Consider the following 57,671-nt stretch of genomic DNA (forward strand, 5'->3'; position numbering starts at 1 on the left):
AACATTAACTGCAAAGAATCTCGCGAAAGCCTATAAGGGCCGCCGCGTGGTTGAAGACGTCAGCCTGACCGTTAACTCTGGCGAAATTGTCGGGCTGCTTGGCCCTAACGGTGCAGGGAAAACGACTACATTTTATATGGTAGTCGGGATTGTTCCGCGTGACGCGGGCGATATCATTATTGATGACGACAATATCAGCTTGCTGCCACTGCATGCGCGCGCACGTCGCGGCATTGGTTATTTACCGCAGGAAGCGTCTATTTTTCGTCGTCTGAGCGTGTATGACAATCTGATGGCGGTGCTTCAGATCCGTGACGATTTGACTTCCGAACAGCGCGACGATCGCGCTAACGAATTGATGGAAGAGTTCCATATTGAACATCTGCGCGACAATATGGGACAGTCCCTTTCGGGCGGTGAACGTCGCCGCGTTGAAATTGCACGCGCACTCGCAGCCAATCCTAAATTTATCTTGCTGGATGAACCCTTCGCGGGTGTCGACCCTATCTCAGTTATCGACATCAAACGCATCATTGAACACTTACGGGACAGCGGGTTAGGCGTGTTAATTACTGACCACAATGTTCGCGAAACGCTGGCGGTGTGTGAACGTGCATATATCGTCAGTCAGGGGCATTTAATTGCTCATGGTACACCGCAGCAAATCCTTGAAGACGAACACGTTAAGCGCGTATATCTTGGGGAAGACTTCAGACTCTGATAGGGTAGAGTTTATTGATGTATTTTGTCGGAGAGTGCTGCTCTGAATATGAAGCAAGGTTTGCAATTAAGGCTTAGCCAACAGCTAGCTATGACGCCGCAACTGCAACAGGCTATCCGTCTGTTGCAGCTGTCCACGTTAGAACTTCAGCAGGAACTTCAGCAAGCGCTGGAGAGTAATCCATTGCTGGAACAAGCCGATCTTCATGAAGAAGTGGATAGCCAACAAACTCAGGAAAATGAAGGCCTGGATACTGTAGACGCGCTCGAACAGAAAGAGATGCCTGAAGAGTTGCCGCTTGACACCAGTTGGGATGAGATTTATACCGCCGGAACACCTTCCGGTAGCAGCCATGATTATATCGATGATGAACTGCCGATTTATCAGGGTGAAACAACACAGTCCCTTCAGGATTACCTGATGTGGCAAGTGGAGTTAACGCCTTTTTCCGATACCGATCGCGCCATCGCAACCTCTATTGTCGATGCTGTCGATGAGACCGGGTACCTTACCGTAACGCTTGAAGATGTACTGGAAAGCATGGGCGATGAAGAAGTCGGTCTTGATGAAGTTGAAGCGGTATTAAAGCGCGTTCAACGTTTCGATCCGGTTGGCGTCGCTGCGCGCGATCTACGTGACTGCCTGTTGATCCAACTTTCCCAGTTCGCAAGAGATACGCCCTGGTGCGAAGAGGCTCGCCTGATCATCAGCGATCACCTCGATCTGCTCGCCAACCACGACTTCCGTACGCTTATGCGCGTCACGCGTCTTAAAGAAGATGTGCTGAAAGAAGCAGTCAATCTGATCCAGTCGCTGGATCCGCGCCCGGGTCAGTCGATCCAAACCGGCGAACCAGAATATGTCATCCCGGACGTGCTAGTGCGTAAGCATAACGGGCGCTGGATGGTTGAACTGAACTCCGACAGCATTCCGCGTCTGCAAATCAACCAGCACTACGCTTCAATGGGCGCTGGTGCTCGCAATGACGCCGACACCCAATTTATCCGCAGTAATTTGCAGGAAGCGAAGTGGCTGATCAAAAGCCTTGAAAGTCGTAACGACACGCTATTGCGTGTCAGCCGCTGCATCGTCGAGCAGCAGCAGGCATTCTTTGAACAAGGTGAAGAGTTTATGAAACCGATGGTGCTGGCGGATATCGCCCAGGCCGTCGAAATGCACGAATCCACGATTTCCCGTGTGACAACTCAGAAGTACCTGCACAGTCCTCGCGGCATTTTTGAACTGAAGTATTTCTTCTCCAGCCATGTGAATACGGAAGGCGGCGGCGAAGCCTCGTCAACGGCCATTCGAGCGCTGGTTAAGAAATTAATCGCCGCAGAAAACCCTGCAAAACCACTGAGCGACAGTAAGCTGACGACGCTACTTTCCGAGCAAGGAATTATGGTGGCACGGCGTACCGTTGCGAAGTATCGAGAGTCTTTATCCATTCCGCCGTCTAACCAGCGTAAACAGTTGGTGTGACCCAACCGATAAGGAAGACACTATGCAGCTTAACATCACAGGACAAAACGTCGAGATCACTGATGCCTTACGTGAATTTGTTAACAGCAAATTTGCCAAGCTTGAGCAGTATTTCGAAAGGATTAATCAGGTCTATATTGTGTTGAAAGTGGAGAAAGTGATCCATACCTCGGATGCAACCCTGCATGTAAATGGAGGCGAGTTGCATGCCAGCGCGGAAGGACAGGATATGTACGCTGCCATCGACAGTTTAATTGATAAACTGTCGCGGCAGCTCACGAAACATAAAGATAAACTAAAACAACACTAATTGTCCGGGCGTTCGAGTGGTGCGTTGCACTCTACCGCAACCCGGTAGGGTGTTTAGCTCTGACGGCGCTTAGGTGAAATTATGATGAATAACGATTCCGCTCTTCAACTGAGCAATGTCCTTAACCAGGAATGTACACGTAGCGGCGTTCACTGCCAGAGCAAGAAACGTGCTCTGGAAATTATCAGTGAACTGGCGGCAAAACAGCTCGGCCTGCCGCCACAGGTCGTTTTCGAAGCCATCCTTACGCGTGAGAAGATGGGCAGTACCGGTATTGGTAACGGTATTGCCATCCCCCACGGTAAGCTCGAAGAGGACACGCTGCGCGCCGTCGGCGTTTTTGTACAGCTCGAAACGCCCATTGCTTTCGACGCTATCGATAATCAACCCGTCGATCTTCTCTTTGCACTGCTGGTACCAGCGGATCAAACCAAAACGCATCTGCATACGCTCTCGCTGGTAGCCAAACGGCTGGCGGATAAAACCATTTGCCGTCGCCTGCGCAGTGCGCAAAACGATGAAGAGCTGTATCAGATAATCACGCAGACAGAAGGCGAAAGCGACGATGCGTAACGGGAAGAGCACCTTTATTGTCGTTGTAGGGAGAAACGGTTCATGGTCCTGATGATCGTAAGTGGTCGTTCGGGTTCTGGCAAATCCGTGGCCCTGCGCGCCCTGGAAGACATGGGCTTCTATTGTGTCGATAATCTGCCAGTAGTGCTGCTCCCGCAACTAGCACAGACGCTTGCCGAGCGTCAGACCTCTGCCGCCGTCAGTATTGATGTGCGTAACATGCCAGAATCACCGGAAATTTTTGAACAGGCGATGAGCAGCCTGCCTGAGGCATTCTCGCCGCAGTTGTTGTTCCTTGATGCTGACCGCAACACACTGATTCGGCGCTACAGTGATACGCGCCGCCTACATCCGCTCTCCAGCAAAAATTTATCGCTGGAAAGTGCTATTGATGAAGAGAGTAACCTGCTGGAGCCACTGCGTTCTCGCGCGGACCTGATTGTCGATACCTCCGAAATGTCGGTACATGAACTTGCCGAAATGCTGCGTACTCGCCTGCTCGGCAAGCGCGAGCGCGAACTGACCATGGTCTTTGAGTCGTTCGGCTTTAAGCACGGCATTCCTATCGATGCCGACTACGTCTTTGACGTTCGCTTTCTACCTAACCCGCACTGGGATCCGAAACTGCGCCCGATGACCGGTCTCGACAAACCTGTCGCGGCATTTCTTGACCGGCATACCGAAGTGCACAATTTTATTTACCAGACCCGCAGTTACCTTGAACTGTGGTTACCGATGCTGGAAACCAACAACCGTAGCTATCTGACCGTCGCTATCGGTTGTACCGGCGGCAAGCATCGTTCTGTTTATGTCGCCGAGCAGTTGGCGGATTATTTCCGCTCACGCGGTAAAAACGTTCAGTCCCGTCACCGTACGCTGGAAAAACGCAAAACATGACCGTAAAACAAATCGTTGAGATCACCAATAAACTGGGCATGCATGCGCGCCCGGCGATGAAACTGTTTGAGCTGGTACAGGGATTTGACGCAGAAGTGTTACTGCGCAACGACGAAGGTACCGAAGCGGAAGCCAGCAGCGTGATTGCATTACTGATGCTGGATTCTGCCAAAGGGCGGCAAATTGAAGTCGAAGCCAGCGGCCCACAAGAAGAAGAAGCTCTGGCAGCTGTGATCGCCCTGTTTAACGCGGGCTTTGACGAAGACTGAGTTAGTACAGCTTATTACTCTGCAAAAAGTCTTCCCCTCCGAGCTGGCGCATCTGGTGCAGGATCCACGCCTGACGGCTGCGCACATAGCCGGATGGCGCTGCAGCCTGAAAACGTATTGGGTTCGGCAATACTGCCGCTAGCAATGCCGCTTCCGGCATGGTTAACCGGCTGGCCGGTTTGTGGAAATAATGCTGAGCCGCCTCTTCCACGCCAAAGACGCCGTCACCAAACTCCGCAATATTAAGATACACCGTGAGGATACGCCGTTTTGTCCATACCACTTCCACCCCCAGCGTCAACCCGGCTTCAAGCCCTTTTCGCACCCAACTTTTGCCGTCCCATAACAGCAGGTTTTTCACCGTTTGTTGAGAGATAGTCGACGCGCCACGAATACGGTTCCCATCGCGTTCATTATGTGAAAGTGCCTTCTGGATCGCGCTAAAGTCCAGCCCCCAGTGTTCGGGGAAACGCTGATCTTCTGCGGCTACAACAGCCAGCGCCATCCACGGTGAAATCTCATCCATACTAACCCAGTCGGAATGGGCAACATAACCAAAGTTACCCGTCAGCCAGGCCCCAATTTGCCGCTCGACCATCACCGCAGAAAATGGCACCGGCAGAAAGCTGAACAGAACAATGCCGCCACCCCAGAAAATGACCAGTATCAGTAAAATCCGCAGCGCAATACGTTTCAGCATAGTTTTCAACTGGCCGCGAAAACCGTTCCTCATCCTGCCAGTACCAGTACGCGTGCAACCAGCTTTTCGATCCCCGCCGCTGCCTGGGCAATATCTGCAGCAAGCATATACGCTGGCGTGGTTACCACTTTATTCTCTTCATCCACCACAATATCGTCCACCGGACACGGCACATGTTCCGCGCCCATCTCTTCCAGTACTTCAGCGATATCGACATCTGTACCGATAGTCAGACGCAACGGGAAATCAAAAATTTTCGGCAGCAACGCCGGAGCGATGCACATAAATCCCAGCGGTTTTCCCGCCTGATGCATCTCCAGCACGCATTGTTTAAGCGTATTATCGACAACGCACGCGCTGCCATGGCTGGCAAAATTACTCAAATTTTTGGCCGCGCCAAAACCACCAGGAACAATCAGCGCATCCAGATCATTTACTGATAGTTGTGCCAACGGCCAGATATTTCCACGCGCAATTCGCGCGGCCTCGATCAGCATATTGCGGCTATCAGTCATAACATCACCCGTAAGGTGATTCACTACTTCGCTCTGCCATTTATCCGGCGCGAAACAAACTGCTTCAGCGCCTGAACGGGCGATCGCCAGTAACGTGATCACCGCTTCATGGATTTCTGCACCGTCATAGACACCCGCTCCGCTGAGAATCACGCCGACTTTTTTCATTTTGCTCATCCTTTATGCAACGTAATGTTGATAATTAAAAATTTTGATAAGGGAGCCTTGCTTCACACATTTCACTGATTGATGTAACAAACCATTTAAGATTTGCTATCTTGTGTGCGTGTGGTCGAATTTTTTCAGGCTACGCCCTTGCAAAAAAAGTAAAAATTACGGCGCAGCTACGGTTTCCCTGGTGTTGGCGCAGTATTCGCGCACCCCGGTTAATCCGGGGTCATTTTTTTCCAGCATCCACTGATGCAACCCAGGCTTTCAGTACCGCCACATCGTTTTGCCACTCCTGTTTCATCTCTTCCACCCATTCGCCGACATTGTCCCACCAGGCAGGAAGATCAGGAGACTGGATCTGTTGCCCCAGTTGCTGCAGATGGCGTAAACCGACAGATCCTGCCGCGCCCTTAATTTTATGCCCCTCTTCGGTTATGCCTTTCTGATCGCGTGCCGTAAGATTTGACTCAAGCACATTGAGATAGCCCGGCATCATTTTCTCAAAGACAGCCAGCCCATCAGTGATCAATTTAGGCCCAACCAGTTCGATATATTGCTCAAGCATGGCCGTATCCAGCACCGTTTGTACTTTGCTGTTATCGACAGTTGTCACTTGCTCCTCCTCGTTGGCGTGTGTATCCCAGAACTTTTTAATCATGGCAGTTAATGCCGGGACCGCCAGCGGTTTGCTCAAGACGTCATTCATGCCCGCATCGAGATACTCCTGTTTATTTTTCAGCACGTTGGCTGTCAGAGCGACCAGCGGCGGAAGATCTTCTCGCGGGTAACGACGGGTTAGTGTGCGGGAAATATCCAGCCCGGTCATGTCTGGCAACTGGATATCCAGCAGCAGCAGATCGTATTCGCCAGGGGCAAACATCTCCAGCGCGGCGCTTCCGGTCATTGCTACGTCGACGCTACAACCCAGCTTTTCCAACACTGAGCGCGCGACAATCACATTCAGTTCAATGTCCTCAACCAGCAGGACATGCAGTGCGGGTAACGGCATCTCATCATCTTCGAAAGCGTCATCAACCTCTTCCGCTACTGCTGGCGCATGAACGGTCAGCGTAAAGATGGACCCGGCGCCTGTCTGGCTGCTGACAGAGATATCTCCCCCCATTTTTTTGGCGAGGCGACGCGAAACGGCCAAACCGATACCCGTCCCTGTTGCCGGCTTGCCGCCGTGGCTATCTTTCACCTGGTAATACATGGCAAAGATCTTATCCTGCTCATCGCGAGGAATACCGATCCCGGAATCCTGCACTTCGAAGTGCAGCATTTCGCTTTCGTCATAGCGAACGCGCACTTTAACCTGCCCTTGCGGGGTAAATTTCACCGCATTGCTGATTAAGTTCCACAGAATCTGCCGCAAACGTGTACCGTCGGTCACCACTTTGTGCGGCAGCGGCGACACAGGTTCCAGTACAAAATGCAGCCCTTTTTGATGCGCCTGCAAACCGGAAAGGTTTTCCAAATCGGCAAGGAAACTGGTGAAATCAAGCGGCTGGTTATCAAGCTGAACTTTGCGGCGCTCCATTTTATCCATATCGATAATATCGTTGAAGATATTCCCCAACGTCACGGCCGAGACATGGATTGTCTTCAGGTATTTCTCTTGCTCTTGCGTCAAATCCGTGTCGAGCAGGATCCGGCTCAAACCGACGATGCCATTCAGCGGCGTGCGCAGTTCATGGCTAATAGTGGAAATAAAGGTGGTTTTATCGCGGCTGGCCCGCTCCAGCGCATCCTGGTAGCGTTTACGCTCAGTAATGTCGCGGCCAAAGCCCATCAGTCCGTGACGTTTACCTACACGGTCGTAATAAGGCACTTTACGGATTTCGAAGCAGGCCTTGCGCCCGTCCGGATAATCCAACCACTGTTCGTAGGTCAGTGATACGTTATGGCGAAACACTTTTTCATCAGTTTCAATGACTTTTGCTGCTGCCTCCTCCGAATAGACATCCTGCGGTTTCAGGTGAATGAGCTGCTTCTCGCTTTTGCCGGTCAGCAGTTCCATCGCCCGGTTACAGCCGGAAAACTCTTTATCTTCGTTACGGTAGAAAACCAAATCCGGTGAGGCATCAAGGAAAGAGCGCAGAAAGGAGGATTGTTGTTCGAGCTGGATCTGCGTTTGCTCACGCTCCTGCATCTCTATTTTTAGCTGTTCAAAGGTCGCCTGGCGCTCCGCTTCAGCTTTTTCGCGATCGCTGATCTCCTGATTAAGCTGGGCAATATTATCTTTTAACTGCACATTGAGCTTCAGATCGCGATCGCGCATCTCTTCAAGCTTTTCTACCAACCGCGATAACCGCTGGCGAGATTCTTCCAGTTGTTCAACCACCACCGATAAGAAGTAGACCGCCCACGGGGTGATCAGCAGACCAAAAAAGATCGAGCGGATAACATCGATGCTCTCTACCTGCCCCTGCAATACCATGGTGACCGCCATCTGCACGACGATTGCCAGCACCACCAGCGCTAAAGCCAGTAGCAAGGAAAAGCGCACCAGACCGAGCTTCATCATCAGATCGACGTAGTATTGCGCCAGTAAACGGATTTGCTTCATAGAGTTTCCCTCGGACAATTCCGCTCAATAATACTCAATTCTGGGCAAGGTATTGAAGCTTGTGTGAAAAATGCGGGGAGAGCCTGGGTTTCGTCGTCGGTTCAGGTGGGCAATTGCCAACAGCACCCAAGAGCCGAACCTTGTCCGCCCTGCTCATTCAGGTAGCGATCCAGCTCCACCATGCCGGTCCAGCGGTTTTCGCACCACAGCGGCGCCAGTAGCGTCGGGCGACGCGCGCTAGCGGAAACGCGATGGTAGATCACCTCGGGCGGCGTATAGCGAATCATCTCGCCGGCAATAACGGTATACTCTTCCAGGCCAATACCGTTCAGTCGACCGGCCTCCCATGCCTTCGCCATAATACTGCCTTTCACGATATGCAGCGGATGCAGCTTAATACCATCAACGCCAGCTTCTGTAACGCGCTGTAGGGTCTCCAGACAATCCACACGTCGTTCCCCTGGTAACCCGACAATCAAATGTGTGCAGACCTTCAGACCGCGTTTACGGGCCTGCTGTGCCGTTTTCTGGTAACAGGCGAAATCATGTCCACGATTGATGCGATGCAGTGTTTTATCATGAGCGGTTTGCAAACCCAGTTCCAGCCATACTTCATAGCCCTGTTGGTGGTATTCACAAAGCAAATCCAGCACCACTTCCGGTACGCAATCGGGGCGCGTGCCAACGCACAAACCGACAATGTTCGCCTGACTTATCGCCTGCTGGTACATCGACCGCAGTACCTGCACTTCAGCCCAGGTACTGGTGTAAGCCTGGAAATAGGCGAGATAACGGCGAGCGCGATTAACGAGGTTCGCCTGATGAGCAAGCTGGTCAGCAATGGATTGGTGTTGCTGTGCCTCATCAGCAAAAGAAGCAACATTACAGAATGTACACCCACCGCGACCAAGGGTGCCATCGCGGTTTGGGCAGCTAAAACCGCCATGCAAAGTAAGTTTATGTACTTTTTCTCCATACCGGCGAGCAAGATCCCCACCAAACATATTGACTAATTTCTGTAACTGCATAATCTGAAAGGCCGCCCTGACGAAAGGGTGTAGCCTGCCACTTTTAGCTTTCATCGGCGATGACCTGGATCAATCGCTCCGGAAGGCCTTTATTTATTGCATAAAAAGTCAATATAATCGCAATTTCATTCATCGCAAAAGCAATTACTTTTCCTTATATTCCTGCCTTATTTTGCAGAAATACGTGTGGAAGTGAAAAACAGTGTCTTCATGCAGACCCTGACCACAAAGCAGAATAAAAATCTGCCGTTAAAGATACCTTCAGGACAGAACATCAGAAAGTAGGCTTTGGTATAGTGAGTCAGATCACACTCCACTACCGCTTGTCGTTGCGTTTCATGAATGTAAAAAACATTAAATATCGATATATATCAAATAGATGAACAACATTTAGCACATTTCTGTATAAATAAGCTCGGCATTTGACCTGTGTACGGATTCCCGATAACTTGGGAATCCGCTGGAAGCTTTCTGGATGAGCAGTCTGCTCATCATATTTATGCAGTAATTGAGATTCCCTCTTAAGCAAGTCCTCAACACTTGTGTATCGATGCGAAAAGGAAATTAAAGAGGGCGACATGCGAGGCATATGCCCCGTCGCCATGCTCTTTTTACGCCTGTGCGTATCGGTCAACGGAGGGTGTCTCGTAGAGCCTGGGGAGGTTCACTGATATGTTGTACGATAAATCTCTAGAGAGAGATAACTGTGGTTTCGGCCTGATCGCCCACATAGAAGGCGAACCTAGCCACAAGGTAGTGCGTACCGCTATTCACGCACTGGCCCGAATGCAGCACCGCGGTGCCATCCTTGCCGATGGTAAAACCGGCGACGGTTGCGGTCTGCTGCTGCAAAAACCCGACCGTTTCTTCCGTATTGTGGCGGAAGAGCGCGGCTGGCGCTTAGCCAAAAATTACGCCGTAGGCATGCTGTTCCTGAATCAGGATCCAGAAAAAGCCAGCGCGTCGCGTCGCATTGTTGAAGAAGAGTTGCAACAAGAAACCCTGTCGATCGTTGGCTGGCGCGATGTGCCAACCAACGAAGGGGTACTCGGTGAAATAGCCCTCTCCTCGCTGCCTCGTATTGAACAAATTTTCGTTAACGCCCCCGCAGGCTGGCGCCCGCGCGATATGGAGCGTCGTCTGTTTATCGCTCGTCGCCGCATTGAAAAACGCCTGCAGGAAGATAAAGAGTTCTACGTTTGTAGCCTCTCCAACCTGGTGAACATCTATAAAGGTCTTTGTATGCCGGCGGATCTGCCGCGCTTTTACCTGGATCTGGCGGATCTGCGTCTCGAATCGGCCATTTGTCTGTTCCACCAACGTTTCTCCACCAACACCGTACCACGCTGGCCACTGGCGCAGCCGTTCCGCTACCTGGCGCACAACGGTGAAATCAACACCATTACCGGTAACCGCCAGTGGGCGCGTGCGCGCACCTACAAATTCAAAACACCGTTGATCCCGGATCTTCATGATGCCGCGCCGTTTGTCAACGAAACCGGTTCAGACTCCAGTTCAATGGATAACATGCTTGAGCTACTGCTGGCAGGCGGGATGGATATCGTGCGCGCCATGCGTTTGCTGGTGCCGCCAGCCTGGCAGAATAACCCGGATATGGATCCGGACCTGCGCAGTTTCTTCGACTTTAACTCCATGCACATGGAGCCGTGGGATGGTCCGGCGGGCATCGTGATGTCTGACGGTCGTTTCGCTGCCTGCAACCTTGACCGTAATGGTCTGCGTCCGGCGCGCTATGTCGTCACCAAAGACAAGCTGATCACCTGCGCTTCAGAAGTGGGGATCTGGGATTATCAGCCAGACGAAGTGGTGGAAAAGGGCCGTGTCGGCCCGGGTGAACTGATGGTTATCGATACCCGTGACGGGCGCATTCTGCACTCGGCCGAAACCGATGACGATCTGAAAAGCCGCCACCCCTATAAAGAGTGGATGGCGAAAAACGTGCGCCGTTTGGTACCGTTTGAAGATTTGCCTGACGAAGACGTCGGTACCCGCGAGATGGACGACGATCTGCTGGCAAGCTACCAGAAGCAGTTTAACTACAGTTTTGAAGAGCTGGATTCGGTTATCCGCGTGCTGGGTGAAAATGGCCAGGAAGCAGTCGGCTCCATGGGTGATGACACACCGTTTGCAGTGCTCTCAAGCCAGCCACGCATTATTTATGACTACTTCCGCCAGCAATTTGCGCAGGTAACCAACCCGCCGATCGATCCGCTGCGTGAAGCCCATGTTATGTCGCTGGCTACCAGCATCGGTCGCGAAATGAACGTCTTCTGTGAAGCGGAAGGCCAGGCACATCGTCTGAGCTTCAAATCACCGATCTTGCTGTACTCTGATTTCAAGCAACTGACGACGATGGAAGAGGAGCACTACCGCGCCGACACGCTGGACATCACCTTCGACGTGACCGAAACGTCGCTGGAGGAGACCATCAAAGCGCTGTGCGATAAAGCAGAGCAGATGGTGCGTAACGGTACTGTATTGCTGGTGCTCTCTGACCGTAACATCGCCAAAAATCGCCTGCCGGTTCCGGCGCCGATGGCGGTGGGCGCGATCCAGACCCGTCTGGTGGATAAGAGCCTGCGCTGTGATGCCAACATTATTGTTGAAACCGCAAGTGCCCGCGACCCGCACCACTTTGCGGTGCTGCTGGGCTTCGGCGCGACAGCCATCTACCCGTACCTGGCGTATGAAACGCTGGCGAAGCTGGTCGACAACAACGCCATCGAGAAAAATTACCGTACAGTGATGCTGAACTACCGTAACGGCATCAATAAAGGGCTGTACAAAATCATGTCCAAAATGGGCATTTCGACGATTGCCTCATACCGCTGCTCAAAACTGTTTGAAGCCGTGGGTCTGCACGATGACGTTGCTGCCCTCTGCTTCCAGGGCGTTATTAGCCGTATCGGCGGCGCTGGCTTTAGCGACTTTCAGCAGGATCTGCTGAACTTGTCAAAACTGGCCTGGTTAGCGCGTAAACCGCTGTCGCAGGGCGGACTGCTGAAATATGTCCACGGCGGCGAATACCACGCCTATAACCCGGATGTCGTGCGCACGCTGCAACAGGCGGTACAGAACGGCGAGTACAGCGATTATCAGGAGTATGCGAAGCTGGTTAACGAACGCCCGGCGGCTACACTGCGCGATTTGCTGGCTATCACGCCAAATGGTGAAGCGGTTAATCTGAAAGATGTAGAACCTGCAACTGAGCTGTTTAAACGCTTTGATACTGCAGCGATGTCTATCGGCGCGCTCAGCCCGGAGGCTCACGAAGCGCTGGCAGAAGCAATGAACAGCCTCGGCGGTTTCTCCAACTCCGGTGAAGGCGGTGAAGATCCGGCGCGCTATGGCACCAATAAAGTGTCGCGTATCAAGCAGGTTGCTTCTGGTCGCTTCGGCGTAACTCCGGCTTACCTGGTGAATGCTGATGTCATTCAGATCAAAGTCGCCCAGGGGGCCAAACCGGGTGAAGGCGGCCAGCTACCGGGTGACAAAGTCACGCCGTATATCGCCAGGTTGCGCTACTCCGTACCCGGCGTAACGCTGATCTCTCCGCCGCCGCATCACGATATCTACTCTATTGAGGATCTGGCACAGCTGATTTTCGACCTGAAACAGGTCAACCCGAAAGCGATGATCTCTGTGAAGCTGGTTTCTGAACCGGGTGTCGGTACCATCGCTACCGGTGTGGCGAAAGCCTATGCCGATCTGATTACTATAGCCGGTTACGACGGCGGTACTGGCGCAAGCCCGCTCTCTTCCGTGAAATATGCAGGTTGTCCGTGGGAACTGGGGCTGGTGGAAACCCAGCAAGCGCTGGTCGCTAACGGTTTGCGTCACAAGATTCGTTTGCAGGTGGATGGCGGTCTGAAAACCGGACAGGACATCATAAAAGCCGCAATTCTGGGCGCCGAAAGCTTTGGTTTCGGTACCGGACCGATGGTCGCGCTGGGTTGTAAATACCTGCGAATTTGTCACCTGAATAACTGCGCAACCGGCGTAGCGACTCAGGATGACAAACTGCGTAAGAATCACTATCACGGTCTGCCATTCAAAGTGACCAACTACTTTGAATTTATCGCCCGTGAAACCCGCGAGTTAATGGCACAACTGGGCGTGAAACGCCTGGTCGATCTGATTGGCCGTACCGATCTGCTGAAAGAACTGGACGGTTTTACCGCCAAGCAGCAGAAACTGGATCTGGCGAAACTGCTGGAAACTGCCGAACCGCACCCAGGCAAAGCACTGTACTGCACGGAAAACAACCCGCCGTTTGATAATGGCGTACTGAACGCGCAGTTATTACAACAGGCGAAACCGTATGTCGATGAGAAGCAGAGCAAAACTTTCTGGTTCGATATCCGCAATACCGATCGTTCCGTGGGTGCTTCACTGTCTGGCTATATTGCACAGTCTCACGGCGATCAGGGGCTGGCAGCCGATCCAATTAAAGCACATTTCAGCGGCACCGCAGGCCAGAGCTTCGGCGTATGGAATGCTGGGGGCGTTGAACTCTATCTGACTGGAGATGCCAACGACTATGTTGGTAAAGGTATGGCGGGCGGTTTGCTGGCAGTGCGTCCGCCGGTGGGTTCAGCCTTCCGCAGCCATGAAGCGAGCATTATCGGTAACACCTGCCTGTATGGCGCAACCGGCGGCCGTTTGTACGCTGCGGGCCGTGCAGGCGAGCGTTTTGCAGTTCGTAACTCTGGTGCCATCACGGTTGTAGAAGGCATAGGCGACAACGGCTGTGAATATATGACCGGCGGCATTGTTTGTGTGCTGGGTAAAACCGGCGTCAACTTTGGCGCAGGGATGACCGGTGGCTTTGCCTATGTACTGGATGAAGACGGTGAATTCCGTAAACGCGTTAACCAGGAGCTGGTGGAAGTGCTGAGCGTCGATGACCTCGCCATCCATGAAGAGCATCTGCGCGGCCTAATCACCGAGCATGTGCAACATACCGGTTCTCAACGCGGCGAAGAGATCCTGGCAAACTGGCCAGCATTCTCATCGAAATTCGCCCTGGTGAAACCGAAATCCAGCGATGTAAAAGCCCTGTTAGGTCACCGTAGTCGTAGCGCGGCAGAGTTGCGCGTGCAGGCGCAGTAAGGAATTGAGATGAGTCAGAACGTTTACCAATTTATCGACTTACAGCGCGTTGATCCGCCCAAGAAACCGGTCAAGCTGCGTAAAATTGAATTTGTTGAAATCTACGAGCCCTTCTCTGAAGGGCAAGCTAAAGCGCAGGCCGATCGCTGTCTCTCCTGCGGTAACCCGTATTGCGAGTGGAAATGTCCGGTTCATAACTACATTCCTAACTGGCTGAAGCTGGCCAACGAAGGACGTATTTTTGAAGCAGCAGAGCTGTCGCACCAGACAAACACCTTGCCGGAAGTATGCGGACGCGTCTGCCCGCAGGACCGTCTGTGCGAAGGTTCCTGCACACTGAACGATGAGTTTGGCGCCGTCACCATCGGCAACATCGAGCGCTATATCAACGATAAAGCGTTCGAAATGGGCTGGCGTCCCGATCTGACTGGCGTGAAGCAAACCGGTAAACGCGTGGCGATTATCGGTGCAGGCCCGGCAGGTCTGGCATGTGCCGATGTGCTAACCCGCAACGGTGTAAAAGCCGTCGTCTTCGACCGTCATCCGGAAATCGGCGGCCTGCTGACTTTTGGTATTCCGGCTTTCAAGCTGGAGAAAGAAGTGATGACTCGCCGCCGTGAGATTTTCACCGGCATGGGTATTGAGTTCAAACTCAATACCGAAGTGGGTCGCGATGTGCAGATCGAGGAACTGCTGAAAGATTATGACGCGGTGTTCCTCGGCGTCGGTACCTATCAGTCAATGCGTGGCGGACTGGAGAATGAAGATGCAACGGGCGTATTCGACGCGCTGCCATTCCTCATCGCTAATACACGTCAGATTATGGGCTTTGGCGAAACACCCAATGAGCCGTATATCAGTATGGAAGGCAAACGTGTCGTGGTGCTTGGCGGTGGTGATACCGCAATGGACTGCGTGCGTACTTCAGTTCGCCAGGGCGCAACACACGTGATTTGTGCTTATCGCCGGGATGAAGAGAACATGCCAGGTTCCCGCCGCGAAGTGAAAAATGCGCGTGAAGAGGGCGTGGAATTCCAGTTTAACGTGCAGCCGTTGGGTATCGAAATCAATGCCAATGGCAAAGTGTGCGGCGTGAAGATGGCGCGAACCGAAATGGGCGAGCCAGATGCAAAAGGCCGTCGCCGTGCGGAAATCGTTCCGGGTTCTGAACATATAGTTCCCGCAGATGCCGTGGTGATGGCGTTTGGTTTCCGTCCGCACAGCATGGAATGGCTGGCGAAGCACAGCGTTGAACTTGATGCTCAGGGCCGTGTTATCGCACCAGAAGGCAGCGAAAATCCGTTTCAGACCAGCAATCCAAAAATCTTTGCTGGTGGCGACATCGTACGTGGCTCCGATTTGGTGGTGACCGCGATTGCCGAAGGCCGTAAAGCGGCAGACGGCATCTTGAACTATCTCGAAGTGTAATACCCATGTAGCAACCCACAAGGAGGCTTCGGCCTCCTTTTTATATTGGCGGATCGCGGATAGTAAAACAGGGCCATTCGGCCCTGTTTGATTACTTCACTACCCTCAGCGATGGGCGTCCACCGCGCGGCGGTGGATCGTCATCAGGGCCATTGTCCTGATCGTCAGCAAGATCGGGTTTATCACCGTCGATAACCGACATCACCGTCTCGCTTTCCTGCGCTGAAGTATCGAGGTCGTCATTCATAATAGCGACATCTTCATCGTAGGCTGCTTCCGGTTCGAACATGGTTCCCGCGCCGTTTTCACGGGCGTAAATAGCCAGTACGGCTGCCATCGGCACCGCAACCTGACGCGGCACGCCACCGAAGCGCGCATTGAAACGCACCTCGTCGTTAGCCAGTTCCAGGTTGCCTACCGCGCGCGGTGCGATGTTCAACACGATTTGACCGTCACGCGCATACTCCATCGGCACGCGAACATCAGGCAACGTCACATCAACAACCAGATGCGGCGTTAGCTGATTATCCAGCAGCCATTCATAGAAGGCCCGCAGCAGATACGGACGGCGTGGAGACAGTTGTGACAAATCCATTCAGTTAACCCCGGCCAAGGCGCATTTCGCGCTCGGCTTCAGTTAGAGAAGCCAGGAAGGAATCACGCTCAAATACGCGCGTCATATATCCTTTCAGCTCTTTGGCGCCCGCGCCACTCAACTCGATGCCCAGTACCGGTAAGCGCCATAGCAGCGGTGCGAGGTAGCAGTCAACAAGGCTAAACTCGTCGTTCAGGAAGTAAGGTTTCTGGGTGAACAACGGGCCAATTGCCAGCAACTCTTCACGCAGTTGTTTACGGGCGGCATCGGCCTGTGCGCCGCTGTTGTTCTGGATGATATTCATCAGGGAATACCAATCCTTTTCAATGCGATGCATGTACAGGCGACTTTCACCACGTGCGACCGGGTAAACCGGCATTAGCGGCGGATGCGGGAAACGCTCGTCCAGATATTCCATAATAATGCGTGACTCCCACAAGGTGAGTTCACGATCTACAAGTGTCGGTACGCTTTGATTCGGGTTGAGGTCAATCAGATCCTGAGGAGGATTATCCTTTTCCACGTGCTCAATTTCGAAGCTGACACCTTTTTCGGCCAGCACGATACGGACCTGATGGCTATAGATGTCCACAGGACCAGAAAACAGCGTCATTACCGAACGTTTGTTGGCAGCGACAGCCATGAAAACCTCCAGGTATATTCTAGAATTTACTGCTACCGGACTTACTCGACCGGCCAGATGTGAGTTACCTACCCGCCCGTACTGTCACTTTCGTTCAGGAAGCAAACAAAAAATGAACAATCCCAGCCATTTGGGCAGAAAATTGGATGATAGTTTACCAGATTCTGCGGGGTTTGTGGTGAGGGGATTCTGCAAATGCAGAAAAAGACGCGATAAACGATTGATTACTGTGGATAACGTAATTTTTATCCATAAAAAAACCCGGCTTGCACCGGGTTTTTCGCCAATCGTTCTGCCGAAGCAGAAAACAATTAACGTTTGGAGAACTGCGGACGACGACGTGCTTTGCGCAGACCAACTTTTTTACGTTCAACCTGACGAGCGTCACGAGTGACGAAGCCAGCTTTACGCAGTTCGGAGCGCAGAGATTCATCGTACTCCATCAGAGCGCGGGTGATACCATGACGGATCGCACCTGCCTGACCGGAGATACCACCACCTTTAACGGTGATGTACAGATCCAGTTTTTCAACCATGTCGACCAGTTCCAGCGGCTGACGAACTACCATGCGGGCAGTTTCACGACCAAAGTACTGTTCCAGAGAACGCTGGTTGATTACGATTTTACCGTTGCCCGGTTTGATAAACACGCGAGCGGCGGAGCTTTTGCGGCGACCAGTGCCGTAGTATTGATTTTCAGCCATTGCCTATAATCCCGATTAGATGTCAAGAACTTGCGGTTGCTGTGCCGCGTGGTTGTGCTCGTTACCCGCGTAAACTTTCAGTTTACGGTACATAGCACGACCCAGCGGGCCTTTTGGCAGCATGCCTTTAACCGCGATTTCAATCACACGCTCAGGACGGCGGGCAATCATCTCTTCAAAGGTCGCTTCTTTGATACCACCGATGTGACCGGTGTGGTGGTAGTACATTTTGTCGGAACGTTTGTTGCCGGTTACAGCAACTTTTTCTGCGTTCAGAACGATGATGTAATCACCCGTATCAACGTGCGGAGTATATTCCGCTTTATGCTTACCGCGCAGGCGACGAGCCAGTTCGGTAGCCAGACGGCCCAGAGTTTTACCGGTCGCGTCAACAACATACCAGTCGCGTTTTACGGTTTCTGGTTTAGCTGTAAAAGTTTTCATTATAAAGCTTACCCAAATAATAAGTTACACGTTGGTGAACACCCAAACGCCTAAATACAAGTGAGGTTCACACGACATTGTCCAGTAAACCTACCCCTTCGGATATGTTTAGCCGGCACACAAGAGTTTCGGGAAAAAAACCTTGTAGTAACGTGGGGTCGCAGGATTATAGAGAAGTCGTGGGCAAAGATCGACCCCTTTTTGTGATTTGGCGTGTCTTTTGTACAAGGCGAATCCCTCTCCTACCCGGGAAAGGGATTTAGCGATTACGGCATATGCGCACGCTTGAGATATTCTTCGCTCTGCATCTCTTGCAGGCGGGACAAACAGCGCTGAAATTCAAATTTCAGCCGCTCGCCCTGATAAATCTCATGCAGCGGCGCGGCTGCACTCACTACCATCTTCACATGGCGCTCGTAAAACTCATCGACCAAAGCAATAAAGCGTCGAGCTTCGTTCTCCATCAACGGCGTCATTATCGGCACCTCGAACAACATTACGGTATGGAACAAGCGAGAGAGCGCGATGTAATCATGCTGGCTGCGCGCATCGACGCAGAGCGTGGCAAACGACACCGCCAGCGTCTGGTTTTCCACACCCAGCGTCGACAACGCACGGTGATTAATCTCCAGCACCGGCGCATGTTCACGGTTTGCGCCAGCCAGTGCTAACCACAAGGCATCCATTTGCCGCGCGGTCTCACTGTTCAGCGGAGTCAGCCATAAGTGCATCTGGGTTAATGCGCGCAGACGATAATCGACGCCAGCATCGACATTCATCACATCGCAAAACTGCTTGATAGCATCGATAGCAGGTAAAAAGCGCGAACGCTGCAGACCGTTGCGATAGAGCTCATCCGGAGGAATATTCGACGTTGTCACCAGCGTAATACCACGGGCAAACAGCGCTTTCATTAGCCCGCCCAGCAACATGGCATCGGTAATATCCGAAACGAAAAATTCATCGAAGCACAGCACATCGGTTTCAGCTTTGAAACGATCGGCAATAATTTCCAGCGGATCGCTATGTCCCTGAAGTGAAGTTAGCTCTTCGTGAACGCGCAGCATAAAACGGTGAAAGTGCAGACGTTGTTTACGCTCACCTGGTAAACTCTGATAGAACATATCCATCAGCCAGGTTTTGCCACGACCAACACCACCCCACATATAGAGGCCACGCACGGGAGCACTCTGCCGCGGTTCACGTTTTCCCAACAGTTTTTTGCCGACCGCAGCCAGCAAACCACCGCTTGTCGGTGTTCCATTGTCGCTGCGGGTAATCAGTTCTTGATAGATATGCTCCAGCCGCTGAACGGCTTCTTTTTGCACATCATCCGGCTGATGGCTTCCCTCTTTGAGAGCGCCGTTGTATCGCGATGTCGGGGTAAGGCTTTGCATGGTGTTATGGTTGTTCCTTGAAAATCGATCCGCCCTCAGAGGGTTGACGAAAAAAAACCGTTCTACACTACGCGATGATTTGTCAGGATTCCACTTCTACACCAGAAGCGGTTATAGTGGCACTATCAGGCGCAGGCAAGAAGCTTGCGACCCACACCCTACGGAATCACAAAATAACGGGAGAAGTACATGACCTGGGAATACGCGCTAATCGGGTTGGTTGTCGGCATTATCATTGGTGCCGTGGGTATGCGTTTCGGAAACCGTAAATTGCGCCAGCAACAGGCCTTGCAGTATGAACTGGAAAAAAATAAAGCGGAACTGGAAGAGTATCGCGAAGAGCTGGTGAGCCATTTTGCCCGCAGCGCGGAACTGCTGGATAACATGGCGCATGATTATCGCCAACTCTATCAGCACATGGCGAAAAGCTCGTCCAGCCTGCTGCCGGAAATGTCCGCAGAAGAAAATCCGTTCCGCAACCGTCTGGCAGAATCTGAAGCCAGTAACGATCAGGCACCGGTGCAGATCCCGCGTGATTATTCTGATGGCGCTTCTGGTCTGTTGCGCGGCGGCGCAAGCCGTAAATAATCCACCCTGTTATCTGTTTTTTCGGGCGCGTTTCCCGCGCCCTCCCCCTTCTTGCGCATCACAGCTATTATTTAGTCATTCATATCATTGTTACCCGGTTAAAATTTCAATAACATCAAACTGTTTTGGGGCGTCATTCCTTTCACTTTAGGTTACGAGAGCAAGCATCAATGAAGAAACCAACCCTGCTGTTGAGTGCATTTGCGTTAAGTGTCGGGTTAACTCTCTCGGCACCGTTTCAGACGATGGCCGCTATGCCATCACAATTGCCCGGCCAGGGCGCGTTGCCAAGCCTTGCGCCAGTACTGGAAAAGGTATTGCCTGCGGTCGTTAGCGTGCGGGTAGAGGGGACGACGTCACAAGGTCAGAAAGTTCCGGATGAGCTTAAGAAGTTTTTCGGCGACGATGTGCCGGATCAACCGCAGCAGCCGCAACCTTTTGAAGGGCTGGGTTCTGGCGTGATTATTGACGCCGCGAAAGGCTACGTGTTGACAAACAATCACGTGATTAATCAGGCGCAAAAAATCAGCGTGCAGTTGAACGATGGCCGCGAGTTCGACGCCAAACTGATCGGCGGTGATGATCAGAGTGATATTGCTCTGCTGCAATTACAGAATGCCAGCAACCTGACGCAAATTGCGATTGCTGACTCCGATAAACTGCGCGTCGGCGACTTTGTCGTTGCCGTCGGCAACCCGTTCGGCCTTGGGCAGACGGCGACTTCCGGGATTGTTTCCGCACTGGGCCGCAGTGGCCTGAATCTGGAAGGGCTGGAGAACTTTATCCAGACGGATGCCTCCATCAACCGCGGTAACTCTGGCGGCGCGCTGCTTAACCTCAACGGCGAACTTATCGGCATTAACACCGCTATCCTCGCGCCGGGCGGCGGTAGCGTAGGGATTGGCTTCGCCATTCCGAGTAATATGGCGCAAACCCTCGCCAGGCAATTAATTCAGTTTGGTGAGATCAAACGTGGTCTGTTGGGCATTAAAGGCACGGAAATGAGTGCGGATATCGCCAAAGCCTTTAATCTTAACGTTCAGCGCGGCGCTTTTGTCAGCGAAGTGCTGCCTAACTCTGGTTCGGCAAAAGCCGGGATCAAATCAGGTGATGTGATCGTCAGTCTGAACGGTAAGCCGCTGAACAGCTTTGCCGAACTGCGTTCACGTATTGCCACGACAGAGCCTGGCGCGACAGTGAAGCTCGGCCTGCTGCGCGATGGCAAGCCGCTGGATGTGGAGGTCACGCTGGATAAAAGCACCTCTTCATCCGCCAGCGCTGATCTGATTTCACCATCATTACAGGGTGCAGAACTGAGCGACGGTCAGCTCAAAGACGGCACTAAAGGCATCTCGATAAATAATGTCGAAAAAGGCAGCGCAGCCGCGCAGGCAGGTCTGCATAAAGATGATGTGATCATTGGCATCAACCGTGAGCGCGTTCAGTCGATCGCCGAAATGCGTAAAGTACTGGAAACGAAACCTTCAATAATGGCACTGCATATCGTGCGCGGTAACGACAGTATCTATCTGCTGCTGCGATAAAGCCTCCACTCTCCGGACGTCATCATGTGATGTCCGGAGAACTCATGTTATGCTGCTGCCGTTCTTCCATTTAGCGATAATCCCATCATGTATGTGAAGCTTTTACGTTCAGTTGCAATCGGTTTGGTTGTGGGTGGCCTGATCATCGCCGTCATGCCTTCGCTGCGAAAAAACATCCCCCTTCACGCTTCCCAGCTTGAAAGCGCAGACGAAACGCCAGCGAGCTATAACTCGGCAGTACGCCGCGCAGCGCCCGCTGTGGTCAACGTCTATAACCGCAGCCTGAATAGCTCCACGCACGATCGACTGGAGATCCGTACGCTTGGTTCCGGCGTGATTATGGATCAGCGTGGCTACATCATTACCAACAAGCACGTCATCAATGATGCGGACCAGATTATCGTTGCCCTGCAGGATGGCCGGGTGTTTGAAGCATTGCTGGTTGGCTCGGATTCCCTGACCGACTTAGCGGTGCTGAAGATCAACGCGACTGGCGGTCTGCCGGTGATCCCCATCAATACGAAACGCACGCCGCATATCGGCGATGTGGTTCTGGCAATCGGTAACCCATACAACCTTGGTCAAACGACAACGCAGGGGATTATCAGCGCTACCGGGCGTATCGGCCTGAACCCGAGCGGGCGGCAGAACTTTTTGCAGACCGATGCTTCAATCAACCATGGAAACTCCGGCGGCGCGCTGGTTAACTCGCTGGGCGAACTGATGGGCATTAACACGTTGTCGTTTGATAAGAGCAACGACGGCGGAACACCGGAAGGCATCGGTTTTGCCATCCCTTTCCAGTTGGCCACCAAGATTATGGATAAGCTGATCCGCGATGGTCGGGTGATCCGGGGTTACATTGGTATCGGCGGGCGAGAAATTGCGCCTCTGCATTCACAAGGCGGAGGTATCGACCCGATTCAGGGGATCGTCGTTAACGAAGTTTCGCCTGGCGGGCCTGCCGCCCGCGCCGGGATTCAGGTGAATGACGTCATCACCTCAGTCAATGGTAAAGCTGCCGTTTCCGCGCTTGAAACGATGGATCAGGTCGCCGAAATCCGCCCAGGTTCTGTCATTCCGGTTGAAGTAATGCGCGACGATAAGAAACTGACTCTGCAAGTCACCATCGAAGAATATCCGGCAACCAACTGATTTACAATAAAAAACCGGAGCACTGTCTCCGGTTTTTTATTGCAGTGATAACACGTTAACGGTTAACGAAATCCACGCCCAGTTGAATATCTTTTTTCAGCGTGTCCAGCATACCTTCCAGCGACTGTTGCTCATAAGCGCTAAGCTTGCCGATAGCATGACGCTCTTCAATGCCGTTTTTCCCCAACAGCAGCGGCTGTGAGAAGAAGCGCGCATATTCGCCATCGCCTTCGACATAGGCGCATTCAACTACGCCTTTCTCGCCTTGCATTGCGCGAACCAGCGACAAACCAAAACGTGCAGCAGCCTGCCCCATCGAGAGCGTAGCCGAACCGCCCCCCGCCTTAGCTTCCACCACTTCAGTACCGGCATTCTGAATGCGTTTTGTCAGTTCTGCGGCTTCCTGCTCGCTAAAGCTGACGCCCGGTACCTGCGACAGCAGTGGCAGAATGGTAACGCCGGAATGCCCACCAATCACCGGTACTTCGATATCGACCGGTGATTTATGTTTCAGTTCGGCAACAAAGGTATTGGAGCGAATAATGTCCAGCGTGGTAACACCAAACAGTTTGTTCTTGTCATAGACACCCGCTTTCTTCAGCACTTCCGCCGCAATGGCAACGGTAGTATTAACCGGGTTAGTAATGATGCCAATACACGCTTTCGGCGCTGTTTTCGCCACCTGGGTTACCAGGTTTTTCACAATGCCCGCATTGACGTTAAACAGGTCGGAACGATCCATACCCGGTTTACGCGCCACGCCAGCGGAAATCAGTACGACATCAGCACTTTCCAGCGCAGGAGTCGCATCATCGCCGGAGAAACCTTTAATGCTCACATCAGTTGGAATATGGCTGAGATCAACAGCAACCCCGGGGGTTACAGGAGCAATATCATAGAGAGAGAGTTCTGAACCAGAAGGCAGTTGTGTTTTCAGTAGTAGGGCTAGCGCCTGACCGATACCGCCGGCCGCGCCGAGGACTGCAACTTTCATCATAAACTCCTTATTATGGTTAGCTAAATATTTTGTTACTCCGTTGCGACGACCTTAATTCACCCTGATAATTATGGCAATGCATGCGCAGAAATTCTGCGGCACACTCTACTTTCAGATCTTATAAGAAGGTAAATACGTCGTCAGATCGGCAAGCTAAGCAACTAACACCGAGAGTTTATAATATAGCTGCTATATTCACCAAAATAACATCAACTTTATAACATTAAATTTACTTTTTAATCTTATTTGCGACGTAAGACACATGTGACTGTCCTTCAGCACCGGATTTGGTAAACTCCGCGCCTTTCAGCATACATTTGAGTATTTCCCATACGAGATTATTTGCATAAAAATTCATAAATATGCATAATAATGTTGTTTTCACGGCCATATTACGGGTGACTTATGCGAAGCTCGGCAAAACAAGAAGAATTAGTTAAAGCGTTTAAGGCGCTTCTTAAAGAAGAGAAATTCAGTTCTCAGGGAGAAATTGTCCAGGCTTTACAAGATGAAGGCTTCGACAACATCAATCAGTCTAAAGTCTCCCGCATGCTGACCAAATTCGGTGCGGTGCGTACGCGCAACGCAAAAATGGAGATGGTCTACTGTCTGCCGATTGAACTGGGCGTCCCGACAACCTCCAGCCCGCTGAAGAACCTGGTGCTGGATATCGACTACAACGATTCCGTTGTGATGATTCATACCAGTCCGGGCGCAGCGCAGCTTATCGCACGTCTGCTGGATTCTCTGGGTAAAGCAGAAGGCATCCTCGGCACCATTGCCGGTGACGATACGATTTTTACCATCCCGGCAAGAGGCTTCACCGTTAAAGAGCTCTACGAAGCGATCCTCGTGTTGTTCGAACAAGAACTCTAATATCACTTCCCCCCGCTTCGATTGCGGGGGAACCTTCTGACTATTCCCCTTCGCCCACAACTTTTCCCTCACATTAATTTAACAGTTAATGCGATTTCCCGTTTCAAACCACTGGTGCAGTGAATGCCATCGCACAAAAAATCAAATTCAAATATCTATATGATTTTCTTAGATAACACCAATCATTTTTTAATCATTATCAGGTTTTTTATGCATTCTGGTTATAAAAAATAATTTCAACATGCCTTAGTTACCATAGAAATAATTAGCATGGTATTAATTTTTTCAGTGACTGGTGTATACTTGATTCTGTGATGAGGGTCACGAAATAAGACCCCAATGAATTGAAGTAAAAGAATACGCCGAGGTTAAGAATCATGAATATCAAATCAACTGTTGCCACACTTAGCATTCTCTCAGCCCTGTCATTCGGCGCTTTTGCTGCCGATTCCATCAGTGCAGACCAGGCGCAATCACGCCAGTCTCTGGGGACCGTATCCATAGGTGCTGTCGCCGCTTCGCCGATGGATATGCGTGCTGAACTGAACAAAAAAGCGGAAGAACAAGGCGCTTCTTCTTACCGCATTATCGAAGCACATACCGGTGACAACTGGCATGCAACAGCCGAGCTGTACAAATAAGTTTTACCGATAACCCTATGTCATCACTCAATGGCGCCAGGTACAAAAATAGCAGTTCAATCCTCCCTGCCGTTGAGACGCTCTTAAGGAGACAAACAATGAAACGCAATCTAATTATCCCAACCCTTGGACTTGCATCCCTGATCTCTTTCAGCGCAAGCGCTGCAACGCTGGTTAACAGCGAACAGGCAAGTAACCTGCAACCTATGGGCAGTGTTTCGGTTTCACAGGTTGCTGGTGTACCGATGGATATTCGCCAGGAACTCTCTGCGAAAGCTGACCAGGCGGGAGCCAGCAGCTATCGCATCGTTGAAGCACGTACGGGCGATTACACTCACGTCACGGCGGAACTGTATAAATAAACCCTCGTCGTCTAGTCCGACGACTTGCCCCTGCCTGTCAGGGGCTTTTTTTTGCCTTCAGCGCACATTAAAACGCAGCTCGCCCTCCAGCTCCTCTTCTGCTTCATCAAACAACAGGATCAATGCGCCAAAACGGCGGCGCTGTCGCTCCGGCAGATGAACAAACTCAATCTCCAGCGGTAGGGGTAATGCCCCCGCCATCACCGCATCCCACAGTGAATCAAGATCGTGAATTTTGTCGCTTCCCAGCTCGAACTGACGCGAGAAATCCCGGTAGAACGCGCCCTGATCGTCGATGTTTTTAAAATCGAAAGTGTAGGTATTCATTATTTCCGCCACCAGCCCAACAGGGCGGCACAGCCGCCCGCCGTGTTATAATCCGCCGAGATGCAGGGTTTTCACCTCAAGATACTCCTCCAGCCCCAGCACCGACCCTTCACGACCCAGCCCCGACTCTTTCACTCCGCCGAACGGCCCCAGTTCTGTGGATACCGCGCACTCGTTAATACCTATCATTCCACTCTCAATGGCTTGCGAAACGCGGAACACCCGAGGCAAGTTTTGCGTATAGAAGTAAGCCGCCAGGCCAAACGGTGTCGCATTTGCGCGCTGGACGACCTCTTCCTCGCTGGTAAAGCGGAAACAGGCTGCCACCGGACCAAAGGTCTCTTCCTGCGCCAGTTTCATACCATCGCTACAATCACCCAGTACGGTTGGTTGCCAGAAGTTACCGCCAAGATGGTGCGCTTTACCGCCAGTCAGCACTTTAGCACCTTTAGCCACCGCATCTTCCACATGCTCACGCACTTTTTCGATGGCAGCAAGTTCGATCAACGGCCCCACCACAACGCCCTCTTCCAGACCATTTCCCACTTTCAATGCGCTTACCGCCGTACTCAGCTTTTGCGTGAACGTGTCATAGACGGACTCATGAATATAGAAGCGGTTTACGCTGACACAGACCTGACCGGCATTACGAAATTTGTTAGCAATCGCCCCCTGAACTGCCGCATCGATGTCAGCATCGTCAAAAACGATATACGGTGCGTTGCCCCCCAGTTCCATCGACACTTTTTTCATGGTTTCGGCGACATTGCGGACCAGCGTTTTTCCTACCGCAGTCGAGCCGGTGAAAGAGATCTTACGCACCTCATGGCTGGCCATAATCGCATCGCTGATTTCTGCCGTGTTACCGGCAACCGCATTGAGTACACCATCCGGTACACCCGCTTTCTTCGCCAACGCCAACAAGGCAAACGCGCTGAGCGGGGTATTGTTTGCCGGTTTGATAACGCCGGTACACCCTGCTGCCAGCGCTGGCCCCAGCTTTCGAGTCAGCATCGCCATCGGGAAGTTCCACGGAGTGATGGCAGCAACCACGCCTACCGGTTCCCGGGTAGCCAGAATGCGCGAACCAGGCTTGATCGGCGGGATAATTTCACCGTTAGCGCGTTTTGCCTGTTCGGCAAACCACTGAATGAAGCTGGCGGCATACTCAACTTCTCCCTCAGCTTCTTTCAATGGTTTCCCTTGCTCGGTAGTCATTAAGCGCCCTAACCAGCTTTTATTTTCAATGATCAATTCATACCAGCGATAGAGGATGGTGGAACGCTCTTTCGCGGTTTTCGCCCGCCAGCCTGGGAAAGCCCGACTCGCCGCAGCAATGGCATCTTCGGTCTCTTTTTTTCCTGCTTTAGCGACGCTGGCGATGATCTCACCGGTGGCCGGATTCAGAACGTCAAATGTGGTGTCCAGCGATTTCCAGACACCATCTACCAGATAGCCGGTCTGAAAAAGTGGGTTATCCTGCAATACCTGCGTTGCCATTTTTTTCTCCCGTTCGGTGTGTTATCAGCTCCCACAAAGTATAGCCATAAAAAAACCGACGCTTTTTAGCGTCGGCTTTCTGTTTAGTTGTTGGTCAGCACATGCTGATATTTGTGAAGCACCCCGGTTAATCGCTGCACCGGCTCGGTCACCTGCAGCGGCGCATCCCAGATGCGCAGTTTCTCCTGGTAGATATCAAGTTCTTCCAGTAGTTGCAGAAAGTAACGCCGTCGTTTGTTATCCGATCCGGCCGAAATCACGTGCGATGCGGTACGACGTAGCTGACGATGAAAAGCGGAAAGATCATCGTTGATCGGCACCGGCGCATCGCGCAGACGCTGGTGGGCAATAATCAACGTTAATGCCAGACGAAATTTCGCCACGTCGCCGGGGAATTTGTTCAGCAGTAAAAACAGTTGCTGATACAGCGCAGGCAGATGGTTTTCTTTACGTCGAGCTGTATTGGTAGTCATTGCCGATACCGCCGCCGAAACAAACTGATTCAACAACGTACGCCCGGTGCGCGCCTGCGAGTTATCCCGCACCAGCAGCAGAACTACCATAGCCAGCACTACGCCCACTAACTGACCGAGCGCATTGTCGAGAAACTGGCTGAATTTAAAGGTCATTGGGTTATCAAGTACCAGAATGTTGATGGTGCCCGCCAGGGTCGCCATCGATCCCAGACGGCGCTTCTGCACCTCAATGCCGATGAAAAAGGCCAGCACCGCAAGGCTGATGCAGAGCAGCAGCATGCTTTGTTGCGTCGAGGGAATAATCACCAGAAAGAACAACGCCCCGATAGGCAGGGCCCACAGCATGCCGTAGATAAAGTCTTTTGCCACCATTTTCGGATTCGGCAGACGCATCGCCAGCGAGGTAACGACGGCAATCATTACCATTGATCCACTGCCGGATGTCCAGCCGGTCCACAGCCAGAAAAGCGTACCCAGCATGCACGATAAGGTGGTGCGCCAGAAGTTAACCATTGCATGGTGACGTTCGGCGGATTCCGGTTTTACCACCACTTCGCCCTGTAGGACCTCTTCTTCAACCGCACTGATTTTGGCATTACCGATGACACCACGTTTCAGCAGCAGGTAGCGCGTCGCCGCTCCCACCCAACTGTAGATGGTTACCGGCGTATCATGCTCACCGGTCCAGGCCATCACCCGGCGCATGCGTTTCACTTGCCGGTGCACATCCTGCACATTGTCGACAGGATCCGCAAACAGCTCCCGGAAGGTATCAGTAACCAGTTCCGGACGCGTATTTTGAATAAGGTAGGTTTCGCAAGCCTGAGTAATCAGCGTCAGTGACAACGAATTGATTACTTTTAACCGCCGGTTAGCACGCCCCCAGCGGGAGGACTCAATCTTCAGGTTGCTACGCATGCCTTCCAGCGCGGTGGTACGGCGCACCAGCGCAGCCCATGCTTGATCTACCTCTTCGCTATCGCCGTGCTTGATGCACAATTGCATCAGTTGATAGTGCGACACCAGCAGAGCGTCCAGCTCACGGTCAATCTCATGTTTGATCGAACGTGGGGAAAACAGAAGATCGGCAACAATGGCGCAGAGGATCCCGATGACGATTTCGCTACAACGCTCCACAGCATACTGTGGTGCCAACAGCGGCTCGGTCTGAATGGTAACGACGATGATTAAAGCAGTATATCCTGCCAGCCCCCAGGCATAGGAGTTTTCAATGCGTACCAGCGAGGAGAGCCAGGTACAAAAACCGGCCCAGATACAGCATACCATCAGCATCAACAGCGGCGTTCGGATCAATACAATAATGATCGTCAGACCGGCAATACAGCCGATAAACGTCCCGACAATACGCAGCATCCCGCGGTAACGGATAGCACCGGAATAAGGCTCGCCTCCGGCCGCAAACGCCGGACCAGCCGCAACGATCGCAGCGGTCAGCACCGCCCAGCGCGGTGTTTCAAGCTGAAAGTGAAAACCGACGAATAGCGCCAGCACCACGGCAAAGGCCAGCTTGACGGCAAAGCGCAAATGCTGGCTGGCTATCGACAACAGCCCCATAGTGATTACCCCAGCTCACGCAGGCGGTGGGCCATTTTACGGAAGAAGGAATCCTTGCTCTCATCACGATCGGTTTTCCCGGTCACGACAACGGTCGCGGTAGTGCCCGCAGGCCAGAGATTTCCCTGCTGTTTATCAAGGCGAATACGTACCGGTACGCGCTGGGCCAGACGCACCCATTCCAGATTGGAATCGATAGTCGCCATCCCTTTACTGTCGTTGCTGCTGCTGGAGTTGGTGACACCGGCGGCGATACTGTCCACCGTGCCTTTCAGCACCAGGTTACTGCCGAGCGGCGTGATCTCTGCCCGGTAGCCAGGACGAACACCCTCGAGTTTCGTTTCTTCCATATAAGCCAGAATATAGAAGGAGTTCTGTTTCACCAACGCTACAGCGGTTGAACCGCGGGTAATAAACTCACCGGCGTAAACATTCAAGTTGGTAACCCAACCGTCAGCTGGAGCACGGATGATGGTGCGTTCCAGATCTAGTTTCGCCAGGTCACGGGCCGCTTGCGCTTTCGCAAGCTGATGCATCACCGTTTGCAGTGTGTTGTTCGCCTGGTCGATCTCTTCGCGCGACATCGCCTGTACACCTAGCTGGTTACGACGTCCGGCCTCACGGCGCTTCTCGTTGACCAACGCATCGTAATAAGCAACATCCGCCTCATCCTCTGCCAACGCTTTCTGGTAGCGGGGCTGATCGATGGTGAACAGCACTTGTCCCTCTTTTACCAGTTGGTTGTCATGTACATTGACCGAGGTCACCAGCCCGGTAACATCTGGCGCAATAGCAACCACATCCGCGCTGAAGCGTGCATCGCGCGTCCAGGGAGATTCGGTGTAATAGACCCAGGCGCGGAAAATTGCGATAAACGCCAGGATAACCAGAATGATAGTAATAGCGGTACGGGAGATATTTCTTGTTAGTGTTTTCACTTGGACCTCAAACAAACAGACGCGACAGCAGGTAAAACAGGCAGCAGTACAACGCTGTATTAAATAAAGCGGGATGCCAGACGAAGTCATAGATTCCGGTGGGGATCAGCATCCGTCGTACCAGCCAGAAAATCGCCAGTGACAAAATCAATTCAAAAAAAATCGGAGGGAACGACAAACCGAACACCACGATTACGGGAAAGAGACTCATGTTGACCTTGATTCGAGAACAAGCAGGTGAAATTGTTTTTACGTCACCGCAGGAATAGGACAGGAGTGCCAGGGCGAGAGTGACGTGAATATTCTTGAGAGATAGTATATTAACGTAACTGTTATGCTGTTATCTATATTGTGTGATCTAAATCACTTTTAAGTAAGAATGAATAATGGAACGACTAAAACGCATGTCGGTGTTTGCCAAAGTGGTGGAATTGGGTTCCTTTACCGCCACAGCCCGACAGTTGGAAATGAGCGTTTCGTCCATCAGCCAGACGGTGGCGAAGCTGGAAGATGAATTACAGGTCAAACTGCTAAACCGCAGCACACGCAGTCTGGGGCTAACCGAAGCCGGAAAAATTTACTATCAGGGATGTCGTCGCATGCTGCATGAAGTGCAGGATGTCCATGAGCAACTTTACGCTTTCAACAACACGCCGATTGGCACGCTGCGCATTGGTAGTTCTTCAACCATGGCGCAAAATGTGCTGGCAAAAATGACAGCAGAGATGCTGAAAGAGCATCCAGGGTTGACTGTCAACCTGGTAACCGGCATCCCGGCGCCGGATCTCATCGCCGACGGACTGGACCTGGTGATCCGCGTTGGTGCACTGCAAGATTCCAGCCTCTTCTCCCGCCGACTTGGCGTGATGCCAATGGTGCTCTGCGCGGCGAAAAACTACCTTGCCCACTATGGCGTGCCGGAAAAACCCACCGACCTGGCAAATCATTCGTGGCTAGAATATAGCGTCCGTCCGGATAACGAATTTGAACTGATCGCGCCGGAAGGGATCTCAACGCGGCTGATCCCACAGGGACGGTTTGTCACCAACGATCCTATGACGCTGACGCGCTGGCTGACCGTCGGTGCCGGGCTGGCCTATGTCCCGCTGATGTGGGTGATCGATGAGATCAACAGCGGCCAGCTAGAGATCCTGCTGCCGCGCTATCAGTCCGATCCGCGCCCGGTTTATGCGCTATACACGCAAAAAGATAAGCTCCCGCTGAAAGTGCAGGTCTGTATTAACTACATGACGGAATATTTCATTGAAGTGGCGAAGGTGTATCAGGGAATGCAGGGACGCAGCGCCTGAGCGGATAATCCTCTCCCCACAGGGAGAGGATTTTAACAATTAAGCCGTACCACCTACCGTCAGGTTATCCACTTTCAGCGTCGGTTGACCCACGCCAACCGGCAGGCTTTGTCCCTCTTTGCCGCATACGCCAACGCCGTTATCCAGCTTCAGATCATTGCCGACCATCGAGATCTGCTGCATGGCTTCGATCCCGGAGCCAATCAGGGTTGCGCCTTTCACCGCTTTGGTCACTTTACCTTTCTCAATCAGGTATGCTTCCGAAGTGGAGAAGACAAACTTGCCGGAGGTAATATCCACCTGGCCGCCGCCGAAGTTTGGCGCGTAGATCCCGTAATCAACGGACTCGATAATCTCCTGCGGCGTCGATTTACCGGCGAGCATATAAGTGTTGGTCATCCGCGGCATCGGCAGATGAGCATAAGATTCACGGCGACCGTTGCCGGTCGGTTTCATGCCCATCAATCGTGCGTTCATCTTGTCCTGCATATAGCCTTTCAGCACGCCATTTTCGATCAGCACATTGTACTGCCCTGCCGTGCCTTCATCGTCAATCGCCACCGATCCGCGGCGATCGACAATTGTGCCATCATCGACCACCGTACAAAGCTCTGAAGCCACCAGTTGGCCCATTTGCCCGCTGAATACCGACGTACCGCGACGGTTGAAATCGCCTTCCAGACCGTGACCGACCGCTTCGTGCAACAGCACGCCCGGCCAGCCCGCGCCCAGCACCACTGGCAGCGTTCCCGCAGGCGCCGCAACAGCAGACAAGTTCACCAACGCCATGCGCACGGCTTCTTTCGCCCATGCATCGGCACGCACATCGCCATCAACGTCTTGCAAGAACCAGTCATAGCCGAAACGACCACCGCCACCGCTTGAACCGCGCTCGCGTTTACCATCATCTTCTACCTGCACGCTCACCGAGAGGCGCACCAGCGGACGCACATCGGCGGCCAGCGTCCCGTCGGTCGCCGCGACAAGAATCAATTCATAAACGCCGGTCAGGCTGGCAGTGACTTCCTGCACGCGTTTGTCAGCCGCGCGTGCCACTTTATCCACGCGGCGCAGAATATCCAGCTTCTCTTCGCGACTCATACTTTGCAGCGGATCAACACTGGTGTAAATCGCCGTATGTTCCACCGCGCCCAGCGTCTTCACTTTGCCGTCGCCGTCTTCACGCACAATAGTACGCGCGGCCTGTGCGCTCTGCTCCAGCGCCAGCAGGCTTATCTGGTCGGCATAGGCGAAACCGGTTTTCTCACCGCTCACAGCGCGAACACCGACGCCCTGATCGATATTGTAAGAGCCATCTTTAATGATGCTGTCTTCTAAAACCCAGGATTCGTGATAGCTCGACTGGAAATAGAGATCGCCATAATCAAGACGACGTGCGGTCAATTGACCGAGAATAGCAAACAGATCCTGATGACTCAGGCCATTCGCTGCCAGTAGTTGTTCACTCACCAGATTAAGACTCATCATTTTTTACTCATCGTTGCCGCCACATCGGGCAATAAAAAAAGCGATACAAGGAGCTTGAGGCAATTCGCCTATGCCGTCAAATCATTGCGTTTTGTCCGTGCGCGGTTGGCGCAGGACTTCGTTAATCTGCGGCTGATCAACCGGGCCAGTAATGCTGTAGCGCAGAATAGAGACTTTATTCCATAGCGGACCCAGCACTTTACTGGCGGCAAACACTGCCGCGCCTACGATCGGGTTGACGGCGAAAGCAGCTGCCACGCCTACGGTGGCCGAAATTTCTGGTGCCACTACCGCTTCAACATTCAGTTCGCGGCGCACCAGATCGACCGAACCTTTCATCGCGATATCCGCCTCCAGCCCGTCCACCAGCGTATCATCGCTGTGCAGCACGCCATCTTTGATCCATGCGGTGCTGCGGATCGAGTCAAACCAGAACCCTTCGCTGCTGAAAGTATCGCTAAAATCGAAGCGCAGTTTGCGCAGCAGCGCATCGACACTGAACAAGCGCAGTAACTGGCCCGCATGACCAGTGCTGATATCGGTGATCTGCCCTTTCCCCAGCCGCGTACGCAAAATGCCGTTCAGCGACTCTTCCTGCGGCTGCCACGGCGGGCTACGCCAGTGCAGGTCATAGTTGATATCGAAAGAGGAGCCGCGTACCGGCGTCGAGACGCCAAAGAAACTCGCTGCCGAGTCGAATTTCTCGCCGCGCAGCACACCTTTCAGCGACGTGCGTTCTGCCCCTTCCCGATTAATCCATTCGCCGTCTGCTGTCAGACGCGCGGCACCACTGTCCACCAGACCGTTGGTCAGCGTAAGCGTATCGCCATTAATCGAGAAATCACCATCGATGCGACCATATTTTTGTCCCCACAGCCAGCATTCAGCACAGCGCAACTGCAAATCTGGCCAGCCGGTAAAATCAATACGGGTTTTGCCGCGCAGCAACGTCGACGGCGACGAAATGTCATCATCATTCGGCTGCATATTAGACGGATTGTAATAGAGGTAACGGATGGCCGCTTGCCATGGCGCATTATCGCGTAACGTCAGCGTACCGCTAATTTCCCGCGCCTGCGCCTCAATGGTAGAACCGGAAAGCTGCGGCTGCGAGACGATACTCAGGTTATTCCACTGCTGTCCGCCCAGCGTCAGTGCGGGTGTGCGTAACGTGATGCTGGACGGGAAACTCGTTGAATTACTGACATTATTCGCCACACCCTGGCGGAACAGCGCCAGCCACTGTGCGCCATTCATGGCGGGGAGATTCAGTTCCAGCCCCGACTGTGCCGGCAATGGCGGAAGGGTACGGCTATCCGAGGTCCAAATCCCACGATCGAGCGTGAGTTTGTTGTTAAGCAACCAGCGGCTGTTGAAGTGATTATTACTACCAGCATTGCCGGTCAGCGCAAAGCCACGCAGATCGCCATCCACTTTTAGTTTAACCGGCAGCACTTTACCAGCAGCTTTATCCAGCGGCGGCGGCAAAGTGCTGGCGATGTTACTCAGATCGCCATCAATATTGACCTTGTAGGTCGCACCACCGCTATGCGGCAGCTCAATTCCAACATCCCCTTTCCATGCCACGCTGCCGCCGAGCGCAGATTCAAGCTGTGCAGGTAATACGCCCGTGCGCGCGGGCTGCCATTTGCCATTGAGATTGACCGCTACCTGATACGCTTTGTCACCTTCTGTGGTGGAAAAATCAAGGTTCAGAGGTTGATTAAACCAGGTCGCCTGTAATGGTTCGCTTTTCAGGGTGCCATTATCGAAACTAAATTTGCCGCTGAGGTTTTTCAGCGTGCTGTTAAGCGGCTTGATAAACAGGCTATTGTTACGCAACGCCACATCGCCTTTAGCGACGGTCATCTCGCCGTCCAGCGGAATATCAAGGTGTAAGCGAGCGCTTACGTCGCCATCAAGTTGCAGTTCATCCAGTGCGCTGGCCAGCGTATCGTGCAGTGGCGTCTCTTTGAAGTAGGGGCCAACGGCTTTGCCTGGGCCGTTAATATCGGCATCGATCAGCAGATTCTCTTTTTCATAATCAGGAATAACCGCGGTAAGATTACTGGCGATCACACCGCCCAGGGCCGCCTTATCGCTTTTCATCCATAGACCGTCATTGAGAAAATCCAGCTCAATATTCAGATTTTGCAGCGCTGGCCAATCAGGCTGAAAAGCAAAGGTCGCATTGTGCAGCGGTACCAGCACTTCAAACTGACCTTCGTTGTGCTTATAGGGGAATAAGTGCGGGTTGCCGCCGTACACCAGAGTGGCATCCTGTGCCTGCCCGCCTTGAATGGCAGCGCTAAGATACGACACCAGCGCTTTGCCCATCAGGTTTTGCGGGAAGTAGCGCCAGGACTGCCCAGCATCGGAAACATTGATCCCCGCCAGAATACCAAGCCAGGGTTCATCATCCTGCGGCTGGAGATAACGGAAACCTCCGTGCACATGTAGCGCGTTCGCCTGCACATCAATGTTATGCCCATCAATCTGGAAGCCATGTTCGTTCTTCTGCCAGTTCAGCGTGGCGTCCGCTTTCTCAATCTCCAGCGGCTCCGGGAACACGCCGACGTACGGCATTTTCGCCTGCGTCACTGCACCCGTTAAGCGCCCATCAGCGAGGCTGCCTTCCAGCTTGCCGCTGAAATGTTCAACGCCCGGCAACAACTGCCACTGTTTCCAACGGATATCTTTCCACTGTGCCAGGAAACGCGTTTTGTCGGTTGCTTGTAACGGGATATCCAGTGCCAGTTGCTCCAGCGAACCTTCCGGTTGCATAGTGCGCCAGATATCGTACAGGGACGGCGAGATCTTCTGCGCAATCGGCAGCAGCCCTTCCAGCCCACTCAACTCAAGGTTGTTGGCGCGAACGCGGAATTCATCGCTGCTCACCCCGCCCACTTCCTGCGCCGGAACCCAGGCGAAACTCAGCGCACCCTGCGGCCATGCGTGGTCATCAATAGCGATACGTGTTACCGGCACATCAAACTGCCAGCCTTGCTGTTGACGGGAAACATGGGCGGTCAGGTTATCGACCGTCAAACGGTGGGTTGTTGACTGCTCTCCCTGCCAGCTTGCACCGCCTTTTTTCAGCCATACATCGCCGCTTTCCACCACGCCTTTATTCAGCGTCATCCAGCCCTCAAGGCTAAAACGGGCAGAATCGAGTGCCACGTTGTCCTGCATCCACCTGCCGAGCCATGGTTTAACATCGATATCATCAGCTTGCAGCCAGACACGGCCATTATTCAGTAGCCCGTTGTCGTCGCGGAGATCCATCCGAACCTGCATCACACCATGCTGCCCGGTCAGGCTAGAGAGACTGACTTGCCCCTCGGCGCGGTGACGATCGTTGCCGTTAAGCCATGTAAGCTGCGGGATCGCCAGTTCGGCGCGTTGGCCGGAAAGCGTCAGAAAACTGACGCGGCTATCGCGAAGATCGAAATGATCGAACTGGCGTAAGAAGAGGTCGCCGATACGATCGCTGGCAATCGGCTCACCGTTGTCATTCCGTTGCAACGGCGTATTGGTGCGCGCGACCAGTTGATAAAAGGTGAGATTACGGAACTGCCAGCGCAGGTGGAGCAGGCTCTGCCAGACATCCAGCGCCAGCGTTACGCGCTTAACGGAAAGATCGCCGCCGTCATTCAAGCGGGCTTTAATATCGCGCACTTCCAGCTCAGGGCCGAAATTCTCCCAGCGCGCCTGCAACTGACTGGCCGAAACCGGAATGCCGGTTTGCGCCGTAATTCGCGTCAGGATTGCCTCGCGCCAGTTATCCAGGTGCGGCAACACCAGGCGCAAACCACTCACCAACAGCGCCGCGATAACAATCAGCGTCGCCCCTGTGAGCAGCAATATCCCCGGCAGTCGCCTCACGCCTCTCTCCTTGTCAACCCTATCAAACCCTCTCGTGCCGCAGCACGTTGCGCATTACATCATGACTACGTCAAACTGCTCCTGATTATAGAGCGGCTCGATTTGCACTTTTACCTGCTTGCCGACGAAGATTTCCACTTCGGCCAGCGCGTGCGACTCTTCACCTTTCAGGGTTTCCGCTACCGCAGGTGAAGCATAGACCAGGAAGCGATCGGAATCGTAGGCATGATGGACGCGAACGATCTCGCGCATGATCTCATAGCACACAGTTTCCACGGTTTTCACCGTTCCCCGGCCATGACAGGTGGGACATTCTTTACACAGGACGTGCTCCACACTCTCGCGTGTGCGTTTGCGGGTCATCTCTACCAGCCCAAGCTGGGAAAAACCGTTGATACTGGTTTTTACCCGATCTTTACTCAGCGCCTGCTCCAGCGAATGCAGCACGCGACGGCGGTGATCCTCATTACTCATATCAATAAAATCAATGATGATAATGCCGCCAAGATTACGCAAGCGTAGCTGCCGGGCGATCGCCTGAGTGGCTTCGATGTTAGTGTTGAAGATGGTGTCATCAAGGTTGCGATGGCCGACAAATGCGCCGGTATTAATATCGACAGTGGTCATCGCTTCGGTTTGATCAATGATGAGATAGCCGCCAGATTTCAATTCGACCTTACGCTCCAGCGCACGCTGAATTTCGTTTTCCACATCGTAGAGATCGAAGATCGGCTGGCGACCGCTGTAATGTTCCAGTTTGCTGGTCATTTCCGGAATGTATTCGGCCGTAAACTCAAGCAACGCCTCAAAGGTCAGCCTCGAATCAACGCGGATACGATCCAGATGCGCATCGGCAAAGTCGCGCAGTACGCGCTGAGCCAGTGCCAGTTCGCCGTAGAGTTTACAGCGCGTCTGCTGGCGCTTTTTGCGCTCCATCACTTTCGTCCAGACACGCTTAAGATAAGCAGCATCAGAAGAGAGATCCTCTTCGCACACGCCTTCAGCGGCAGTACGAATAATAAAACCGCCCTGCTCATCGCAGTAGCGGGCCACCACCTGCTTCAGACGGTCGCGTTCGGCCTCACTTTCAATACGCTGGGAAACGCCAACGTGCGCCGCACCCGGCATAAACACCAGATAGCGGGACGGCAGCGTAATATCTGTGGTGAGGCGCGCGCCTTTGGTGCCGAGGGGATCTTTGACCACCTGCACCATCAGATCCTGCCCCTGGCGAACCAGTTCGGAGATATCGCGAACGGTGAAGTTTTTCTGCTCTTCCCCGGCGACGCATTCGGTGTGCGGCATAATGTCGGAGGCGTGTAGAAACGCCGCCTTTTCCAGACCAATATCTACAAAAGCCGCCTGCATACCCGGAAGTACCCTGCTGACACGACCTTTGTAGATATTGCCTACTATCCCGCGCCGTGCTTCGCGCTCGATATGAATTTCCTGAAGAATACCGCCGTCAATATAGGCGACGCGTGTTTCCGATGGTGTAACGTTGACCAACAATTCAGCCGTCATGATTATCTCCCCCTTCACGCAGTGCGTTAAAATTGCTCAGCAATTCCCAAGTTTCCACCAGCGGTAAACCCACAACGGCATGATAACTACCGTTAATTTTCCTGACGAAACACCCACCCAGCCCCTGAATGCCGTACGCGCCGGCTTTATCCAGCGGTTCTTTGCTTTCGACGTAGGCGGCAATATCCTTTTCTGATAACGCTCTGAAGGTCACTTCTGTTTCCACCAGACAATCGAGCAAGTGCTGGCGATCGGCCAGTGCCACAGCGGTCATGACCTGGTGTGTTTGCCCGGAAAGCAAACGTAACATACTGGAAGCATGCGAGGAGTCTTTCGGTTTTTCAAGCACTTCACCATTAAATATCACAATCGTGTCCGCGCCTAACACTGGCAAATCACGCGGCACCATCGCTACGCCCGCCTGCGCCTTCTCACGTGCGAGGCGCAGAACGTACTGCCGCGGACTCTCCTGCGACTGACGTTGTTCTTCAATTCCCGGAACGATACGTTCGAAAGCCACACCCAATTGAGTGAGCAGTTCCTGACGACGGGGGGAGCCGGAAGCAAGCCAGATATGTGTCATAACAACCTTTATTGCACCGCAAACTGCTGGCGGATCTTACGCATTAACAGGAAGAGCCACGGCCAGAGCACGCCATTTACGAGGCTACTCCAAAAAATGTCGGGCTTGAACGAAACGTTAATTACCAGGAACTCAGCCCAGAAAACAATGACTTCAGTCGCCAAGGACAACAACATGACCACCAGCGCCTGTTGCCAGAGCGCCAGATTACGGAATAACTGAAATTTCAGTGCAACCAGATAGGCGACAATGCTTAATGACAACGCACGAACACCCAAGGTGGATCCGCTAATCAGATCCAGTATGGCACCCATAGCGAAACCCGTACCGACATTTACGCGGTGCGGGAGCGCCAGGATCCAGTAAAGCAGAATAAGTAGCACCCAGTTTGGCCGGTAAACAATAATGTCGTCCGGCCAGGGCATGATTTGAAGCAACAGAGCAATGAAAAACGAGAGCCAGATAACCCAGCGCCCCTGGCTACGGTAACTTGCCACTATTGCCCTCCCGGAGAGAGTTGCGGAGGCGGCTGTGTAATACCGGTTGCCGGAGCAGGCATCGGCGCAGGTGGCCCCATCACGTCAGGCGAAGGCAGAACCTGCGGCATCATTTGCAGCAGACGTTCATTCGCCACGCGATGCACATCTTCCGGCGTCCGTGGATTGGTGCCGTTACGATCCGCCCCCCACAGCAGCAATAGATAACGTAAACGTTGCAGCCCCGCCGTCGGACGCGCCTGAATCACCGTGTACGCACGCTGCGTATCCAGTTTCACCGATGAAACAACGGCAACCGGGTATCCTTCAGGGAAACGACCACCAAGGCCGGAGGTAACCAGCACATCACCCACGCGAATATCGGTGTTCGCGGGCAGGTGTTCCAGTTGCAGATCATCGGTGCAGCCGTTGCCGGCGGCAATCACGCGGATATCGTTACGCAGAACCTGAATCGGCAGCGCATGCGTCGCATCGCAAATCAGCAGCACGCGGCTGGTCAGTTTCGCTACAGCGATTACCTGACCGACGACGCCTTTGTCGCTGATCACGGGTTGGCCTTCGTAAACGCCGTTCGCGCTGCCCTTATCGATCACAACCTGATCGCTGTACGGATCGTTCACCGTCGAGATCACCTGGGTCACCATCTTCTGCTCATCCTGACGCAGTGGCGATCCCAGCAGTTCACGCAGACGCGCGTTCTCTTGTTTGTACTGCCCTAACATCAGCAGTTCGCTGTTTTTCAGCAGCAGTTCCTGACGCAACGCCCGGTTTTCAAGCTCGAGCTGGTCACGCGATGCCAGCGTTTGCGACACGCTATCGAGTAATTCACGGGGACCATTGGAAATAAAATAGAAGGGACTGACGGCAGTATCCATGTACGTTCTGATCTGGCTGAACATACCGAGGCGGCTGTCGGCAATGATGACTCCAAGCGCTACCAAAACCGCCAGAAAAAGGCGAATCTGTAGCGACGGGCCACGGCTAAAAATTGGCTTCATAGGCTTTGCGTATTCTCAGGCCAGACAGAACCGGAGCGAGAGGTCACTCCGGTTCTGACGCGGACTATTCTTCGCTGAACAAGTCGCCGCCGTGCATGTCGATCATTTCCAGCGCCTTGCCGCCACCACGCGCTACACAGGTCAGTGGATCTTCTGCAACCACAACAGGAATACCGGTCTCTTCCATCAGCAAGCGATCAAGGTTACGCAACAGTGCACCACCACCGGTCAATACCATACCGCGTTCGGAGATATCGGAAGCCAGTTCTGGCGGGCACTGTTCCAGGGCAACCATCACCGCGCTAACAATACCGGTCAGCGGTTCCTGCAGTGCTTCCAGGATTTCGTTGGAATTCAGGGTAAAACCGCGCGGTACGCCTTCAGCCAGGTTACGGCCACGCACTTCGATTTCACGGACTTCGTCTCCCGGGTAAGCAGAGCCGATTTCGTGTTTGATACGTTCAGCGGTTGCTTCACCAATCAGGGAGCCGTAGTTACGACGGACATAATTAATGATCGCTTCGTCGAAGCGGTCGCCGCCAATACGCACGGAAGAGGAGTAAACCACGCCGTTAAGAGAGATAACCGCGACTTCCGTGGTACCACCACCAATATCCACAACCATAGAACCGGTCGCTTCAGATACCGGCAAGCCTGCGCCGATCGCGGCCGCCATCGGCTCTTCAATCAGGAAGACTTCACGCGCGCCTGCGCCCTGTGCGGATTCACGAATCGCCCGGCGTTCAACCTGGGTCGCGCCAACCGGCACACAAACCAGCACTCGCGGGCTTGGACGCATGAAGCTGTTACTGTGCACTTGTTTAATAAAGTGCTGCAACATTTTTTCGGTCACGAAGAAGTCAGCAATAACACCATCTTTCATCGGGCGAATCGCTGCGATGTTGCCCGGTGTACGCCCAAGCATCTGTTTCGCTTCATGACCCACTGCGGCCACACTTTTCGGTGAGCCGGCACGATCCTGACGAATGGCCACCACGGACGGCTCATTCAATACGATGCCTTGTCCTTTTACATAAATCAGGGTATTCGCGGTACCCAGGTCAATGGACAGGTCATTGGAAAACATGCCACGAAATTTTTTCAACATACTAAGGGATAATCCTGAAAGCTGGGGCAGATACAAAATCCGCTTACTTTACCAACCACACGCAGCAGCGACAAGGCGTAAGAATCATCTGCTACGGTGAAAATTAGTGCAGTTTGTTTCCTTTGTTGCAAAACGACACGTCTTCGACTGGAACCAGAAAAAAACTTCTGTTCCGGCGTATTGCTTTTGCGTTATTTCAAAGGTCAAACCGGCTTTTTATTACTGTTGCAATCCGGCGGGCAGACAAGCACACCCCCAAAAATGACAGCGCGCGTTATTCTACGTGAAAACAACTCAAACAGCAGTTCAAACCGAGTATCTTTGCGAATATTTTTTCACATTGGTATCGAGCGGTTGAGAAGTCGCGAAAAAATCGCCCTGTCCCCCGACAACTCCCCGCTCTACCAACGTAAGCCATTCAGCCCGTGCTCGAACGCCTGTCGCGAAAACGCGTGTCCGCGTGCCTTTGCACGCCTCCACAAGACTCTGAACCAGCAACTGATTTTCGGTACGCTTTTCAATATTCCTGACCAGTCCCGTATGCAGCTTTAATAACTCCACATCCAACACTTTAATCCAACTGGTGCTCACCAACGTCAGACCCGCTTGCACTACCGCTACGCGCGCGCCCAGAGCGTTAATTAATCGCACAACCGACTGTAACTGGCTGATGTGTTGACAAACATCAGCCTCAGCAAGTTCAAAAATAATTCGTTTACGTTGAGATTTTTCGCATTCCATTAATGTGTCACGCAGCCAGCGCTGAAAACGCGGGCGTACGAGAGACTGAACTGTCACCTGCATCGCCAGATTTTCTTCCGGCCAAAATTTCAGGAAGGGAATAAGACGGGTGATCTGCTGACGGTCATACTCTTCGGAGAGCCCAAACTGAAACACCATCGGCATATATTCTTCGGCGATCACCTCCTGTTCACCATCGAAAATACGACACATCAGTTCACGGTGATGCACCAGCCCGTCGCGATTAACAGCGGGTTTTTGATAAACGCGCGGCCCACCCCGGCTCAGCATTTGTTCTATCAGCGTCCGCCAGCGCACATTGCCACGCCCTTGCTCGGGTAATGAGTCATCATAAACTGACCAACTGTTACCACCCTGCAATACCGCATTACGCGCCGCAGCTTCCGCATGCTCCATCACTTGTTCCGTTGACTGGCCGCTACGCCATGCACAAACGCCAATGTGCATAATATCTTCGCGGTTTTGTGCCTTATTATATGGTAGCCCATCGACAGATTTCAGAATCTGTCCGGCGATACTTTCCGCTTCCTTTAATGTTCGGTGTGGCAACAGCACGGCAAAATCGCTGCGTTGATAGCGTGCTAGCAGCGCACCAGGGTAACGCATAATAAAAGTAGAAAGTAAGTTGATGAGGGTGAAAAAATACTCTTCCGCCGCCGTGTGCAGCCCCCAGCTCTCACGCATGAGATCAAAATCTGGCAGGCGGATCATCATTACGACCCCATGCGAACCTACTTTTTCCTGATCTTCCAGCAAGGTCGCCAGTTGGTTATCAAAAAACAGACGGTTGTTCAGACCGGTACGTGTATCTTGTGCTGCATAAGAGCGGATCAGCGTATCCATCCGACTGCGCTGATCGCTGGCGAACTGAATATCGGTCAGCAGCACATCCAGCGCGCTGCTGGTGCGTGATGGCCATTCGTAGATACTGCCGCGAACCTGCGGGCCTCGCTCGCCATTGAGGATCCGCGTTGCTCGCCTTTCCAGCAGTTCCTGTCCGGAAAGCTGACGATGCAGCCAACGCACAGCAAGAAAGATAATGATGATCATAAAACCGATCGCGACAGTCAGCGGTGCCGCATTGGCCAGTGAACGAAAGTAGTTGGCCATCGGATCCAGGTAGATAAGTGAAATCGTGAGGCCGGGGTTTTTCAGCGCCGAAATGCGCAGTTCATGGGTCTGCAAACTACTGCCTGCCGGACGGTAGCTCCCGTTGTGCGCATAGCTGAGCAGGGTTTTCTTCCCCTGCTTTACCTCAATTTTAATAATATCCAGCGGCACCATAAGCTCATCAAGCTGAGGCGAAAGCCGGTTAACAGGCGTAGAAATCAGGCGGGTATCCACAATCGCCGCGACCGCTGCCACACGGTTAGCGACCTTGTTTTGTATGGCATTATAAAAGCTCAGTGAGCAGCCGATCAGCATGACGAAAATCGCCAACGCGGTCAGCAGCGTTACAAAAGCGGAAAATTTCGTCGTTAATCGCATCCCTGTGTTAACTCCGTTATTTTAAAGAAAAGGACGATACCGACCCAGAGTTTCTTAAAAAGTAAGCACTAACTTTCAAATCTAACCGCGATATAGAAGAGTCAGGAGTAAAATTAGAAAAATCCGAGGCCGTTTTTACCCCTGCGAGTATAGCCCTCATAAATATTTTTCCAATCAGCAATCACAGGGATGAATGTTTTCGGCAAATGATGTCCAATGTTTGGTAACACACTCCCACTCGCGCTATCGCATCGCTTACACCATGCTCATTAAAAAATTCGCCGAGGATGCTATGAAGAAAAAACTGACTGAAGCCGACGTAACTGCTGAATCTGCATTTATGTTACAGCGCCGTCAGGTGCTAAAAATGCTGGGTATTGGCGCGACAACGCTAAGTTTATCGCCGATGGCGCAGGCGGATCTGCTGGATTGGTTTAAAGGTCATGACCGTCCGAAAGCTCCTGCAGGAAAACCCCTCGACTTCAGCCAGCCGGCACAGTGGCAAGCCAAACTCGCATTAACACCGGAAGATAAGGTCACTGGCTACAATAACTTTTATGAATTTGGTCTGGATAAAGCCGATCCCGCAGCGAATGCCGGGGGGATGAAAACCGATCCCTGGACATTGACCATTGATGGCGAAGTAGCGAAACCGTTAACCCTCGATCACGCAGAGCTGACGTCGCGCTTCCCGCTGGAAGAGCGCATTTATCGCATGCGTTGTGTCGAGGCGTGGTCGATGGTCGTACCGTGGATCGGTTTCCCACTGCATAAGCTGTTGGCGCTGGTCGAACCCACCAGCAACGCAAAATATGTCGCTTTCGAAACGCGTTACGCGCCGGAGGAGATGCCGGGTCAAAAAGATCGGTTTATCGGTGGTGGGTTGAAATACCCCTACGTCGAAGCCCTACGTATAGATGAAGCAATGCATCCCTTAACGCTGCTGACAGTGGGTGTCTATGGCAAAGCGCTACCACCGCAAAATGGCGCGCCGATTCGGCTGACCGTTCCGTGGAAGTACGGTTTTAAAGGCATAAAATCAATCGTCAGCATTAAGCTCACCAGTAAACGGCCCCCCACCACCTGGAATCTCGCCGCGCCGGACGAATATGGTTTTTACGCTAACGTGAATCCCCATGTGGATCATCCGCGCTGGTCGCAAGCAACGGAGCGCTTTATTGGTTCCGGCGGCGCGCTGGATGTAAAACGCCAGCCAACATTATTGTTTAACGGCTACGCTGAAGAAGTGGCTTCGCTTTATCACGGATTGGATCTACGGGAGAATTTTTGAGTGCGTTTAACGGCAAAACAGGTTACCTGGCTTAAAGTCGCCTTACATCTGGCGGGTCTATTGCCTTTTCTCTGGCTGTTCTGGGCGGCAAATCAGGGCTACTTTAGCGCCGATCCGGCCAAAGATATTCAGCATTTTACCGGCAGAATGGCACTGAAATTCCTGCTGGCAACGCTGTTGGTTACACCCCTGGCGCGCTATGCGAAACAACCTTTATTGATCCGCACACGGCGACTGCTCGGGCTGTGGTGTTTTACCTGGGCGACCCTTCATCTGACCAGCTATACGTTGCTGGAGCTCGGCATCAATAATCTGACGTTGCTCGGCCAGGAGCTGATCACGCGTCCTTATTTAACGCTAGGAGCCATAAGCTGGCTGATTTTGCTGGCGCTGGCGGCCACATCAACGCAATGGGCACAGCGCAAAATGGGCAGGCGCTGGCAACAATTACATAACTTCATCTATCTGGTGGCGATCCTCGCCCCAATTCACTATCTTTGGTCCGTAAAGATTCTATCCCCGCAACCGCTCCTGTACGCCGCTACCGCGATCGTGCTTTTAGCATGGCGTTACAAGAAGTTCCGCCAATGGTGGCGTTAATGCAGCAATTTGTGCAGTTTACCGCAAATCTATTATCCTTGGCGTCCATATATCAGCCAGGTGGTTAATAATCTTCCCTGATAAGACCAGTATTTTGCTGCCAAATGCTACGAAATCGTTATAATGTGCCACTTTGGTTTTCACGGCAGGGTTTTCGGACTTTAACAACGTGACAACCACGCAACCAAGGTATATTTTGTTTTTTACCGGAAAATTGCAGGAGATAGCAGCACAATGGCGGACAAATTGCGTATTTTGCTTTTGAACGGCCCCAATCTGAATATGCTGGGAACCCGTGAACCCAAAACTTACGGTTCGCTCACTCTGCAGCAGATTGTTAACCGTTTAACAAATGAAGCGGAAGCGCTAAACGTCACGCTCACGCATTTTCAGTCGAACGCCGAGTTTGCGTTGATCGACCATATTCATCAGGCAAAAGACACTGCGGACTTCATCCTGATCAATCCGGCCGCTTTTACGCATACCAGCGTCGCGCTTCGTGATGCGTTGCTGGCGGTGGATATCCCGTTTATCGAGATCCATCTGAGTAATGTCCATGCGCGCGAGCCATTCAGACATCACTCTTATCTCTCCGATATTGCTGTCGGCGTTATCTGTGGATTAGGAGCCGATGGTTATACATACGCTTTACAGACAGCGGTAAAACGCCTGTCACAAACACACTAAACAAGAGTACGGAACCCACTCATGGATATTCGTAAGATTAAAAAACTGATCGAGCTGGTTGAAGAATCAGGCATCTCCGAACTGGAAATCTCTGAAGGCGAAGAGTCTGTTCGCATCAGCCGCAGCGCGCCGAATACTGGCTACCCGATGATGCAGGCTTATGCTGCGCCGGTAGCTCAGCCTGCACTGGCAGCCGCTGTCGTACCAGCTGCAACTGCTACGGAAGCACCTGCTGCTGCCGCAGAAATCAGTGGCCACATCGTACGTTCCCCGATGGTTGGAACCTTCTATCGCACTCCGAGCCCGGACGCGAAAGCGTTTATCGAAATCGGCCAGAAAGTCAACGTGGGCGACACCCTGTGCATCGTTGAAGCCATGAAAATGATGAACCAGATCGAAGCGGATAAAGCAGGCGTGGTGAAAGCCATTCTGGTGGAAAGTGGCCAACCGGTTGAATTTGACGAGCCGCTGGTCGTCATCGAGTAACGAGGCGCACATGCTGGATAAAATTGTTATCGCTAACCGTGGCGAGATCGCACTGCGTATTCTTCGTGCCTGTAAAGAACTGGGCATCAAGACTGTCGCTGTGCACTCCACTGCGGATCGCGATTTAAAACACGTACTGCTGGCGGACGAAACGGTTTGTATCGGTCCGGCACCGTCCGTGAAAAGCTATCTGAATATCCCGGCGATCATCTCTGCTGCCGAAATCACCGGCGCTGTGGCGATTCACCCGGGTTACGGTTTCCTTTCAGAGAATGCCAACTTTGCTGAGCAGGTTGAACGCTCCGGCTTTATCTTTATCGGCCCGAAAGCCGACACCATTCGCCTGATGGGCGACAAAGTGTCCGCGATTACCGCTATGAAGAAAGCCGGCGTGCCGACCGTTCCGGGTTCTGATGGCCCGCTCGGCGATGATAATGACGTTAACCGCACACATGCTAAACGTATCGGTTATCCGGTAATTATCAAAGCCTCCGGCGGCGGCGGCGGTCGCGGCATGCGCGTTGTGCGTAAAGATGCCGATCTGGCGCAGTCCATCGCCATGACCCGTGCGGAAGCGAAAGCCGCTTTCAACAACGACATGGTGTACATGGAAAAATACCTGGAAAATCCTCGGCACATCGAGATCCAGGTGCTGGCAGACGGCCAGGGCAACGCCATCTATCTGGCCGAGCGCGACTGCTCCATGCAGCGCCGTCACCAGAAAGTGGTCGAAGAAGCGCCAGCGCCGGGCATTACCCCGGAACTGCGTCGCTATATCGGCGAACGCTGCGCCAAAGCCTGTGTCGATATCGGTTATCGCGGGGCGGGTACGTTCGAGTTTCTGTTTGAAAACGGCGAGTTCTACTTCATCGAAATGAACACCCGTATTCAGGTTGAGCACCCGGTTACCGAGATGATCACCGGTGTTGACCTGATCAAAGAGCAGTTGCGCATTGCAGCCGGTCAGCCGCTCTCCATCAAGCAGGATGAAGTTGTGGTCAGAGGCCATGCGGTGGAATGCCGTATCAACGCCGAAGATCCGAATACCTTCCTGCCAAGCCCGGGTAAAATCACGCGCTTCCACGCGCCGGGTGGTTTTGGCGTTCGCTGGGAATCGCACATTTATGCCGGCTATACCGTGCCGCCGTATTACGATTCCATGATCGGCAAATTGATCTGCTACGGTGAGAGCCGCGATGTGGCAATTGCGCGCATGAAGAATGCGTTGCAGGAGCTGATAATCGACGGTATCAAAACCAACGTGGAGTTGCAGACACGCATCATGAACGACGAGAATTTCCAGCACGGTGGCACCAACATCCACTACCTGGAGAAAAAACTCGGCTTGCAGGAAAAGTAATCTGCAATCACCGCAAAAGGCCGGATTTTCCGGCCTTTTTTCTTTTTCTCTCCCCTCATCTTTTCCATAGGGTACAATCCCCGCTTTCTTCATCCACAAGGGAAAAAAATGGACAATCGTTTTGTTCAGGCCCACAAAGAAGCCCGCTGGGCGCTGTGGCTGACCCTTCTTTATCTTGCTGCATGGTTAGTATGCGCTTACCTACCAGGTACGGAACAGGGATTCACCGGGCTGCCACGCTGGTTTGAGCTGGCCTGTCTGTTGACGCCGCTGGTCTTTGTGCTGCTGTGCTGGGCAATGGTGCGCTTTATCTTCCGGGATATTCCGCTGGAGGATAATGATGCAGGGTGAAATTATCGCCGTACTGGTTATCTACCTGATCGTAGTATTCGGTCTCTCCTTTTATGCTATGCGCCAGCGCACCAAAGGCGCATTCCTGAGTGAATACTTCCTCGGCAGCCGTTCGATGGGCGGTTTTGTGCTGGCAATGACGCTGACGGCAACCTATGTCAGCGCCAGTTCATTCATCGGCGGGCCGGGTGCAGCCTATAAATTTGGCCTCGGCTGGGTGTTGCTGGCGATGATCCAGGTGCCGACTATCTGGCTCTCTTTGGGTATCCTCGGCAAAAAGTTCGCCATACTGGCGCGTCGTTACAATGCGATTACTCTGAACGACATGCTGATGGCACGCTACCAGAACCGTGCAGTTGTGTGGATCGCCAGCCTTACCCTGCTGGTTGCCTTTGTCGGCGCCATTGCCGTGCAATTCATCGGTGGTGCACGTCTGCTGGAAACTGCCGCCGGGATCAAGTACGAATCTGGCCTGCTGATCTTTGGCATCACCATTGCGTTGTACACTGCATTCGGCGGTTTTCGTGCCAGCGTACTCAACGATACGATGCAGGGGATGGTGATGTTGATTGGCACGTTGGTGCTGCTGATCGGCGTGATCCATGCCGCTGGAGGGCTCCACCGTGCGGTGGAGACACTACAACAGATCGATCCGCAACTGGTAAGCCCGCAAGGCGCCCACGATATCCTTTCACCTGCATTTATGACCTCATTCTGGGTGCTGGTATGCTTTGGCGTAATTGGCTTGCCGCATACCGCCGTTCGCTGTATTTCCTATAAAGACAGCAAATCTGTTCATCGCGGTATTATTATCGGCACTATTGTCATCGCGCTGTTAATGCTGGGAATGCATCTTGCAGGCGCCCTTGGTCGCGCCGTGTTGCCGCACCTTTCGGTACCCGATCAGGTGATCCCAACGTTAATGGTCGAAGTTCTACCGCCCTGGGCTGCCGGGCTGTTTCTTGCTGCGCCGATGGCGGCGATTATGTCTAACGTCAATGCGCATTTATTGCAGGCTTCGGCCACGATCATCAAAGATCTGTGGTTAAGCGCCCAGCCGACTAAAATTCGTCATGAACCGCGTTTAAAACGGATCTCCACCGTGACAACCCTGGTACTCGGCGTACTGATGATGCTGGCAGCATGGCGCCCGCCAGAAATGATTATCTGGTTAAACCTGCTAGCGTTTGGCGGTCTGGAAGCGGTATTCCTGTGGCCGCTGGTTTTGGGGTTGTATTGGGAGCGGGCGAATGCTGCTGGCGCATTGAGCGCCATGGTCACAGGCGGCATACTGTATGCCGTTCTCGCCACGTTTAATATTCAGTACCAGGGCTTTCATCCAATTGTGCCCTCGTTGCTGTTAAGTTTGCTGGCCTTCGTCGTCGGGAACCGTTTTGGTCAACCTACGCCGCAGACCCCGACTGCTTCTATTAATGAATAAAGAGTTACGACATGCCATGGATCCAACTGAAACTGAACACTACCGGCGCAAATGCTGAAGATCTGAGCGATGCTTTGATGGAAGCAGGTGCGGTATCCATCACGTTCCAGGATACACACGACACACCGGTGTTTGAACCCTTGCCAGGCGAAACCCGCTTGTGGGGCGATACCGACGTTATCGGCCTGTTTGACGCCGAAACAGAGATGGCCGATGTGGTGGCCCAGCTTGCACTGCACCCACTGCTGGGCGAAGGCTTCACCCATAAAATCGAGCAACTGGAAGATAAAGACTGGGAGCGCGAATGGATGGATAACTTCCACCCAATGCGCTTTGGCGAGCGGTTATGGATCTGCCCAAGCTGGCGCGATGTACCAGACGAAAATGCGGTCAACGTGATGCTCGATCCAGGCCTGGCGTTCGGTACCGGTACTCATCCTACGACTGCGCTGTGCCTGCAATGGCTGGACAGCCTCGATCTGAGCGGCAAGACAGTGATCGACTTTGGCTGCGGCTCAGGGATCCTGGCGATCGCGGCGCTGAAACTGGGAGCGGCAAAGGCGATCGGCATTGATATCGATCCGCAGGCGATCCAGGCAAGCCGCGACAATGCAGAACGTAACGGGGTATCCGATCGTCTGGATCTGTATCTGCCACAGGCGCAGCCTGAAGCTATGAAAGCCGATGTGGTGGTCGCTAATATACTGGCTGGGCCTCTGCGTGAACTGGCACCATTAATCAGCGTACTGCCCGTTGAGGGTGGCTTGCTGGGGCTTTCCGGTATCCTCGCCAGCCAGGCTGAGAGTGTCTACGATGCTTACGCCGAACTCTTCACGCTCGATCCGGTGATTGAGAAAGAGGAGTGGTGCCGTATCACTGGCCAGAAGAAGTAGTGCTTAAGCGTGGCCTGCGGGCCACGTTATTTATCTGTCGTCAGTGTGTGGGCGAAACATCCTTTGACAATTTTCCCGTCGCAATGCGGATGCTTTTTCTTGTTTATCATAGCCCGCTAAAGCCGATGTTTAGCGGCCTGACCGCGAAAAAACATCACCATAAAAATGGGAGCGAGTTCGCAAAATCGGCTTTTTTCTGCTGTAAAAAACGGCAGTTCTGCTGCTGATGGCCAGAGAAAAAACGATAACTCGCGCGAATTTATTAGTTACGTGAAATTTTTATATTTATGATAACCACATGAAATATATAATTTAATTACAGAATTACTTTGGCAGACTGGTGATTCCTTGATCTACAACAGAGGATTGCTCAAAGTTTGGCCTTTCATCTCGTGCAAAAAATGCGTAATATACGCCGCCTTGCAGTCACAGTATGGTCATTTCTTAACTCATGCGCATCGGACACCACCAGCTTAGAAATCGCCTGATCGCAGCCCCTATGGCAGGTATTACCGACCGGCCGTTCAGGACGCTGTGCTACGAGATGGGAGCAGGTTTAACCGTATCCGAGATGATGTCGTCTAACCCGCAGGTATGGGAAAGCGATAAGTCCCGCCTTCGGATGGTGCACATTGATGAACCCGGTATTCGCACTGTGCAAATTGCAGGGAGCGATCCTGATGAAATGGCGGAAGCCGCACGTATTAATGTGGAAAGCGGCGCCCAGATTATTGATATAAATATGGGTTGCCCGGCAAAGAAAGTGAATCGCAAGCTGGCAGGCTCGGCTCTGTTGCAGTACCCGGATCTGGTGAAGTCTATCCTGACCTCGGTAGTGAATGCAGTGGATGTGCCTGTTACGCTGAAGATTCGCACAGGCTGGGCTCCGGAACACCGTAACTGCGTAGAAATTGCCCAACTGGCCGAAGAGTGTGGTATTCAGGCTCTGACCATTCATGGACGCACCCGCGCCTGTTTGTTCAACGGAGAAGCTGAGTACAACAGTATTCGGGCAGTTAAGCAGAAAGTTTCCATTCCGGTTATCGCGAATGGCGACATTACTGACCCGCTAAAAGCCAGAGCTGTACTCGACTATACGGGAGCTGATGCTCTGATGATAGGACGTGCAGCTCAGGGAAGACCCTGGATCTTCCGGGAAATCCAGCATTATCTGGACACTGGGGAGCTGCTTGCCCCTCTGCCGATGGCAGAGGTTAAGCGCTTGCTTTGTTCGCATGTTCGGGAATTGCATGACTTTTATGGTCAGGCAAAAGGGTACCGAATTGCGCGTAAACACGTCTCCTGGTATCTCCAGGAGCACGCTCCAGATGACCAGTTTCGGCGCACATTCAACGCCATAGAGGATGCCAGCGAACAGCTGGAGGCGTTGGAGGCATACTTCGAAAATCTTGCGTAATGAAATAAAGAGCTGACAGAACTATGTTCGAACAACGCGTAAATTCTGACGTACTGACCGTTTCTACCGTTAACTCTCAGGATCAGGTAACCCAAAAACCACTCCGTGACTCGGTAAAACAGGCACTGAAGAACTATTTTGCTCAACTGAATGGTCAGGATGTCAATGACCTGTATGAGCTGGTACTGGCTGAAGTTGAACAGCCACTGTTGGACATGGTGATGCAATACACCCGTGGTAATCAGACCCGCGCGGCGCTGATGATGGGCATCAACCGCGGCACGCTGCGTAAAAAACTGAAAAAATACGGCATGAACTGATAATAATCAGTTAACTGTTTGTTTTAAAAGGCGCTACTCGGCATGGGATAGCGCCTTTTTTATTATTGATACAGATGCTTATACGAGGAATTTAAATCATTCTTTTGTGCGGCTTTCATCTACAGGATGCAGCGCGGATGAAGAGCACGCCCTGTCTTCACTGTAACGCTGGCTGGGCAGGGTCGCTACGTTGTGCCAGTCTCATCCGTCTCTCTCGTAATCGTCTTTTTTCATGACTGCGGCCAGTGCCTCTGCAATGCCTTTACAGTTCATAAGATAAGCCCTTAAACATTGCTCCTTACGATGCGATCGTCACGCTGATCAAAACGATGAATCTGAACGTTGTGGCAGATCGAGCGCAAATGGAAGTGAAACTGACTTTTCTCACTGAACTGACCTGCTACACGCTACACGCTACACGCTACAAAGTTATTTATTAGGGAAACGAGTAAATGCGGAATCCATTACCGCTTATGGTAATAAGCTTAACCAGCAGGATTATTTTTTCCTGAGAATAATTAAGCAGTTAAATAAAGCAACTTAACGACACTTTTATTTTCCCTGAGCGATAAACTGGATTATTATTCGCGTGCAGTCAATTTCACAATGCTGTTCCAGGCTGGCCATTAATCAATACGTTGTAGTTGAAGCAGAGCTATTTTTATTGTCCGTTTCATCTTTTCTGCATTTTCTCTTCCCGGCAGCACTTTTCTCTCCATGATTTTTACAGTGCACATACTTTGAGATTATTACACCAGGGAATCGCCGATGCTGGATGGTAAAATAATCAACATCGACTCAGTCGAGATATCACGGGTATTGATATCGGGAGTTGTGTTAATTTCGAGGTAACATTATGAAAAATTTCATCGCTGTAGCATTGCTAACAACGCTGCTTGCCGGTTGTGCTCATGATTCTCCTTGCGTGCCAGTGTATGACGATCAAGGTCGCCTGGTACATACCAATACCTGCGTGAAAGGAACAACTCAGGATAACTGGGAAACTGCCGGAGCAATTGCGGGTGGCGCAGCGGCACTGGCTGGTCTGACGCTCGGCATCGTGGCCTTGACCCGATAAATTGATAAAAGCGCGGCTCACCGCGCTTTTTCTTTTTTTGCTTTATTGTGGTGCACTCTTTTTCGCACCAGTAAATGAACAGCATGTCGTTCCTGCCGTTATTCAAAAATAAACCATTAACCGCCGTGTATTAGTATCCTGTTTTTTATATACCCGCCCTTTATCCGTGAGCTGATTCACAAACTCTATCCCTTCACTATATTGCTTATATTCACCAACGAAACCAGTTTGTTAAAAAAAAGTAATTCATGTGATTTTTTTGCTCCACTTTGTGGCATAGGTTGTAATTTTGCACCATTGCGGAGCGGTGGTTTTATTTTTTCCTGTCTACACTCTCAATATTGCGTATACGCCCCTTTCAAACACGTCATTCGCAACATTGGCATTCCCTTTGCTTAAGAGAGTATGGCCATAGCCACAGACAGGTTTCAGGCGTTTCACGGACGCCTTTTATAACGATAAATTTTTCGCCACACAGGATACATTATGAAAAAGATGATGATCGCCAGCCTGGTCGCTGCAGGTGCGCTGTTTGCTCTTGCAAATCAGGCGCATGCAGGTACAACGCTGGATGCCGTTAAAAAGAAAGGTTTTGTACAATGTGGTATCAGCGACGGCCTGCCTGGCTTCTCCTACGCGGACGCGAGCGGTAAATTCACCGGTATCGACGTAGACGTTTGCCGTGGCGTTGCCGCCGCCGTTTTCGGTGACGACAGCAAAGTGAAATACACCCCGCTGACCGCGAAAGAGCGTTTTACCGCGTTGCAGTCCGGCGAAGTGGATATTCTTTCTCGTAATACCACCTGGACTTCTTCCCGCGATGGCGGCATGGGGCTGTCATTTACTGGCGTAACTTATTACGACGGTATCGGTTTCCTGACCCATAACAAAGCAGGCCTGAAAAGTGCGAAAGAGCTGGATGGTGCAACCGTTTGTATTCAGGCCGGTACAGATACCGAGCTGAACGTGGCGGATTACTTCAAATCCAACAACATGAAATATACCCCGGTCACCTTCGATCGTTCTGACGAATCGGCAAAAGCCCTGGAGTCAGGCCGTTGCGATACGTTGGCTTCCGACCAGTCTCAGCTGTATGCGCTGCGCATTAAACTGAGCAACCCGGCAGAGTGGATCGTCCTGCCGGAAGTGATTTCTAAAGAGCCGCTGGGCCCGGTTGTTCGCCGTGGCGACGACGACTGGTTTGCCATCGTGCGCTGGACGCTGTTCGCGATGCTGAATGCGGAAGAGATGGGCGTTAACTCGAAGAACGTTGATGAGAAAGCCGCAAACCCGACGACACCGGATATGGCTCACCTGTTGGGCAAAGAAGGTGACTTTGGTAAGGATCTGAAGCTTGATAATAAATGGGCTTACAACATTATCAAGGAAGTCGGTAACTACTCCGAAGTGTTTGAACGTAACGTAGGTTCTGAAAGCCCGCTGAAAATCAAACGTGGCCAGAACAACCTCTGGAATAACGGCGGTATCCAGTACGCTCCGCCAGTGCGTTAATTCGCAAGTGCTGTAACGGGCACCACTTCGCGTGGTGCCCAGCCCAGAGTCATGGTTACTGAGGTTTTTGCTATGTCCCATCGCCGCCCAACCGTGAAAGGCTCCTTCACCCTTTCTAACCCTGCGGTTCGTGCCTGGCTGTTTCAAATCCTTGCGATTGTCGCCGTGGTCGTTATCGCAATCTATTTGGTACACAACACTGTTACTAACCTGAACAATCGCGGGATCACATCTGGCTTTGCGTTTCTCGATCGCGCCGCTGGTTTCGGTATTGTTCAACACTTGATTGATTATGAGCAGGGTGACACCTATGGCCGGGTGTTCCTTGTCGGTTTACTTAACACCTTGCTGGTCTCGGCATTGTGTATTGTCTTCGCCTCTTTCCTCGGCTTCTTCCTTGGCCTGGCACGACTGTCGGAAAACTGGTTACTGCGAAAACTATCGACTATTTATATCGAAACCTTCCGCAATATCCCGCCGCTGCTGCAAATCTTTTTTTGGTACTTTGCCGTGCTGCGGAATCTACCCGGCCCGCGCCAGGCGGTAAACGCAATGGATTTGCTGTTTTTGAGCAACCGTGGCCTTTATATCCCTTCACCACAAATGGGCGAAGGTCTATTGGCTTTTGCTGCCGCTGTTATCGTAGCAGCGATCATTTCTGTCGGTCTGTTTCGTTTTAATAAAGCACATCAGATCAAGACCGGTCAGTTGCGTCGTACCTGGCCGGCTGCGCTGGGGTTGATTATTGTGCTGCCCCTTATGACGCACTGGTTTTTTGGCGCAGCATTGCACTGGGATATTCCGCAACTGCGCGGTTTTAACTTCCAGGGCGGAATGGTGCTGATCCCGGAACTTGCTGCGCTGACGATTGCGTTATCCGTTTATACCTCCGCGTTTATCGCCGAGATTATCCGTTCTGGCATTCAATCCGTTCCTCATGGTCAGCATGAGGCCGCGCGTTCTCTGGGACTGCCGCATCCGGTGACACTGCGCCAGGTCATTATCCCTCAGGCATTGCGCGTCATTATTCCGCCGCTGACCAGCCAGTATCTGAACATTGCGAAAAACTCCTCTCTGGCGGCCGCTATCGGCTACCCGGATATGGTGTCACTCTTCGCAGGAACGGTGCTGAACCAGACCGGTCAGGCCATTGAAACCATCGCTATCACCATGTCTGTTTATCTGCTTATCAGTCTGTCGATCTCGCTTCTGATGAACATTTATAACCGTCGCATTGCACTAATTGAGCGCTAAGGAATTACGATGACAAAAGCTATTCTGTCTCCCTCTGCGCGCCAGATACCTGCAAAAAACAATGGCGCGGTGATGTGGGTGCGAAAAAATCTGTTCTCCAGTTGGTCGAACGCGTTGCTAACGCTCGTGTGCCTGTGGCTGATGTGGGAGCTGATTCCACCGCTGCTGCAGTGGATGTTCTTTCAGGCGAACTGGGTGGGTTCAACCCGGGCGGACTGTACAAAAGCAGGCGCATGTTGGGTGTTTATTCATGAGCGTTTTGGCCAGTTTATGTATGGTCTCTACCCGCATGAACAGCGGTGGCGTATTAATCTGACGCTGATTATCGGCCTGCTCTCGATTGTGCCCATGTTCTGGAAATCTTTACCGTATCGTGGCCGCTATATTGCCTGCTGGGCCGTTATCTATCCAATCGTTGTCTGGTGGTTAATGTTCGGCGGCTTTCTGGGGCTGGATCGCGTTGAAACCCGCCAGTGGGGCGGCCTGACACTGACGTTGATTATCGCTTCTGTCGGCATTGCCGGTGCGCTGCCGCTGGGCATTTTGCTGGCGCTAGGTCGTCGTTCAAAAATGCCAGTCGTGCGCGTGCTGTCGGTTGTGTTTATCGAGTTCTGGCGCGGTGTACCACTAATCACTGTGTTGTTCATGTCTTCGGTCATGCTGCCACTGTTTATGTCGGAAGGAACCAACATTGATAAGCTGATCCGCGCATTGGTCGGTGTGATCCTGTTCCAGTCTGCTTATGTGGCGGAAGTGGTACGCGGCGGTTTGCAGGCGCTG

52 protein-coding genes (2 of these 52 cut by a window edge) are annotated in these 57,671 nt (G+C 52.5%); 29 read left to right on the forward strand and 23 right to left on the reverse strand.

Features of this window, described 5'->3' with window-relative positions:
• From lptB to npr, 6 genes are all read left to right on the forward strand, one after another.
• Positions 1-721: the 3' portion of an LPS export ABC transporter ATP-binding protein gene (gene lptB, locus BM427_RS11275; RefSeq protein WP_090121638.1), read on the forward strand. 5 nt of this gene lie to the left of the window's left edge; only the last 721 of its 726 coding nucleotides appear in the window; the start codon falls outside the window, past its left edge; its stop codon occupies positions 719-721.
• A gap of 48 nt (positions 722-769) precedes the next feature.
• Positions 770-2,203 (forward strand): RNA polymerase factor sigma-54, encoded by a 1,434-nt coding sequence (gene rpoN / locus BM427_RS11280; protein ID WP_090121639.1) that lies wholly within the window; start codon positions 770-772, stop codon positions 2,201-2,203.
• 22 nt (positions 2,204-2,225) lie between these two features.
• Positions 2,226-2,513 (forward strand): ribosome hibernation promoting factor, encoded by a 288-nt coding sequence (hpf, locus tag BM427_RS11285; protein WP_090121641.1) that lies wholly within the window; start codon positions 2,226-2,228, stop codon positions 2,511-2,513.
• Between the two features lie 81 nt (positions 2,514-2,594).
• Positions 2,595-3,086: a PTS IIA-like nitrogen regulatory protein PtsN gene (gene ptsN / locus BM427_RS11290; protein ID WP_007369895.1), complete on the forward strand. Its 492-nt coding sequence runs from the start codon at positions 2,595-2,597 to the stop codon at positions 3,084-3,086.
• A gap of 42 nt (positions 3,087-3,128) precedes the next feature.
• Positions 3,129-3,983, forward strand: coding sequence for an RNase adapter RapZ (rapZ, locus tag BM427_RS11295; RefSeq protein WP_090121642.1), 855 nt, complete (start codon positions 3,129-3,131; stop codon positions 3,981-3,983).
• Entirely contained in the window at positions 3,980-4,252 is a 273-nt protein-coding gene (npr, locus tag BM427_RS11300) for a PTS phosphocarrier protein NPr (RefSeq protein ID WP_090121644.1), read from the forward strand. Before rapZ ends, npr begins: the two co-directional genes overlap by 4 nt.
• Position 4,253: 1 nt before the next feature.
• On the opposite strand, the gene mtgA is transcribed toward npr, so the two are convergent.
• The 4 genes from mtgA to mnmL form a co-directional block, all read right to left on the reverse strand.
• Positions 4,254-4,985, reverse strand: coding sequence for a monofunctional biosynthetic peptidoglycan transglycosylase (mtgA, locus tag BM427_RS11305; RefSeq protein WP_090121645.1), 732 nt, complete (start codon positions 4,983-4,985; stop codon positions 4,254-4,256).
• Positions 4,982-5,635, reverse strand: coding sequence for an isoprenoid biosynthesis glyoxalase ElbB (gene elbB, locus BM427_RS11310; protein WP_090121647.1), 654 nt, complete (start codon positions 5,633-5,635; stop codon positions 4,982-4,984). The genes mtgA and elbB overlap by 4 nt, the downstream gene beginning before the upstream one ends.
• Positions 5,636-5,864: 229 nt before the next feature.
• On the reverse strand, positions 5,865-8,207 hold the full coding sequence (arcB, locus tag BM427_RS11315) for an aerobic respiration two-component sensor histidine kinase ArcB (RefSeq protein ID WP_090121648.1): 2,343 nt from the start codon (positions 8,205-8,207) through the stop codon (positions 5,865-5,867).
• Between the two features lie 101 nt (positions 8,208-8,308).
• Complete coding sequence (gene mnmL / locus BM427_RS11320; RefSeq protein WP_090121754.1) at positions 8,309-9,235, reverse strand: tRNA modification radical SAM protein MnmL/YtqA; 927 nt, start codon at positions 9,233-9,235, stop codon at positions 8,309-8,311.
• A gap of 672 nt (positions 9,236-9,907) precedes the next feature.
• Between mnmL and gltB the strand changes: the two genes are divergently transcribed.
• Entirely contained in the window at positions 9,908-14,368 is a 4,461-nt protein-coding gene (gene gltB, locus BM427_RS11335) for a glutamate synthase large subunit (protein ID WP_090121651.1), read from the forward strand.
• 9 nt (positions 14,369-14,377) lie between these two features.
• The gene (locus BM427_RS11340) at positions 14,378-15,796 is read left to right on the forward strand and encodes a glutamate synthase small subunit (protein WP_090121652.1); all 1,419 of its coding nucleotides are present in this window, start codon (positions 14,378-14,380) and stop codon (positions 15,794-15,796) included.
• A gap of 91 nt (positions 15,797-15,887) precedes the next feature.
• Here the strand turns inward: BM427_RS11340 and sspB are convergent, their stop codons facing one another.
• The 5 genes from sspB to zapE form a co-directional block, all read right to left on the reverse strand.
• Positions 15,888-16,391 (reverse strand): ClpXP protease specificity-enhancing factor, encoded by a 504-nt coding sequence (sspB, locus tag BM427_RS11345; RefSeq protein ID WP_090121654.1) that lies wholly within the window; start codon positions 16,389-16,391, stop codon positions 15,888-15,890.
• 4 nt (positions 16,392-16,395) lie between these two features.
• A complete protein-coding gene (gene sspA / locus BM427_RS11350) occupies positions 16,396-17,034 on the reverse strand; it encodes a stringent starvation protein SspA (RefSeq protein WP_007369885.1) in 639 nt (212 codons plus the stop codon).
• A gap of 311 nt (positions 17,035-17,345) precedes the next feature.
• On the reverse strand, positions 17,346-17,738 hold the full coding sequence (gene rpsI, locus BM427_RS11355) for a 30S ribosomal protein S9 (protein ID WP_000829818.1): 393 nt from the start codon (positions 17,736-17,738) through the stop codon (positions 17,346-17,348).
• A gap of 15 nt (positions 17,739-17,753) precedes the next feature.
• Entirely contained in the window at positions 17,754-18,182 is a 429-nt protein-coding gene (gene rplM / locus BM427_RS11360) for a 50S ribosomal protein L13 (protein WP_002437467.1), read from the reverse strand.
• A 266-nt stretch (positions 18,183-18,448) separates the two neighbouring features.
• Positions 18,449-19,579, reverse strand: a complete 1,131-nt coding sequence (gene zapE, locus BM427_RS11365) for a cell division protein ZapE (protein ID WP_090121655.1) — start codon at positions 19,577-19,579, stop codon at positions 18,449-18,451.
• Positions 19,580-19,768: 189 nt separating this feature from the next.
• Between zapE and zapG the strand changes: the two genes are divergently transcribed.
• From zapG to degS, 3 genes are all read left to right on the forward strand, one after another.
• A complete protein-coding gene (gene zapG / locus BM427_RS11370) occupies positions 19,769-20,167 on the forward strand; it encodes a Z-ring associated protein ZapG (RefSeq protein WP_090121657.1) in 399 nt (132 codons plus the stop codon).
• A gap of 170 nt (positions 20,168-20,337) precedes the next feature.
• Positions 20,338-21,711, forward strand: coding sequence for a serine endoprotease DegQ (gene degQ, locus BM427_RS11375; RefSeq protein ID WP_090121659.1), 1,374 nt, complete (start codon positions 20,338-20,340; stop codon positions 21,709-21,711).
• A gap of 87 nt (positions 21,712-21,798) precedes the next feature.
• Positions 21,799-22,866, forward strand: a complete 1,068-nt coding sequence (degS, locus tag BM427_RS11380; RefSeq protein WP_090121661.1) for an outer membrane-stress sensor serine endopeptidase DegS — start codon at positions 21,799-21,801, stop codon at positions 22,864-22,866.
• A gap of 55 nt (positions 22,867-22,921) precedes the next feature.
• On the opposite strand, the gene mdh is transcribed toward degS, so the two are convergent.
• Complete coding sequence (gene mdh, locus BM427_RS11385; RefSeq protein ID WP_090121663.1) at positions 22,922-23,860, reverse strand: malate dehydrogenase; 939 nt, start codon at positions 23,858-23,860, stop codon at positions 22,922-22,924.
• Positions 23,861-24,268: 408 nt separating this feature from the next.
• On the opposite strand from mdh, the gene argR reads away from it, so the two are divergent.
• The 3 genes from argR to yhcN (BM427_RS11400) all read left to right on the forward strand — a co-directional run bounded on the left by argR (position 24,269) and on the right by yhcN (BM427_RS11400) (position 25,742).
• Positions 24,269-24,739: a transcriptional regulator ArgR gene (gene argR / locus BM427_RS11390; protein WP_090121665.1), complete on the forward strand. Its 471-nt coding sequence runs from the start codon at positions 24,269-24,271 to the stop codon at positions 24,737-24,739.
• Between the two features lie 377 nt (positions 24,740-25,116).
• On the forward strand, positions 25,117-25,380 hold the full coding sequence (gene yhcN / locus BM427_RS11395; RefSeq protein WP_090121666.1) for a peroxide/acid stress response protein YhcN: 264 nt from the start codon (positions 25,117-25,119) through the stop codon (positions 25,378-25,380).
• A 98-nt stretch (positions 25,381-25,478) separates the two neighbouring features.
• Positions 25,479-25,742 (forward strand): peroxide/acid stress response protein YhcN, encoded by a 264-nt coding sequence (gene yhcN / locus BM427_RS11400; protein ID WP_090121667.1) that lies wholly within the window; start codon positions 25,479-25,481, stop codon positions 25,740-25,742.
• A gap of 57 nt (positions 25,743-25,799) precedes the next feature.
• On the opposite strand, the gene BM427_RS11405 is transcribed toward yhcN (BM427_RS11400), so the two are convergent.
• From BM427_RS11405 to aaeX, 5 genes are all read right to left on the reverse strand, one after another.
• The gene (locus BM427_RS11405; RefSeq protein WP_090121669.1) at positions 25,800-26,069 is read right to left on the reverse strand and encodes a barstar family protein; all 270 of its coding nucleotides are present in this window, start codon (positions 26,067-26,069) and stop codon (positions 25,800-25,802) included.
• 45 nt (positions 26,070-26,114) lie between these two features.
• Positions 26,115-27,569 carry an NAD-dependent succinate-semialdehyde dehydrogenase gene (locus BM427_RS11410; protein ID WP_090121670.1) on the reverse strand — a complete coding sequence of 485 codons (1,455 nt, stop codon included), beginning with the start codon at positions 27,567-27,569 and terminating at the stop codon, positions 26,115-26,117.
• Positions 27,570-27,652: 83 nt separating this feature from the next.
• On the reverse strand, positions 27,653-29,620 hold the full coding sequence (gene aaeB / locus BM427_RS11415) for a p-hydroxybenzoic acid efflux pump subunit AaeB (RefSeq protein WP_090121671.1): 1,968 nt from the start codon (positions 29,618-29,620) through the stop codon (positions 27,653-27,655).
• A 5-nt stretch (positions 29,621-29,625) separates the two neighbouring features.
• On the reverse strand, positions 29,626-30,558 hold the full coding sequence (aaeA, locus tag BM427_RS11420; RefSeq protein ID WP_090121758.1) for a p-hydroxybenzoic acid efflux pump subunit AaeA: 933 nt from the start codon (positions 30,556-30,558) through the stop codon (positions 29,626-29,628).
• A gap of 7 nt (positions 30,559-30,565) precedes the next feature.
• Positions 30,566-30,769 carry a p-hydroxybenzoic acid efflux pump operon protein AaeX gene (gene aaeX / locus BM427_RS11425; RefSeq protein ID WP_023480966.1) on the reverse strand — a complete coding sequence of 68 codons (204 nt, stop codon included), beginning with the start codon at positions 30,767-30,769 and terminating at the stop codon, positions 30,566-30,568.
• Positions 30,770-30,944: 175 nt separating this feature from the next.
• Here aaeX and aaeR point away from each other — a divergent pair, with 175 nt between their 5' ends.
• On the forward strand, positions 30,945-31,868 hold the full coding sequence (aaeR, locus tag BM427_RS11430; protein ID WP_090121673.1) for an HTH-type transcriptional activator AaeR: 924 nt from the start codon (positions 30,945-30,947) through the stop codon (positions 31,866-31,868).
• 39 nt (positions 31,869-31,907) lie between these two features.
• Here aaeR and tldD read toward each other — a convergent pair whose 3' ends face one another.
• The 8 genes from tldD to csrD all read right to left on the reverse strand — a co-directional run bounded on the left by tldD (position 31,908) and on the right by csrD (position 44,201).
• A complete protein-coding gene (tldD, locus tag BM427_RS11435; RefSeq protein WP_090121759.1) occupies positions 31,908-33,353 on the reverse strand; it encodes a metalloprotease TldD in 1,446 nt (481 codons plus the stop codon).
• An 84-nt stretch (positions 33,354-33,437) separates the two neighbouring features.
• Positions 33,438-37,241 carry an AsmA2 domain-containing protein YhdP gene (yhdP, locus tag BM427_RS11440; RefSeq protein ID WP_090121674.1) on the reverse strand — a complete coding sequence of 1,268 codons (3,804 nt, stop codon included), beginning with the start codon at positions 37,239-37,241 and terminating at the stop codon, positions 33,438-33,440.
• A 54-nt stretch (positions 37,242-37,295) separates the two neighbouring features.
• Positions 37,296-38,765 carry a ribonuclease G gene (gene rng, locus BM427_RS11445; protein WP_090121676.1) on the reverse strand — a complete coding sequence of 490 codons (1,470 nt, stop codon included), beginning with the start codon at positions 38,763-38,765 and terminating at the stop codon, positions 37,296-37,298.
• Positions 38,755-39,348 (reverse strand): Maf family protein, encoded by a 594-nt coding sequence (locus BM427_RS11450; protein ID WP_090121677.1) that lies wholly within the window; start codon positions 39,346-39,348, stop codon positions 38,755-38,757. The genes rng and BM427_RS11450 overlap by 11 nt, the downstream gene beginning before the upstream one ends.
• Before the next feature lie 8 nt (positions 39,349-39,356).
• Positions 39,357-39,845, reverse strand: a complete 489-nt coding sequence (gene mreD / locus BM427_RS11455; protein WP_061492963.1) for a rod shape-determining protein MreD — start codon at positions 39,843-39,845, stop codon at positions 39,357-39,359.
• Positions 39,845-40,843, reverse strand: a complete 999-nt coding sequence (gene mreC, locus BM427_RS11460; protein ID WP_090121679.1) for a rod shape-determining protein MreC — start codon at positions 40,841-40,843, stop codon at positions 39,845-39,847. The genes mreD and mreC overlap by 1 nt, the downstream gene beginning before the upstream one ends.
• A gap of 64 nt (positions 40,844-40,907) precedes the next feature.
• Positions 40,908-41,951 carry a rod shape-determining protein MreB gene (gene mreB / locus BM427_RS11465; protein WP_006818047.1) on the reverse strand — a complete coding sequence of 348 codons (1,044 nt, stop codon included), beginning with the start codon at positions 41,949-41,951 and terminating at the stop codon, positions 40,908-40,910.
• A gap of 306 nt (positions 41,952-42,257) precedes the next feature.
• Positions 42,258-44,201, reverse strand: a complete 1,944-nt coding sequence (gene csrD, locus BM427_RS11470) for an RNase E specificity factor CsrD (protein ID WP_090121680.1) — start codon at positions 44,199-44,201, stop codon at positions 42,258-42,260.
• A 292-nt stretch (positions 44,202-44,493) separates the two neighbouring features.
• Here csrD and msrP point away from each other — a divergent pair, with 292 nt between their 5' ends.
• The 14 genes from msrP to BM427_RS11545 all read left to right on the forward strand — a co-directional run.
• A complete protein-coding gene (gene msrP / locus BM427_RS11475; RefSeq protein WP_090121760.1) occupies positions 44,494-45,492 on the forward strand; it encodes a protein-methionine-sulfoxide reductase catalytic subunit MsrP in 999 nt (332 codons plus the stop codon).
• Positions 45,493-46,092: a protein-methionine-sulfoxide reductase heme-binding subunit MsrQ gene (gene msrQ / locus BM427_RS11480; protein ID WP_090121682.1), complete on the forward strand. Its 600-nt coding sequence runs from the start codon at positions 45,493-45,495 to the stop codon at positions 46,090-46,092.
• Between the two features lie 234 nt (positions 46,093-46,326).
• Positions 46,327-46,779 (forward strand): type II 3-dehydroquinate dehydratase, encoded by a 453-nt coding sequence (gene aroQ, locus BM427_RS11485; protein ID WP_090121684.1) that lies wholly within the window; start codon positions 46,327-46,329, stop codon positions 46,777-46,779.
• 21 nt (positions 46,780-46,800) lie between these two features.
• Positions 46,801-47,265, forward strand: coding sequence for an acetyl-CoA carboxylase biotin carboxyl carrier protein (gene accB / locus BM427_RS11490; protein WP_090121686.1), 465 nt, complete (start codon positions 46,801-46,803; stop codon positions 47,263-47,265).
• A gap of 10 nt (positions 47,266-47,275) precedes the next feature.
• Positions 47,276-48,625 carry an acetyl-CoA carboxylase biotin carboxylase subunit gene (gene accC / locus BM427_RS11495; RefSeq protein ID WP_090121688.1) on the forward strand — a complete coding sequence of 450 codons (1,350 nt, stop codon included), beginning with the start codon at positions 47,276-47,278 and terminating at the stop codon, positions 48,623-48,625.
• 108 nt (positions 48,626-48,733) lie between these two features.
• The gene (locus tag BM427_RS11500; protein ID WP_090121690.1) at positions 48,734-48,976 is read left to right on the forward strand and encodes a YhdT family protein; all 243 of its coding nucleotides are present in this window, start codon (positions 48,734-48,736) and stop codon (positions 48,974-48,976) included.
• Positions 48,966-50,417 carry a sodium/pantothenate symporter gene (gene panF, locus BM427_RS11505; protein WP_090121691.1) on the forward strand — a complete coding sequence of 484 codons (1,452 nt, stop codon included), beginning with the start codon at positions 48,966-48,968 and terminating at the stop codon, positions 50,415-50,417. Before BM427_RS11500 ends, panF begins: the two co-directional genes overlap by 11 nt.
• An 11-nt stretch (positions 50,418-50,428) precedes the next feature.
• The gene (prmA, locus tag BM427_RS11510) at positions 50,429-51,310 is read left to right on the forward strand and encodes a 50S ribosomal protein L11 methyltransferase (RefSeq protein ID WP_090121693.1); all 882 of its coding nucleotides are present in this window, start codon (positions 50,429-50,431) and stop codon (positions 51,308-51,310) included.
• A 451-nt stretch (positions 51,311-51,761) separates the two neighbouring features.
• Positions 51,762-52,727 carry a tRNA dihydrouridine synthase DusB gene (gene dusB, locus BM427_RS11520; RefSeq protein WP_090121696.1) on the forward strand — a complete coding sequence of 322 codons (966 nt, stop codon included), beginning with the start codon at positions 51,762-51,764 and terminating at the stop codon, positions 52,725-52,727.
• A 23-nt stretch (positions 52,728-52,750) separates the two neighbouring features.
• Positions 52,751-53,047: a DNA-binding transcriptional regulator Fis gene (fis, locus tag BM427_RS11525; RefSeq protein ID WP_000462905.1), complete on the forward strand. Its 297-nt coding sequence runs from the start codon at positions 52,751-52,753 to the stop codon at positions 53,045-53,047.
• An 856-nt stretch (positions 53,048-53,903) separates the two neighbouring features.
• On the forward strand, positions 53,904-54,125 hold the full coding sequence (locus tag BM427_RS11530) for a putative periplasmic lipoprotein (RefSeq protein ID WP_090121698.1): 222 nt from the start codon (positions 53,904-53,906) through the stop codon (positions 54,123-54,125).
• Positions 54,126-54,611: 486 nt separating this feature from the next.
• Complete coding sequence (locus BM427_RS11535; RefSeq protein WP_090121699.1) at positions 54,612-55,637, forward strand: amino acid ABC transporter substrate-binding protein; 1,026 nt, start codon at positions 54,612-54,614, stop codon at positions 55,635-55,637.
• 72 nt (positions 55,638-55,709) lie between these two features.
• Positions 55,710-56,891 carry an amino acid ABC transporter permease gene (locus BM427_RS11540; RefSeq protein WP_090121701.1) on the forward strand — a complete coding sequence of 394 codons (1,182 nt, stop codon included), beginning with the start codon at positions 55,710-55,712 and terminating at the stop codon, positions 56,889-56,891.
• Between the two features lie 9 nt (positions 56,892-56,900).
• Positions 56,901-57,671: the 5' portion of an amino acid ABC transporter permease gene (locus BM427_RS11545; protein WP_090121703.1), read on the forward strand. It continues 333 nt past the right edge of the window; the window shows 771 of its 1,104 coding nt (coding positions 1-771); it begins with the start codon at positions 56,901-56,903; its stop codon lies off the right edge, out of view.

Origin of the sequence: Kosakonia arachidis (assembly GCF_900116535.1) — a bacterium.
GTDB lineage: Bacteria > Pseudomonadota > Gammaproteobacteria > Enterobacterales > Enterobacteriaceae > Kosakonia > Kosakonia arachidis.

Excerpts from the sequence above, each read along its gene's own strand:
- accC (WP_090121688.1), top strand. The coding sequence starts at position 47,276 with ATGCTGGATAAAATTGTTATCGCTAACCGTGGCGAGATCGCACTGCGT.
- accB (WP_090121686.1), top strand. The coding sequence starts at position 46,801 with ATGGATATTCGTAAGATTAAAAAACTGATCGAGCTGGTTGAAGAATCA.
- hpf (WP_090121641.1), top strand. The coding sequence starts at position 2,226 with ATGCAGCTTAACATCACAGGACAAAACGTCGAGATCACTGATGCCTTA.
- BM427_RS11535 (WP_090121699.1), top strand. The coding sequence starts at position 54,612 with ATGAAAAAGATGATGATCGCCAGCCTGGTCGCTGCAGGTGCGCTGTTT.
- dusB (WP_090121696.1), top strand. The coding sequence starts at position 51,762 with ATGCGCATCGGACACCACCAGCTTAGAAATCGCCTGATCGCAGCCCCT.
- mreC (WP_090121679.1), bottom strand. The coding sequence starts at position 40,843 with ATGAAGCCAATTTTTAGCCGTGGCCCGTCGCTACAGATTCGCCTTTTT.
- prmA (WP_090121693.1), top strand. The coding sequence starts at position 50,429 with ATGCCATGGATCCAACTGAAACTGAACACTACCGGCGCAAATGCTGAA.
- aaeB (WP_090121671.1), bottom strand. The coding sequence starts at position 29,620 with ATGGGGCTGTTGTCGATAGCCAGCCAGCATTTGCGCTTTGCCGTCAAG.
- BM427_RS11405 (WP_090121669.1), bottom strand. The coding sequence starts at position 26,069 with ATGAATACCTACACTTTCGATTTTAAAAACATCGACGATCAGGGCGCG.
- tldD (WP_090121759.1), bottom strand. The coding sequence starts at position 33,353 with ATGAGTCTTAATCTGGTGAGTGAACAACTACTGGCAGCGAATGGCCTG.
- degQ (WP_090121659.1), top strand. The coding sequence starts at position 20,338 with ATGAAGAAACCAACCCTGCTGTTGAGTGCATTTGCGTTAAGTGTCGGG.
- yhcN (WP_090121667.1), top strand. The coding sequence starts at position 25,479 with ATGAAACGCAATCTAATTATCCCAACCCTTGGACTTGCATCCCTGATC.
- rplM (WP_002437467.1), bottom strand. The coding sequence starts at position 18,182 with ATGAAAACTTTTACAGCTAAACCAGAAACCGTAAAACGCGACTGGTAT.
- rpsI (WP_000829818.1), bottom strand. The coding sequence starts at position 17,738 with ATGGCTGAAAATCAATACTACGGCACTGGTCGCCGCAAAAGCTCCGCC.
- aroQ (WP_090121684.1), top strand. The coding sequence starts at position 46,327 with ATGGCGGACAAATTGCGTATTTTGCTTTTGAACGGCCCCAATCTGAAT.
- BM427_RS11530 (WP_090121698.1), top strand. The coding sequence starts at position 53,904 with ATGAAAAATTTCATCGCTGTAGCATTGCTAACAACGCTGCTTGCCGGT.
- panF (WP_090121691.1), top strand. The coding sequence starts at position 48,966 with ATGCAGGGTGAAATTATCGCCGTACTGGTTATCTACCTGATCGTAGTA.
- BM427_RS11340 (WP_090121652.1), top strand. The coding sequence starts at position 14,378 with ATGAGTCAGAACGTTTACCAATTTATCGACTTACAGCGCGTTGATCCG.
- csrD (WP_090121680.1), bottom strand. The coding sequence starts at position 44,201 with ATGCGATTAACGACGAAATTTTCCGCTTTTGTAACGCTGCTGACCGCG.
- yhcN (WP_090121666.1), top strand. The coding sequence starts at position 25,117 with ATGAATATCAAATCAACTGTTGCCACACTTAGCATTCTCTCAGCCCTG.
- elbB (WP_090121647.1), bottom strand. The coding sequence starts at position 5,635 with ATGAAAAAAGTCGGCGTGATTCTCAGCGGAGCGGGTGTCTATGACGGT.
- sspB (WP_090121654.1), bottom strand. The coding sequence starts at position 16,391 with ATGGATTTGTCACAACTGTCTCCACGCCGTCCGTATCTGCTGCGGGCC.
- npr (WP_090121644.1), top strand. The coding sequence starts at position 3,980 with ATGACCGTAAAACAAATCGTTGAGATCACCAATAAACTGGGCATGCAT.
- rapZ (WP_090121642.1), top strand. The coding sequence starts at position 3,129 with ATGGTCCTGATGATCGTAAGTGGTCGTTCGGGTTCTGGCAAATCCGTG.
- mnmL (WP_090121754.1), bottom strand. The coding sequence starts at position 9,235 with ATGCAGTTACAGAAATTAGTCAATATGTTTGGTGGGGATCTTGCTCGC.
- zapE (WP_090121655.1), bottom strand. The coding sequence starts at position 19,579 with ATGCAAAGCCTTACCCCGACATCGCGATACAACGGCGCTCTCAAAGAG.
- msrP (WP_090121760.1), top strand. The coding sequence starts at position 44,494 with ATGAAGAAAAAACTGACTGAAGCCGACGTAACTGCTGAATCTGCATTT.
- gltB (WP_090121651.1), top strand. The coding sequence starts at position 9,908 with ATGTTGTACGATAAATCTCTAGAGAGAGATAACTGTGGTTTCGGCCTG.
- BM427_RS11500 (WP_090121690.1), top strand. The coding sequence starts at position 48,734 with ATGGACAATCGTTTTGTTCAGGCCCACAAAGAAGCCCGCTGGGCGCTG.
- sspA (WP_007369885.1), bottom strand. The coding sequence starts at position 17,034 with ATGGCTGTCGCTGCCAACAAACGTTCGGTAATGACGCTGTTTTCTGGT.
- mtgA (WP_090121645.1), bottom strand. The coding sequence starts at position 4,985 with ATGAGGAACGGTTTTCGCGGCCAGTTGAAAACTATGCTGAAACGTATT.
- rpoN (WP_090121639.1), top strand. The coding sequence starts at position 770 with ATGAAGCAAGGTTTGCAATTAAGGCTTAGCCAACAGCTAGCTATGACG.
- fis (WP_000462905.1), top strand. The coding sequence starts at position 52,751 with ATGTTCGAACAACGCGTAAATTCTGACGTACTGACCGTTTCTACCGTT.
- degS (WP_090121661.1), top strand. The coding sequence starts at position 21,799 with ATGTATGTGAAGCTTTTACGTTCAGTTGCAATCGGTTTGGTTGTGGGT.
- BM427_RS11540 (WP_090121701.1), top strand. The coding sequence starts at position 55,710 with ATGTCCCATCGCCGCCCAACCGTGAAAGGCTCCTTCACCCTTTCTAAC.
- mdh (WP_090121663.1), bottom strand. The coding sequence starts at position 23,860 with ATGAAAGTTGCAGTCCTCGGCGCGGCCGGCGGTATCGGTCAGGCGCTA.
- zapG (WP_090121657.1), top strand. The coding sequence starts at position 19,769 with ATGACCTGGGAATACGCGCTAATCGGGTTGGTTGTCGGCATTATCATT.
- ptsN (WP_007369895.1), top strand. The coding sequence starts at position 2,595 with ATGATGAATAACGATTCCGCTCTTCAACTGAGCAATGTCCTTAACCAG.
- rng (WP_090121676.1), bottom strand. The coding sequence starts at position 38,765 with ATGACGGCTGAATTGTTGGTCAACGTTACACCATCGGAAACACGCGTC.
- mreB (WP_006818047.1), bottom strand. The coding sequence starts at position 41,951 with ATGTTGAAAAAATTTCGTGGCATGTTTTCCAATGACCTGTCCATTGAC.
- arcB (WP_090121648.1), bottom strand. The coding sequence starts at position 8,207 with ATGAAGCAAATCCGTTTACTGGCGCAATACTACGTCGATCTGATGATG.
- BM427_RS11410 (WP_090121670.1), bottom strand. The coding sequence starts at position 27,569 with ATGGCAACGCAGGTATTGCAGGATAACCCACTTTTTCAGACCGGCTAT.
- aaeR (WP_090121673.1), top strand. The coding sequence starts at position 30,945 with ATGGAACGACTAAAACGCATGTCGGTGTTTGCCAAAGTGGTGGAATTG.
- aaeX (WP_023480966.1), bottom strand. The coding sequence starts at position 30,769 with ATGAGTCTCTTTCCCGTAATCGTGGTGTTCGGTTTGTCGTTCCCTCCG.
- BM427_RS11450 (WP_090121677.1), bottom strand. The coding sequence starts at position 39,348 with ATGACACATATCTGGCTTGCTTCCGGCTCCCCCCGTCGTCAGGAACTG.
- argR (WP_090121665.1), top strand. The coding sequence starts at position 24,269 with ATGCGAAGCTCGGCAAAACAAGAAGAATTAGTTAAAGCGTTTAAGGCG.